At 72.5% G+C, this 57671-nt stretch carries 47 protein-coding genes and 2 pseudogenes (2 of these 49 only partly in view); 28 read left to right on the forward strand and 21 right to left on the reverse strand.

Annotated features, from left to right (window positions below):
• The 3 genes from OG310_RS05485 to OG310_RS05495 all read left to right on the forward strand — a co-directional run.
• Positions 1 to 352: the 3' portion of a bifunctional phosphatase PAP2/diacylglycerol kinase family protein gene (locus tag OG310_RS05485; protein WP_329454736.1), read on the forward strand. 1133 nt of this gene lie to the left of the window's left edge; the window shows 352 of its 1485 coding nt (coding positions 1134-1485); its start codon lies beyond the left edge, outside the window; it ends in the stop codon at positions 350 to 352.
• A 186-nt stretch (positions 353 to 538) separates the two neighbouring features.
• Positions 539 to 1348, forward strand: coding sequence for a class I SAM-dependent methyltransferase (locus OG310_RS05490; protein WP_329454737.1), 810 nt, complete (start codon positions 539 to 541; stop codon positions 1346 to 1348).
• 140 nt (positions 1349 to 1488) lie between these two features.
• Positions 1489 to 1842, forward strand: a complete 354-nt coding sequence (locus OG310_RS05495; protein ID WP_329454738.1) for a VOC family protein — start codon at positions 1489 to 1491, stop codon at positions 1840 to 1842.
• Here OG310_RS05495 and OG310_RS05500 read toward each other — a convergent pair.
• Together OG310_RS05500 and OG310_RS05505 are read right to left on the reverse strand one after the other, a co-directional pair.
• Entirely contained in the window at positions 1781 to 3199 is a 1419-nt protein-coding gene (locus OG310_RS05500; protein ID WP_329454739.1) for a purine-cytosine permease family protein, read from the reverse strand. The genes OG310_RS05495 and OG310_RS05500 overlap by 62 nt on opposite strands.
• Positions 3200 to 4077: 878 nt before the next feature.
• Positions 4078 to 4323 carry a hypothetical protein gene (locus tag OG310_RS05505; RefSeq protein WP_329454740.1) on the reverse strand — a complete coding sequence of 82 codons (246 nt, stop codon included), beginning with the start codon at positions 4321 to 4323 and terminating at the stop codon, positions 4078 to 4080.
• 209 nt (positions 4324 to 4532) lie between these two features.
• Here OG310_RS05505 and OG310_RS05510 point away from each other — a divergent pair, with 209 nt between their 5' ends.
• Positions 4533 to 4871: a DUF6204 family protein gene (locus OG310_RS05510; protein WP_329454741.1), complete on the forward strand. Its 339-nt coding sequence runs from the start codon at positions 4533 to 4535 to the stop codon at positions 4869 to 4871.
• Here the strand turns inward: OG310_RS05510 and OG310_RS05515 are convergent.
• The 5 genes from OG310_RS05515 to OG310_RS05535 form a co-directional block, all read right to left on the reverse strand.
• Complete coding sequence (locus OG310_RS05515; protein WP_329454742.1) at positions 4849 to 5424, reverse strand: GNAT family N-acetyltransferase; 576 nt, start codon at positions 5422 to 5424, stop codon at positions 4849 to 4851. The two genes, OG310_RS05510 and OG310_RS05515, sit on opposite strands and share 23 nt — an antisense overlap.
• Positions 5425 to 5670: 246 nt before the next feature.
• Positions 5671 to 6609, reverse strand: coding sequence for a S66 peptidase family protein (locus tag OG310_RS05520; RefSeq protein WP_329454743.1), 939 nt, complete (start codon positions 6607 to 6609; stop codon positions 5671 to 5673).
• Positions 6606 to 8618 carry a S9 family peptidase gene (locus OG310_RS05525; RefSeq protein ID WP_329454744.1) on the reverse strand — a complete coding sequence of 671 codons (2013 nt, stop codon included), beginning with the start codon at positions 8616 to 8618 and terminating at the stop codon, positions 6606 to 6608. The genes OG310_RS05520 and OG310_RS05525 overlap by 4 nt, the downstream gene beginning before the upstream one ends.
• Positions 8619 to 8629: 11 nt before the next feature.
• Complete coding sequence (locus OG310_RS05530; RefSeq protein WP_329454745.1) at positions 8630 to 9967, reverse strand: M20/M25/M40 family metallo-hydrolase; 1338 nt, start codon at positions 9965 to 9967, stop codon at positions 8630 to 8632.
• Positions 9960 to 10793 (reverse strand): M55 family metallopeptidase, encoded by an 834-nt coding sequence (locus OG310_RS05535; RefSeq protein WP_329454746.1) that lies wholly within the window; start codon positions 10791 to 10793, stop codon positions 9960 to 9962. Before OG310_RS05535 ends, OG310_RS05530 begins: the two co-directional genes overlap by 8 nt.
• 373 nt (positions 10794 to 11166) lie before the next feature.
• Between OG310_RS05535 and OG310_RS05540 the strand changes: the two are divergent.
• The 4 genes and pseudogenes from OG310_RS05540 to OG310_RS05555 all read left to right on the forward strand — a co-directional run.
• Positions 11167 to 11325, forward strand: a pseudogene (locus OG310_RS05540) (site-specific integrase); the annotation flags it as partial.
• 322 nt (positions 11326 to 11647) lie between these two features.
• Positions 11648 to 12295: a tyrosine-type recombinase/integrase gene (locus OG310_RS05545; RefSeq protein WP_329454747.1), complete on the forward strand. Its 648-nt coding sequence runs from the start codon at positions 11648 to 11650 to the stop codon at positions 12293 to 12295.
• Entirely contained in the window at positions 12292 to 14772 is a 2481-nt protein-coding gene (locus tag OG310_RS05550) for a tyrosine-type recombinase/integrase (protein ID WP_329454748.1), read from the forward strand. Before OG310_RS05545 ends, OG310_RS05550 begins: the two co-directional genes overlap by 4 nt.
• 30 nt (positions 14773 to 14802) lie before the next feature.
• Positions 14803 to 15849, forward strand: a complete 1047-nt coding sequence (locus tag OG310_RS05555; protein WP_329454749.1) for a hypothetical protein — start codon at positions 14803 to 14805, stop codon at positions 15847 to 15849.
• A gap of 849 nt (positions 15850 to 16698) precedes the next feature.
• On the opposite strand, the gene OG310_RS05560 is transcribed toward OG310_RS05555, so the two are convergent.
• Positions 16699 to 17112, reverse strand: a complete 414-nt coding sequence (locus tag OG310_RS05560) for a cold-shock protein (protein WP_329454750.1) — start codon at positions 17110 to 17112, stop codon at positions 16699 to 16701.
• Between the two features lie 277 nt (positions 17113 to 17389).
• On the opposite strand from OG310_RS05560, the gene OG310_RS05565 reads away from it, so the two are divergent.
• Positions 17390 to 18361 (forward strand): phosphatidylinositol-specific phospholipase C, encoded by a 972-nt coding sequence (locus OG310_RS05565; protein ID WP_329454751.1) that lies wholly within the window; start codon positions 17390 to 17392, stop codon positions 18359 to 18361.
• 76 nt (positions 18362 to 18437) lie between these two features.
• Here the strand turns inward: OG310_RS05565 and OG310_RS05570 are convergent, their stop codons facing one another.
• Positions 18438 to 20276, reverse strand: coding sequence for a phospholipase C (locus OG310_RS05570; RefSeq protein ID WP_329454752.1), 1839 nt, complete (start codon positions 20274 to 20276; stop codon positions 18438 to 18440).
• A 279-nt stretch (positions 20277 to 20555) separates the two neighbouring features.
• Between OG310_RS05570 and OG310_RS05575 the strand changes: the two genes are divergently transcribed.
• Positions 20556 to 23126 (forward strand): polysaccharide lyase family 8 super-sandwich domain-containing protein, encoded by a 2571-nt coding sequence (locus OG310_RS05575; RefSeq protein WP_329454753.1) that lies wholly within the window; start codon positions 20556 to 20558, stop codon positions 23124 to 23126.
• On the opposite strand, the gene OG310_RS05580 is transcribed toward OG310_RS05575, so the two are convergent.
• The 3 genes from OG310_RS05580 to OG310_RS05590 form a co-directional block, all read right to left on the reverse strand.
• Positions 23092 to 23748, reverse strand: a complete 657-nt coding sequence (locus OG310_RS05580; RefSeq protein WP_329454754.1) for a PAS domain-containing protein — start codon at positions 23746 to 23748, stop codon at positions 23092 to 23094. The genes OG310_RS05575 and OG310_RS05580 overlap by 35 nt on opposite strands.
• A gap of 181 nt (positions 23749 to 23929) precedes the next feature.
• Complete coding sequence (locus tag OG310_RS05585) at positions 23930 to 26443, reverse strand: MFS transporter (protein WP_329454755.1); 2514 nt, start codon at positions 26441 to 26443, stop codon at positions 23930 to 23932.
• A gap of 264 nt (positions 26444 to 26707) precedes the next feature.
• Entirely contained in the window at positions 26708 to 27169 is a 462-nt protein-coding gene (locus OG310_RS05590) for an SRPBCC family protein (protein ID WP_329454756.1), read from the reverse strand.
• A 220-nt stretch (positions 27170 to 27389) separates the two neighbouring features.
• Here OG310_RS05590 and OG310_RS05595 point away from each other — a divergent pair, with 220 nt between their 5' ends.
• The 3 genes from OG310_RS05595 (at position 27390) to OG310_RS05605 (ending at position 29580) form a co-directional block, all read left to right on the forward strand.
• On the forward strand, positions 27390 to 28496 hold the full coding sequence (locus tag OG310_RS05595; protein ID WP_329454757.1) for an Rv2578c family radical SAM protein: 1107 nt from the start codon (positions 27390 to 27392) through the stop codon (positions 28494 to 28496).
• 101 nt (positions 28497 to 28597) lie between these two features.
• Entirely contained in the window at positions 28598 to 29005 is a 408-nt protein-coding gene (locus tag OG310_RS05600; protein WP_329454758.1) for a RidA family protein, read from the forward strand.
• Positions 29002 to 29580, forward strand: a complete 579-nt coding sequence (locus OG310_RS05605) for a GNAT family N-acetyltransferase (RefSeq protein ID WP_329454759.1) — start codon at positions 29002 to 29004, stop codon at positions 29578 to 29580. The genes OG310_RS05600 and OG310_RS05605 overlap by 4 nt, the downstream gene beginning before the upstream one ends.
• Here the strand turns inward: OG310_RS05605 and OG310_RS05610 are convergent.
• On the reverse strand, positions 29493 to 30104 hold the full coding sequence (locus OG310_RS05610) for a HEAT repeat domain-containing protein (RefSeq protein ID WP_329454760.1): 612 nt from the start codon (positions 30102 to 30104) through the stop codon (positions 29493 to 29495). The genes OG310_RS05605 and OG310_RS05610 overlap by 88 nt on opposite strands.
• 660 nt (positions 30105 to 30764) lie before the next feature.
• Between OG310_RS05610 and OG310_RS05615 the strand changes: the two genes are divergently transcribed.
• The 9 genes from OG310_RS05615 to pssA all read left to right on the forward strand — a co-directional run bounded on the left by OG310_RS05615 (position 30765) and on the right by pssA (position 41795).
• A complete protein-coding gene (locus OG310_RS05615; RefSeq protein WP_329454761.1) occupies positions 30765 to 32519 on the forward strand; it encodes a 3-hydroxyacyl-CoA dehydrogenase family protein in 1755 nt (584 codons plus the stop codon).
• Positions 32520 to 32564: 45 nt separating this feature from the next.
• On the forward strand, positions 32565 to 33371 hold the full coding sequence (locus OG310_RS05620; RefSeq protein WP_329454762.1) for a TetR family transcriptional regulator: 807 nt from the start codon (positions 32565 to 32567) through the stop codon (positions 33369 to 33371).
• A gap of 455 nt (positions 33372 to 33826) precedes the next feature.
• Positions 33827 to 35182, forward strand: a complete 1356-nt coding sequence (gene ccrA / locus OG310_RS05625; protein ID WP_329454763.1) for a crotonyl-CoA carboxylase/reductase — start codon at positions 33827 to 33829, stop codon at positions 35180 to 35182.
• Entirely contained in the window at positions 35179 to 37197 is a 2019-nt protein-coding gene (locus OG310_RS05630) for a protein meaA (protein ID WP_329454764.1), read from the forward strand. Before ccrA ends, OG310_RS05630 begins: the two co-directional genes overlap by 4 nt.
• Positions 37194 to 38198 carry an HpcH/HpaI aldolase/citrate lyase family protein gene (locus OG310_RS05635; protein WP_329454765.1) on the forward strand — a complete coding sequence of 335 codons (1005 nt, stop codon included), beginning with the start codon at positions 37194 to 37196 and terminating at the stop codon, positions 38196 to 38198. The genes OG310_RS05630 and OG310_RS05635 overlap by 4 nt, the downstream gene beginning before the upstream one ends.
• 6 nt (positions 38199 to 38204) lie before the next feature.
• On the forward strand, positions 38205 to 38714 hold the full coding sequence (locus tag OG310_RS05640) for a MaoC family dehydratase (RefSeq protein ID WP_329454766.1): 510 nt from the start codon (positions 38205 to 38207) through the stop codon (positions 38712 to 38714).
• Position 38715: 1 nt separating this feature from the next.
• A complete protein-coding gene (locus OG310_RS05645; protein WP_329454767.1) occupies positions 38716 to 39927 on the forward strand; it encodes an acyl-CoA dehydrogenase family protein in 1212 nt (403 codons plus the stop codon).
• 367 nt (positions 39928 to 40294) lie between these two features.
• Positions 40295 to 40951, forward strand: a complete 657-nt coding sequence (locus tag OG310_RS05650; protein WP_329454768.1) for a phosphatidylserine decarboxylase — start codon at positions 40295 to 40297, stop codon at positions 40949 to 40951.
• Entirely contained in the window at positions 40938 to 41795 is an 858-nt protein-coding gene (pssA, locus tag OG310_RS05655) for a CDP-diacylglycerol--serine O-phosphatidyltransferase (protein ID WP_329454769.1), read from the forward strand. Before OG310_RS05650 ends, pssA begins: the two co-directional genes overlap by 14 nt.
• Before the next feature lie 91 nt (positions 41796 to 41886).
• On the opposite strand, the gene OG310_RS05660 is transcribed toward pssA, so the two are convergent.
• Positions 41887 to 43062: a glycerate kinase gene (locus tag OG310_RS05660; protein ID WP_329454770.1), complete on the reverse strand. Its 1176-nt coding sequence runs from the start codon at positions 43060 to 43062 to the stop codon at positions 41887 to 41889.
• 115 nt (positions 43063 to 43177) lie between these two features.
• Here OG310_RS05660 and OG310_RS05665 point away from each other — a divergent pair, with 115 nt between their 5' ends.
• Together OG310_RS05665 and OG310_RS05670 are read left to right on the forward strand one after the other, a co-directional pair.
• Positions 43178 to 43672 (forward strand): NUDIX hydrolase, encoded by a 495-nt coding sequence (locus OG310_RS05665; protein WP_329454771.1) that lies wholly within the window; start codon positions 43178 to 43180, stop codon positions 43670 to 43672.
• Between the two features lie 192 nt (positions 43673 to 43864).
• The gene (locus OG310_RS05670; protein ID WP_329454772.1) at positions 43865 to 44587 is read left to right on the forward strand and encodes an SIR2 family NAD-dependent protein deacylase; all 723 of its coding nucleotides are present in this window, start codon (positions 43865 to 43867) and stop codon (positions 44585 to 44587) included.
• Between the two features lie 125 nt (positions 44588 to 44712).
• Here the strand turns inward: OG310_RS05670 and OG310_RS05675 are convergent, their stop codons facing one another.
• Together OG310_RS05675 and OG310_RS05680 are read right to left on the reverse strand one after the other, a co-directional pair.
• Positions 44713 to 45216, reverse strand: a complete 504-nt coding sequence (locus tag OG310_RS05675; RefSeq protein ID WP_329454773.1) for a methylated-DNA--[protein]-cysteine S-methyltransferase — start codon at positions 45214 to 45216, stop codon at positions 44713 to 44715.
• Positions 45217 to 45362: 146 nt separating this feature from the next.
• On the reverse strand, positions 45363 to 46853 hold the full coding sequence (locus OG310_RS05680; RefSeq protein WP_329454774.1) for an AlkA N-terminal domain-containing protein: 1491 nt from the start codon (positions 46851 to 46853) through the stop codon (positions 45363 to 45365).
• A gap of 218 nt (positions 46854 to 47071) precedes the next feature.
• On the opposite strand from OG310_RS05680, the gene OG310_RS05685 reads away from it, so the two are divergent.
• The 3 genes from OG310_RS05685 (at position 47072) to OG310_RS05695 (ending at position 49982) form a co-directional block, all read left to right on the forward strand.
• Complete coding sequence (locus tag OG310_RS05685) at positions 47072 to 47932, forward strand: metallophosphoesterase family protein (protein WP_329454775.1); 861 nt, start codon at positions 47072 to 47074, stop codon at positions 47930 to 47932.
• Positions 47929 to 48624, forward strand: coding sequence for a 4'-phosphopantetheinyl transferase family protein (locus OG310_RS05690; protein WP_329454776.1), 696 nt, complete (start codon positions 47929 to 47931; stop codon positions 48622 to 48624). Before OG310_RS05685 ends, OG310_RS05690 begins: the two co-directional genes overlap by 4 nt.
• A 116-nt stretch (positions 48625 to 48740) precedes the next feature.
• Positions 48741 to 49982, forward strand: coding sequence for a cytochrome P450 (locus tag OG310_RS05695; protein ID WP_329454777.1), 1242 nt, complete (start codon positions 48741 to 48743; stop codon positions 49980 to 49982).
• Between the two features lie 123 nt (positions 49983 to 50105).
• Here OG310_RS05695 and OG310_RS05700 read toward each other — a convergent pair whose 3' ends face one another.
• The gene (locus OG310_RS05700; RefSeq protein ID WP_329454778.1) at positions 50106 to 51140 is read right to left on the reverse strand and encodes a trypsin-like serine peptidase; all 1035 of its coding nucleotides are present in this window, start codon (positions 51138 to 51140) and stop codon (positions 50106 to 50108) included.
• A 285-nt stretch (positions 51141 to 51425) separates the two neighbouring features.
• Between OG310_RS05700 and OG310_RS05705 the strand changes: the two genes are divergently transcribed.
• Positions 51426 to 52052 (forward strand): TMEM175 family protein, encoded by a 627-nt coding sequence (locus OG310_RS05705; protein WP_329454779.1) that lies wholly within the window; start codon positions 51426 to 51428, stop codon positions 52050 to 52052.
• 283 nt (positions 52053 to 52335) lie between these two features.
• Here the strand turns inward: OG310_RS05705 and OG310_RS05710 are convergent, their stop codons facing one another.
• The 4 genes and pseudogenes from OG310_RS05710 to OG310_RS05725 form a co-directional block, all read right to left on the reverse strand.
• The gene (locus OG310_RS05710; protein WP_329454780.1) at positions 52336 to 52851 is read right to left on the reverse strand and encodes an O-acetyl-ADP-ribose deacetylase; all 516 of its coding nucleotides are present in this window, start codon (positions 52849 to 52851) and stop codon (positions 52336 to 52338) included.
• Between the two features lie 185 nt (positions 52852 to 53036).
• Entirely contained in the window at positions 53037 to 54455 is a 1419-nt protein-coding gene (locus OG310_RS05715; protein WP_329454781.1) for a phytoene desaturase family protein, read from the reverse strand.
• A 612-nt stretch (positions 54456 to 55067) separates the two neighbouring features.
• Positions 55068 to 55904: pseudogene (locus OG310_RS05720) on the reverse strand (inositol monophosphatase family protein); the annotation flags it as partial.
• A protein-coding gene (locus OG310_RS05725) for a gamma-glutamyltransferase family protein (RefSeq protein WP_329454782.1) crosses the window boundary here: on the reverse strand, positions 55888 to 57671 show its 3' portion. It continues 25 nt past the right edge of the window; 1784 of the gene's 1809 nt are visible here — the last part of the coding sequence; its start codon lies off the right edge, out of view; it ends in the stop codon at positions 55888 to 55890. The gene OG310_RS05725 and the pseudogene OG310_RS05720, both read right to left, overlap by 17 nt.

Below are 57671 nucleotides of genomic sequence, written 5' to 3' on the forward strand. Positions count from 1 at the left end.
TCGCAGGTCGCTGTGGCTGCTGTTCGCCGGCAACAACATCTACCAGCGGATGGGGCCCACGCCCGGGCACCGGCGCGACCTCGCGGACGGGCTCCTGGACGTGCGGATCGTGCACGGCGGAAGCCTGCCGGGCCTGCGGCTGCTCGCGGCCGCACTCGCCGGGCCGCTGAGCCGGTCGCCCGTGCACGCGGCCGAGCGGATGCGCAGGGTGCGGATCGCGGGTCTCGCGCGGGGCACGTCGCTCGCCTATGACGGCGAGGTCACGCCGGCGCCGGAGGAACTGGTGCTGGACAAGGCCGTGGAGGCGTTGACGGTGTACCGGCCGCAGGTCTTCTCGGCCTCCGCGTTCTGACGTGTGCACCCGTTCCGACGGCTCCGCGCGTCAGCGGTGCGCCCCCTGCACCCTGCACCCTGCGCCCCTGCACCCCTGCACCCGGACGCTCCGACAGAGTCCACATGTCGAAACACATCGTCTCATCATGCAGAACGGGCTTACGGTGATCCCGTCACGCGACGCCGCGAGAAGGGAAGTCGTCCGATGGCCAGGGAGACCGCCGTATACACCCACGGGCACCATGAGTCGGTGCTCCGATCACACCGCTGGCGCACCGCCGCCAACTCGGCCGGCTACCTCGTGCCCGAGCTGACGCCGGGCCAGGAGTTGCTGGACGTGGGCTGCGGCCCCGGCACCATCACCGCCGATCTCGCCGCTCTGGTGGCGCCCGGCACGGTCACCGCGGTCGACGCCTCGGAGAGTGTCCTGGACGCGGCGCGCGGCGCCGCCGAGGAGGCCGGGGTGGACAACGTCCGCTTCGCGGTCGCCGATGTCCATGATCTGGACTTTCCCGACGACTCCTTCGACGTGGTGCACGCCCATCAGGTGCTCCAGCACGTCGGCGACCCGGTGCAGGCGCTGCGCGAGATGCGCCGGGTGTGCAAGCCGGGTGGCACCGTCGCCGTACGGGACGCGGACTACGGCGGGTTCAGCTGGTACCCGGCCCCGCCCGAACTCGACGACTGGCGCGAGCTGTACCGCCGGGTGGCCCGCGCCAACGGCGGTGAACCGGACGCGGGCAGGCGCCTGTTGTCGTGGGCGCGTGAGGCCGGCTTCACCGAGATCGCGCCGTCGGCCTCGACCTGGTTCTACGCGACACCCGCGGAACGGGTCTGGTGGAGCGGCCTGTGGGCGGACCGCACGCTGGCCCCCGCCTACGCGGAGCGGGTCACGGCGACCGGTGAGGGCACCGCCGCGCAACTCGACGGCATCGCCCGCGCGTGGCGCACCTGGGGCGAGTCGGACGACGCCTGTTTCCTCTGCCCCAACGTCGAACTCCGCTGCCGCGCCTGACGCACCCACCGGCCGGGGCGGCTCCGGCCTCCCCCGCCGGTGACCGGACCAGCGCCCGCCGACGCGGGGCGGTGGTCCGGTCACCGATGAGAGGGAACACCCTGTCCCCCGTGGAGGGTTATCCAACTAACCTGATCCGCATGGAGATCCTCGGGACCACGCTGCGTATCTACGTCGAAGACCTGGACCGGGCCGTGGTGTTCTACGAACGCCTCACCGGCACCCCGGCGCTCCGCTCCGAACGCGGGGGTGTGTCCGCCGCCGCGGTGGGGTGCTTCCTGCTGATGAGCGGTCCTGCAGCGGAGATCGACGTCCTGCGCAAGGTGACGGCGACCATCGCGGTCAAGGACGTCGCGGACACGGCGGCCATCCTCACCGGGAGCGGCGGTCAGGTGCTGGTGGGTCCGGTGTCGACGCCGGGCGGACGCAATCTCATCGCCCTGCACCCTGACGGCGCGGTGTTCGAGTACGTGGACCGGACTCCCCAGCCGTAGCGTTCCGTTCGCGCCGTGCGAGGACTCCGTAGAGCACCGCCGGTACGACAAGACCGACGATCCATGAGATGTCCGCGCCGCCCAGCGGGCCCACCACCGGGCCGGTGTAGAAGCTCGTGGACAGGAAGGGGAACTGGGCGGCGAGACCTACGACATAGGTGATCAGCGCGATCGCGCGCCAGCCCCCGTAGCGGCCTTCCGGGTCGGTGAGCGCGGGGATGTCGTAGCGTTCGCGCGAGATCAGGTAGTAGTCGACGAGGTTGATCGCGGACCACGGTGTGAAGAACGTCAACAGGAACAGCAGGAAGTCGGCGAACGAGTCCAGGAACGAGTCGCGTCCGAGGAGGGCGACGACCGTTCCGGCGACCATGATGCAGGCGATGTACGCGCCGCGGCCCCGCTGGGAGAGCACCCGCTGTCCCCGGAAACCGCTGACGCTGGTCACGATCGACATGAAACCGCCGTACGTGTTCAGCACGTTGATGGTCAGCTTGCCGAGCGCGATCGCGAAGTAGAGGAACGCGGCGATCGCACCGGTGCCGCCGAGGCCCACCACGTAGCCGACCTGGTCGTCGACGAAGGCGTTGCCCGCCGTCGCTGCCACCAGCACGCCGAAGGTCATGGACCACTGCGAGCCGAGGGCCGTCCCGCCGAGCGTCCACCAGAACGTCGCCCGCGCACTGGTCGTGCGGGGCAGGTAGCGCGAGTAGTCCGCCACGTACGGACCGAACGCGAGCTGCCAGGACGCGGAGAGCGCCATGGCCAGCAGGAACATCGGCAGCTTGAACTTCTCGTCGTGCAGGACCGTGCCCACGTCGATGTGGTCGAGCAGCCGGATGCCGAGATAGACGAAGGCGACCGCGCAGACGATGCTCGCCACCCGGCCGAGCGCGTGGATGATCCGGTAGCCGACGACCGCCATCACGGCGGTCACGACGGCGAAGATCACGATCCCGGCCACCGGACCGAGGTGGGTGAGCTTGCCGACCGCCTGGCCCGCGAGCACGCTCCCGCTGGCGAAGAAGCCGACGTACATCACGACGACCAGCACCAGCGGCACCACCGCGCCCTTCACGCCGAACTGGGCGCGTGAGGAGATCATCTGCGGCAGTCCGAGTCGCGGGCCCTGGGCCGAGTGCAGCGCCATCACGGCGCCGCCGACGAGGTTGCCCGCGAGCAGCCCCACCAGCGACCAGACCACGTCACCGCCGAAGATCACCGCGAGGCCGCCGGTGACGACGGTGGTGATCTGGAGGTTGGCGCCCAGCCAGAGCGTGAACTGCGAGAACGCCGTGCCGTGACGCTCCTCGTCCGGCACGACGTCGATGGAACGCCGCTCGACCAGGGACTCGGCCACGGACTTCTCCCTTCCTCGGACGACACTCTGCATATGATCATGCAGAGTTCCCTCTGATGAATAGATTGTCAATACTCCGCACACCGGTCCCGGCGGCGCCGTCGGTCGAACGCGGGCGTCCGCGCTGTGCCCCGACCCCGACCCCGACCACGACCGCCGGAGCGTGCAGGCGACGACCCGTCGGCGGACGGGTCTCGTGACACGGGACGTGGGCAGGCAGGCCCAGCGGCGAACAGGAGAGCGGCCGTGGACGAGGGGGCGGCGTCCCGAAGGCGAGCGCCCGACAAGACGCCGACGCGCGGCGCGCTCCGGCACCGGCCTTCGGACCAGACTCACCAGCAGACTCGCGTTCAGCGCCACGATCACCACGCTCGCCGCCACCGCGGCGGCCGTGGTCGCGTGCCGGTTCACCCAGGGGCCCCGTCACAGCCCGGTCGCGGGTCAGCGCGACCAGCGGCACCAGAGCGGACGGGATACCGAAGGACAGGGCGATCTGACTCATCACCAGGGCGTGGGTGGGGCTCATGCCACTGCTGAGCACGGCCGGCGCGGGCACCAGCTGCCGTCGTCGACGACCGTGTGGTCCGCGGCCAGCGTCCCGGCGAGCGCCAGTACCTCCGGCGACCGGTCGACGAGGATCAGCTCGGCCGGGGTGAGCGCGCGCGGCGGGCTTCGGCCGCCGGGGCAGCGGGCCCTGTGGGCCGCCCGGCAACGGGCCCCGCCGCGCGGCCCGTTCGCGGCGGAGCGTCCACGCACCAGGACACCCGGACCTCGCGGGTCGACCTGGCCCCCTCACGGTCGCCCCGGAGCTCGCGGTCGGCTCCGGCCCCCTCACGGTCGCCCCTGACCTCGCGGGTCGCCCCCACGTCCCCCGCTCGTCACTCGTCGGGGCGTTCGGCCACCGTGTCCCGCACCGGGCCGGGCAGCGCGGGCCGGCCCGTACGCCCCGCCGACCAGCGGCTGAGCGCGAGTGCGGCCCGCTCCCACAGCAGCAGGCCTGCCCCCGCCAGCGCGATGCCCCGGCCCGCGTCGCCCTGGCCGGCGAGGGCGAGTACGGGGCCGGACAGCGCCAGGCCCATGCCGCAGCCGGCGAGCAGGCGGATGCGGTGCTGATGCGGTGTCATGGGCGAAGTGTGCGCCCGCGCGGCCCGTCGCGCGTCTCACGCTGAGACACGCGACGCCCGGGGCGGTGCCACGACGGCCGGGCGCCGATATTGCGTGGGGGACGCGGCGCTCCGCCCGTATGCTGCGGGCTGCCCGCTCGTACGGCGTGTCGCGCGCCGCGCGCCGCGTACGGGGCCCGGGCGAGGGACGAGAGAGGGGCGGGAGGCCGATGAGCACCCAGCACACGTACCGCGTGATCGTGCGCGGCAGCTGGCGGGAACTGACGGACGGGGCACGGCGCCGGCTGCTCGCCGAGGTGGACGACCACGGCTTGGCGCAGCACCGGTTCACCCCGGAGGGCTCGCTCGTCTACGACCGCACGCTCCAGCGCTTCAGCTACCGCTACGAGATCGTCTCCGACGCGGACGAGGGCGAGGAGATGGCCGCCCTGCTCGCGGAGGAGCTGGCGGCGAACGCCCTGGACGCGCTCGGGTACGGGCACGGCGAGCTGCGCTCGACCGCGACGGACATGGACACGATGAAGATCAACCGGCCGTCGCGGCGGTGATGCCCCCCGCCATGTCCGAGGTGATCGCCCACCGCTCGTGGTCGCGCCAGGCGCCGTCGATGAAGAGGAAGTCGGGCGAGAAACCCTCCAGCCGGAACCCGGCCCGCCGCACGAGCCCGATCGAGCCGGTGTTGGTGGGCTGGATGGAGGCTTCCAGACGGTGCAGGCCGAGCGGGCCGAAGGCGTGCGCCATCACCAGACGCAGTCCCTCGCTCATCAAGCCCTGCCCGGCCGCGTGCGCGAAGGCGCCGTAGCCGAGGGCGCCGCCGCGCAGCGCGCCGTGGACGATGTTGTTGATGTTGATGAACCCGGCGATCCGGCCGTCGAAGCGGGAACAGACGAGGTAGCCGGCGCGGTCCCGGTCCCGCAGCAGCCGGTCCGCGTAGGCCGCGTAGGCGTCGGGCTGGTCGGGCGGGAACAGCCAGGGCCGGTGGAGGTCCCTGCTGGCGCGGGCCGACGCGGTGAACTCCTCGGCGTCCTCGGGCCTGAAGTGCCGGACGAAGGTGCGCTCCCCCAGGGCGAGCGCTGTGGTGGCGGTGTTGGTCTCGGGCATCGCGCCATCGTAGACCTGCCCTGACGTGGGTGGACAGCGCTTTGAGCATGGGCGGGCGGGAGCGTGCGCGGGCTGGGAGGGGCAGCGGCGCCGGGACGCGCGGACCGCCATCCCGCCAGGACCGCCCATCCGGTGGCCCCCACCGCCCGATGCTCGATGAGCCCCACCGCCCGATGAGACGCACGGCCCGGCGGACGGCTCGTGCCGCTCCGCCGGGCGGTCCGGCTCACTCACGCCGGAGCCGGCTCACACCAGGGCCGGCACCTCCAGGGTCAGCGTCGCGCTCTGCGCGTCCAATACGGCGGGCACGCCGAACGGGACGGTCAGCGCCGGGGTCCCGTGTCCGAACCCCAGCTCCTCCACCACCGGGACGCCGAGCGGCCCGAGCCGGTCGAGGAAGACCTCGCGCACCGCGTCGTACGGGCCGCACGCCTCCCAGGAGCCGAGGGCGATACCGGCGACGCCGTCCAGCCAGCCGGACCGCAGCAGCTGGGTGAGGATCCGGTCGAGGCGGTACGGCTCCTCGCCGGTGTCCTCGATCATCAGCAGTCCGCCCGCCGCCGAGGGGCGCGCGTGCGGGGTGCCGAGGTCGGCGGCGAGCAGGCTGACACAGCCTCCGAGGGTGATCCCGGTGGCACGGCCCGGTACCAGGCAGCGGGCCGTGGGCAGGCCGAGCGTCCGCACCGACTCGGGGGCGAAGAGCGTGGCCCGCAGGTGCTCCTGGCTGTCCTTGTCGTCGAGGAAGACGGCGGATGCCGCCATCTGGCCGTGCAGTGTGGCGACGTGGAGCCGGGTGGCGAACGCCTCGTGCAGCGCGGTGATGTCGCTGTACCCGACGAACGCCTTGGGCCGGGCGGCCCGCATGGCGTCCCAGTCGAGCAGGTCCACCATGCGCTGCGCGCCGTAACCGCCGCGCGCGCAGATGACGGCGGCGTTCCCCGGGTCGCACCAGGCCGCCTGGAGGTCCCGGGCCCGCTCGGCGTCCCCGCCCGCGAGATAGGGGAAGCCCGGGTGCCGGTCCAGGACGTGCGGCGCGACCACGGGGTCGAGCTCCCAGTCGCGCAGGAGGTCGAGGCCCGCGTTCAGGCGCTCCTGGGGCACCGGGCCGCTGGGCGCGACGATGGCGACCCGGTCACCCGGCACCAGCCTCCTCGCTCTGGTCAGCGGCACGGGGGGCCGGGTCACGGAGCCAGCTCCAGCCGGGGGACGTCGGCGCGTTCGAAGCCGAAGGTCTGCGCGTAGAGCGACAGTTCGGACTCCAGGCAGCGGACCATGGTGTCCTTCCTGCGGAAACCATGACCTTCGCCCTCGAACGAGAGGTACGCGTGCGGGATGCCCCGCCCCGCGACGGCGGCCAGGAACCGGTCGCACTGCGCGGGCGGGCAGATCACGTCGTCGAGGCCCTGGAGCAGCAGGAAGGGCGCCTTGATGTTCTCCACGAGGTTGATCGGCGAGCGCTCGCGGTAGCGCTCGGGCACCTCGGCGTGCGGGCCGATCAGCGACTCCAGGTACTGGGACTCGAAGTCGTGGGTCTCGTCGGTGGCCCAGCCCGCAAGGTCGAGGATCGGGTAGCTGATGGCGCCGCAGGCCCACACGTCGCGCGCGGTGTCCGAGGTCAGGGAGGCGGCGGTCGTCCAGCCGCCCGCGCTGCCGCCGCGCACGGCGAGCTTCGTCCGGTCGGCGCTGCCTTCGGCGGCGAGTGCGAGGGCGACGGCCGCGCAGTCCTCGACGTCCACGATGCCCCACTGTTCGCGCAGCCGGTTCCTGTACTCGCGGCCGTAGCCGGTGGAGCCGCCGTAGTTGACCTCGGCGACGCCGATGCCGCGCGAGGTGAAGTAGGCGATCTCCAGGTCGAGCACGAGCGGGGTGCGACTGGTGGGGCCACCGTGCACCCAGATCACGTACGGCGGCAGTGCGTCCTCGGGGCCGGTGACGTCGGGGTGGTGCGGCGCGTGGACGTGCGCGTGGATCTCCCGGCCGCCGGGGCCGGCGAAGACGCGCTCCTCGCCGGCGGGGACGAACGCCGGGTCGATGGCGTCCCGGTGCGCGGAGCCGATGACCCGTGCGCCGCCCGTCGCGGTGTCGACCTCCACGATCTCGTAGGAGGTGCGGGCGCTCGCGGCGAGCCCGATGACGGCCCCGCCGTGCGCGGCGAGCGTGGAGGACCACTCGGTCCAGGGGCCCTCGACGTCGGTGAGGGTGCCGGCCCGCGGATCGAGGATACCGAGCCTGTTGGTGCCGGTGCCGTGGATCGTGGCGATCCGCCCGTCGGGCAGCGGCAGGAACCACTGCATGCCCACGCGCCACAGCGGGCCCGCGAACTCCTCCTGCCGGGCGGGCAGGAGCGCGGTGGAGCGGCCTCGCGCGTCCGCGAGGTCGGCGGCGGCGACACGGCGCAGCTCCCACCAGCCGCCGGGGTCCGCGGCGTAGAGCAGCGAGCCGTCCTCGGCCCACGCGATCTGCGACACCGACTCGTCGGGGCCGCCGAGCACGGACCTGGCACCGGTGAAGGGTCCGCCGTCCGCGGGTACCTCGGCGAGCACCACCTCGGTGCCGTCCCACGGCATCCGGGGGTGGTCCCAGGCGATCCAGGCCGCCCGGCTCCCGTCGGGGGACAACTGCGGTCCCGTGACGAAGCGGTGGTGTCCGTCGGACAGTTCCCGCAGCGCCGCCCGGTCCTCGGCGGCCGAACCGTCGAGAGGTACGGCGACGACGACGCGGCGCACATCGGTGGGTGCCTCGCCGGTGAACTCCTCCATCACGCACCACGCCTCGCCGCGCTCCGGCAGCACCCTGAGGTCCGCGAAGCGCAGGCCGCCGCCGACGAGGGAGAGCGGGGTGAGCGGGCGTGGCTGCTCGCCGCCGTCCGGCTCGTAGGCGTACAGGCGCTGGTCGGCGAAGTGGACGAAGACCACGAGGGGGCCGCCGCTTTCGCGGGGCGCCCCGGCCCAGGGCAGCCCGCCGTACTCGATGACGCGGCTGCGCACGTTCCAGGGGGCGGGCAGCACCGACTCCTCGGTGCCGTCGGGGCGCCGGCGTACCAGGGCGCGCCTGCCGCCCTCGGCGGGGCGCGGCGCGGTCCACCAGACCTCGTCGCCCACGGTGCCGAGGTATTCGGGCCTGCCGTCGTGCGACGCGGCGAGCGCGGCGTCGATCGGCGACGGCCAGGTGCCGTACTGCGAAGTGGTGGCCATGGTCGGCTCCTTCACGCGGTCTGGAGGTACTGGTCGAGGACGCGGGCGCCGAAGTGCAGGGCGGAGACGGGCACCCGCTCGTCCACACCGTGGAACAGGGCCTGGTAGTCGAAGCCCTTCGGCAGCTTGAGCGGCGCGAAGCCGTAGCCGGTGATGCCGAGGCGGGAGAACTGCTTCGCGTCCGTGCCGCCGGTCATGCAGAACGGGACGGTGCGGCCCTCGGGCGCGAACCGCTCCACGGCGGCCCGCAGTTTGGCGAACGTCGGGGAGTCGACGGGTGCCTGGAGCGCGACCTCACGGTGGTCGAACTCCCAGTCCACGTCCGGCCCCGTGAGCCGGTCCATGGTGGCGATGAACTCGTCGTCGCCGCCGGGCACCATCCGCCCGTCGACCATCGCGGTGGCGTGGCCTGGGATCACGTTGACCTTGTAACCGGCGCCCAGCATCGTGGGGTTGGCACTGTTGCGTACGGTCGCCTCGACGAGGGAACGGGTGTCGCCGAGCCGGCCGAGGAGTGCGTCGATGTCGAAGTCCGGCTTGTCGAACCCGGTCTCGACGTCCTGGAGCGCGGCGAGTTCCTCGATGGCCGCGCGGACGGTCGGGGTGATCCGCAGCGGCCACTCGTGCTCGCCGATGCGGGCGACGGCGGCGGCGAGGCGGCTGACCGCGTTCTCGCGGTTGACCTTGGAGCCGTGGCCCGCCCGGCCGTGCGCGGTGAGCTTGAGCCAGGCGGTGCCGCGCTCGCCCGCGGCGATCGGGTACAGCTCCATGCCTCCGGCGTGGTACGTGTACGCGCCGGACTCGCTGATGCCCTCGGTGCAGCCCTCGAACAGGTCGGCGTGCTGGTCTGCGAGGAAGCCGGAACCGTCCTCGGCGCTGGCCTCCTCGTCGGCGGTGAAGGCGACGACGATGTCGCGCCGGGGGCGGATGCCGTGGCGCGCCCAGGCGCGTACGACCGAGAGGACCATCGCGTCCATGTACTTCATGTCGACGGCACCGCGTCCCCACACCACGCCGTCGCGGACCTCGCCGGAGAAGGGGTGCACGGTCCAGTCGGCGGGCTCGGCGGGGACGACGTCGAGGTGGCCGTGGACGAGGAGCGCGTCGGCGGACGGGTCGGTGCCGGCGATCCGCGCGACAACGTTGCCGCGGCCCTTCGCGCGTTCGAGGATGACGGGGTCGAGCCCGGCGGCGGCGAGTCGCTCGGCCGCGTACTCGGCGGCGGGGCGCTCCTGGCAGTCGCCGCCGCCCCGGTTGGTGGTGTCGATGCGGATGAGCTCGGAGGTGAAGGTGGTCACCTCGTCGAGCGCGATGTCGTCGATCGCGCCGCTCACGTGCTGCTCAGCCATACTGCTCCTCCACTGCGGACGAGGCGATCGTGGTGACGGCCTTGAAGGTACGGATGGCCTCGTACATCGTCGGGGACGTGTACGAGACCCGGCGTTCGCCGCTCGGGGCGACACCGGGGACCACGGTGGAGGCGTCCGCGAGGTGCGCGGCGTCGAACTCCAGCTCCACGGTGAACGGGCCGCCCGCGACCGGCTCGTACCGGCCGGCCAGCGCGGTGGCCTCCCGCGCGGCGGTGCGGATGTCGGCCGCGGTGCGCGCGGGGGTGCGGCACACGGCGGCGTAGCGCGAGACGTGGTCCTTGACGGCGACCTTGCGGGCGTCGGGCGCGTAGCCCTGAGCGTCCACACAGGTCAGGTCGTCGCCGGTGACGAGCACGACGGGGACGCCGTACTCGGCGACGACATGCGCGTTGAGCAGGCCCTCGCTGGCGCGGGTGCCGTTCAGCCAGACACCGGTGATGGAGTTGGCGAGGTAGGTGTGCGCGAGGACGCCCTCGGTGCCGGCAGCGGTGTGGTAGCCGATGAAGGCGATCGCGTCGACGTCACCGTGCTGCACCCCCTCCACCATGGAGAGGGACTTGTGCCGCCCTGTGAGCATCTGGGCGCGCTCGTCCAGCTGCTCCAGCAGGAGGTTGCGCATCGACCAGTGGGCCTCGTTGATGAGGACCTCGTCGGCGCCGCCGTCGTAGAAGCCGAGAACCGCCGCGTTCACATCGGAGGTGAACAGGGTGCGGCAGCGCTCCCACTGCGGTGTGCCCGGCAGGACGTCGGCCGGCCAGGTGACACCGGTCGCGCCCTCCATGTCGGCACTGATGAGAATCTTCAAGAACCGCCCCATTCTCCCAGGCCAGTGGGGCTCTGACCCACCGACGTCCATGATGAACGCGTCCAGTAGACCACTCACGGTGCCGGGCGCCTGACACCGGTCCCGCGCGGTGGTGGCGCCGGTCCCGCGCGGTGGTGTGCCGGGGTGGAAGCCACCGATCCGTTGACCGGACTACCGAAGGACACGCCGGGCGGGAGCGTATCCCTCGCTTGGCCTAGTCGGTAAACGTTGCGCATCCCGACGACGAAGGAGCGCAACGGAGTTGAACGAGCAATCCCGTGATGTTCGCGCTATTCAGCTGCCCCGATGGGGGCGGGTGGCCGCGGACGAGGGTGTCGTGCCCTGGCTGGTCTTCGATGAGGAGGGGAAGGTCGTGCTGCCGGTACGAAGGTTCCTGATCGACTTCATCGCCCGGGACAACCGGACCGGCAGCGTACGCAGCTACGCCTACGACCTGCTCCGCTGGTGGCGCTGGCTGCGCGTGGTCGATGTCGAGTGGCACCGCGCGACGTCGGTGGAGGTACGGGATTTCGTCCTGTGGCTCCGGGCTGCGACGAAGCCGCGCAGGTCGGCGCGGACACATTCTGCGGCGACTGTGGGCACCACGAATCCGATCACGAAGAAGACGTACCTGGACGACCTCTACAAGCCGCGGACGATTCGGCACAGCAACGCGGTGCTGCGCAGCTTCTACGACTTCTGGATCGAGACCGGCGGTGGCCCGCTGGTCAACCCGGTGCCCCTGGCGCGGTCCGACCGGCGCCGGCCGCACGCCCATCACAATCCGCTGGAGCCCTACCGGGGCGAGGGGCGGCTGCGCTACAACCCGAGTCCCCAAGCGGCGACCGCGACAGATGCCCGACGAGCGGTGGAACGAGCTGTTCGCGGCCCTGCGCTCGAACCGGGACCGGGCGATCCTGGCCTTGGCCGTCAGCAATGGCGCCCGCGCCTCGGAGCTGCTGGGCGTGCGTGGGGTCGATCTCGACTGGGGCGACCAGCTCGTGCGGGTGGTGCGCAAGGGCACGCTCGCCGAGCAGTGGCTGCCGGCCAGCGCGGAGGCGTTCATCTGGATTCGCCTCTACCTGGCCGAAGGGCCGCCGCTGGACCCACAGGCCCCGCTGTGGTGGACCCTGCGCCGCCGTGACCACGGCGCAGGGCTGGCCTACCAGACCATGAACTACGAGGCCCTTCGGGCGGTGTTCCGCCGCGTCAACACCCTGCTGGGCACGAACTGGTCGATGCACGACCTGCGGCACACGGCCGCCCTGCGCATGGCACGCGACGAGAGCCTGTCGCTGCGGGACGTGCAGACCATCCTCGGTCACGCCCACCTGTCCACCACGGCGGACGTCTACTTGGTGGAGGAGGAAGCCCAGGTCATCCGCCGGGTCCAGGAGCATCTGGCCGAGGTGAGGGACCGAGCGAAACCCCCGCCGCCGACAGTGGCGGGCGGCTACGAAGCCAGCGACCTGGACGTGCTGTTCGGGGGTGGTCAGGCATGAGCCGCCGTGCCAACCGCGTGATGCTCGCGGGCACCGGGCCCACCCCCGAGCGGCGCCTGTTCGTCACACACGACGTGAAGGCGGACGAGAAGCGCGTCGGCCCCCACGAGCATCTGGGACGTGACGACGTCCTGGCCCTGCTGCCGCTCTCCCCGGTCTGGCCAGCACAGGACTACAGCAACGGCCGCACGCTGGGCCGATACCGCCTGATCGGGGCCGGGCAGATCCTCGACTGGCTCCTGACCCACCCCGGGGACGGCTGGCAGGCCCGATGGAGGGCGGCCGATGCCGACTGCGGCAAGGACTGGATCGAGCAGGTCCTCGACCGGACCGACAACGGCCACAGCTACCAGGCACGCAGGTCAGCGCTGCTGAGCGGCCTGAACAGCATGTTCATCAGCGGCATTGTGCTGCCCGACTACGAGTTCATGCGTGGCTACAAGGCCATGGCGCTGTTCAAAGACGTCCAGCGAATGTTCCCGCCGGGGACGCTGGAGCAGATGCGCCGTCACGGCAGCGAGTTGGGCATGACGGGCCGGCACGTCGACGAGGGCCTGCGCGTGATCTCCAAAATGATCCTGCACACCGGCCGTGACGTTGACCAGCTCACTGCGGAGGACGTCTTCGAGGCGCGGGCCTGGGGACGGCGGGCCATTGGCTACTCCTACGACGGAACCCACAGCGCTTGGGACCTGATGCGCGGCGCCGGGGTGATCCACTCCAAGGACACACTCAAGGACGCGCTGCGGCACGGCCAGCGGCCCACGGCCGAGCTGGTCGACTTCTACAACCTCCAGAGCACACCCGTGCGCAACCTGCTGGTCCGCTACCTCGAAGAACGCCGGCCCGGCGTCGACTACGGCACCTTCGTCGGCCTGGCCCGTGAGCTGGCCGGCGTGTTCTGGGCTGACATCGAGGCCCACCACCCCGGCATCGACAGCCTCCGCCTGCCCGACGAAGTCGTCGACGGGTGGAAGCAGCGGCTGCTCACCTACGTCAACAAGAGCGGTGAGGTCGTGGAGCGTCGCTCCCGCTACGACGTCATGATGCGCGTCCGCGGCTTCTACCTCGACATCCAGGAATGGGCACACGAAGATCCGTTCTGGGCACAGTGGGCCTGCCCGAGTCCGATCCGCCGCGGCGACGGCGCCGGCAACTTCAAGGTCGTGGCCCAGGTTCAGGCCCGGATGCACCAGCGGGTCCGCGAGCGGCTCCCTCACCTCGGGCGCCTGGTCGAGGCCGCCGAGCGTGAGCGCGATGAGACGGCCGCGCTGCTGGCGGCCGCGAAGGCTACCGCGTTCGACGAGTACTTCGAGCACGAGGGCACCCGCTATCTGCGGGTCATGCCCGCTGCCCACAAGGTCACCAGCCGCCCTGACCACGTCACCCCGCACGTCTACGTCCATGCCGAGGGCAGCACGAAGCGGATCAACCAGAGCATGGCCGAGGACGAGGCGTTCTGGGCCTGGGCCGTCATCGAGACCCTGCGGCACACCGGAGTACGCGTCGAGGAACTCACCGAGATCACGCACCTGGCGCTTGTCTCCTACAAGCTCCCCGACACCGGCGAGATCGTCCCGCTGTTGCAGATCGTGCCGTCCAAGAGCAACGAGGAACGGCTACTGCTGGTCAGCCCGGAACTGGCCAGCGTCCTGGCCACGATCATCAAACGCCTTCGGGACGCCAACGGCGGCAAGATCCCGCTCGCCGCCCGCTACGACGACCACGAGCGTGTCACCGGACCGGTGCTGCCGCACCTCTTCCAACGCCGCCACTACTGGCAGCCGCAGGTCATGGGGCAGAACACCGTCTCCCGCCTGCTCCGCAAGACACTGGCCCGGATGGGGCTGCGCGATCAGGCCGGCAACCCGATGCGCTACACGCCCCACGACTTCCGCAGGATGTTCGCCACCGAGGCCGTCACCGGCGGACTGCCTGTCCACATCGCCGCTCGCATTCTCGGACACAAGAGTCTGACGACCACGCAGGCATACCTCGCGGTCTTCCAGGACGACCTGATCCGCACCTACCGCGGCTTCCTCGACCGCCGCCGGGCCGAGCGCCCCGTCGAGGAATACCGGGAGCCCACCGAACAGGAGTGGCGCGACTTCCAGCAGCACTTCGAGTTGCGCAAGATCTCCCTCGGCACCTGCGGGCGCCCCTACGGCACCCCTTGCAAGCACGAACACGCCTGCATCCGCTGCCCCGTCCTCCAGATCGACCCACGCCAGCGATCGCGGCTCATCGAGATCATCCAGAACCTACGCGAACGCATTCGCGAGGCCCGCGCCAACGGCTGGCTCGGCGAGGTCGAAGGGCTCCAGGTCAGCTCTGACGCCGCGATGGCCAAGCTCAACAGCCTCAAGAGCACCCCCACCGACGGACGACCGCAACTGGTCGACCTCGGCATGCCCGTCTTCACCGACGACACACCGTCGCCGCGTCCGGATACGGGTGAGCCCGGACTCCAAGACTGACCGTCAGTGGTTGCTGGCAGCATCACCGCTATGAACGCCATATTTACCACCCCGCCGCGGCCGTTCGACGTCACCGCGCTCTTCCCTCAACTGGCCCCGCTGGCGCGCACGGCGACCCGGCTGCACCCGCGACCCGGGTCGCCGACCGTGCACGACAGCTCCGTCGGCGGGCCGCTCCTGTGGCCCACCGACGAGCCGTGGCCGTACTGCGAAGAACCGCACGACAGGCATGCGGCGCTCAGGATCAACTCCCCGGATGACATCCGGCTCGAGCGCCGTGTCCTCGCCGCAGCGGCCGAGCGCCTTCACCTCGACCCCGAGGCACCCCAGTGGACCCCGGAGGACCAGGAGACCTTGGATCTGATCAGGGCGGGCCGCCCATGGTTCGACGGCCCGATCCCTCTCCTGCCCGTCGCCCAGTTGTACGCCCGCGACATCTCCTTCCCCTGCCCGCCAGACGCGGACCTGCTCCAAGTCCTGTGGTGCCCCTTCGACCACGAGATGGCACACCCGAAGACCGCCCTGTTCTGGCGGTCCTCCGCCACCATCACCGACGTCCTCGACGCACCGCCCGAGCCGTCGATCGTCCAGGACGGTTGCTACCTCCCGGAGCCGTGCCTGTTCTCACCGGAGCAGGTCACCGACTACCCGAACCCCAGCGAGTTGAGCAAGGAGCTTCGGGAGCAGCTGGACGACGAGAGCAGCTGGGAGACGATCGACCCCGCGCAGTACAACGCGTACGCCTACGATCCGGGCGAGCTCTACCTGAACAACCTCTGCACCGCCCCCGGCTGGAAAACCGGCGGCTGGACCCGCTGGAGCCCCACCGACCCCGTCGACCGCGCCTGCCCGGAGTGCGGCACCGAGGCGGTCCCTCTCCTCACCATCGCCTCATGGGAATGGGACGGCGGCAGCGCGACCTGGATCGCCGAGGAGGACCGGCCGACCCCGGGCCCGCCGCCCCTAGGCGCCCGGGACGGCAACTTCACCTTGATCGACATCACCGGCGGCAACAACCTGCAACTCCACGTCTGCCCGTCTTCCCCTCACCACCCCCACTTCGAACTGCTCCAGTGAGCTCGTGCGGAAGTCCTCCGCACCGACGCCTACGCCACAATCGACACCGCGATCGACTGTCCGGTAAGCCGTCTTGGCCAACTACCGGAGATCCAAACGACGGGCCCAAGCGGCCCCAACACCAATGTCACAACGAGCGGCCCCGTCACAGACGGGGCCGCTTTCGTGTCGAGGAGGCCTGAACCTTGATCGTTCTCTTAGTCCGGAAAAGGGCCAGCGGCCTCACTGAAATCCTTGCTCGAGCACTTCGCGAACGTGGCCGTGAGGTCGAAGTCGAGCACCTCCACGTCCAACTCCCCCGGGTTCTGAAGACGGCCGCCTCATGATCGAGCCCTCGGCCTGGCAGACGCGACAGTCAACAAGTTGGTACGGGGTCACCAGCGGAGCTGTCGCCAAACGTGTTGCCTGCGGTGAGGCCCTCGACGAACGAGCGGAAGTCATCAGCCAGGGCGAGCTCAGAGCCGTGGTCGGTCTCGAACCATGTGACCGAGGGCTCACCATCTCGCCCGCAAGTTCGGTAATCGAGCCCGATCCAGCAGTGCCCGCTCAGCGGCACTGGCCTCAGCTGCAAGATCATTTCTTAGTCCGGAAAAGGACGGCGGGGCCGGGACGCTCCGCGGACTGCGAGGGGACGACTCGGCGGACCGCCGGTCGGTGACCGGTCGGCGGGCACGGCGCAGGGGGGCCGGGACGGGGAGAAGCGCCGCGGCCCTGAGCGGGCGAGAGGCCTGACGTCGGCGGGCGTGGACCGACCGTGCGCGAAGCCCTGGTGCTCGCCCAGCCGGCGACGAGGTGCCCGGCCGCGCGACACGAGGGGAGCAGTAGGAGGGGACAGCAGGAGCCCGGGGGCTACGTCTCGACCCAGCCGTGGTCGGCGGCGAGCTTCGCGAGGTGGCGCCGGATCCCCAGGATCTGCTCGGCCGTGATCCCGGGCGCGGCGCTGAGCAGGGCTTCCGTGACCTCTTCTGTGAACTCGCGGGCGGTCAGGATGTCGCAGAGCCCGTCGTCCACCGGGGTACGCGGCTCCGGGTGGTGTGCGGCGGGCGCGAACCTGTCGCCCTCCAGCACACTGACGTGGGCGGCTTTGAGGCCCTTGTCCCCGTTCTCCACGTCGAACTCGACGGTCACACCGGGCGTGAGCTGGGACTTGTCCACCACGAGGTCGTTCACATGCAGGAAGACGTCGTCACCGCCACCGCTGGGGGCAACGAAACCGTAGCCGCGGACCGCGTCGAACCGGATGACCTTGCCCGTTGCCACCATGCACCCCATCACTCGCGCCGGCCCTGCCGGCATGCCGCCCCCGTGGTGGCACCCTGACCCGCCACCGCGCGTCACGCTACCGCACCCTCCGTCAGGGGTGAAGGCGGTGGCGGAGGGCGGCGGCTGCGGCCGGTGGCCCGGTCCCGGGACCGCCGCGGCGCTGCGAGCCGGGCGCGGGCCGCGGGCAGGCGGGCACGCGCCGGCTGCTCGCGGGCCGCGTGCCGCGGTTCCCGCACCGGATGTTGCGTACGCCCTCCGGTGGGGCAGGAACTGCCCCATGACACTGAGCCGTCGCTCCCTCATACGCTCCGCCGCCGCCGTCGCCACCACCGCTCTCGTGACCGGCGGCGGCATCGGGTCCGCGCGTGCGTCGACCGCCGTCCGCGCCGGCGCGGCCACCGGCAGCGCGTTCCCCGCCGACTGGATGGGGGCGCTGCCGGACACCCTGTCGCTGCTGCGGATGACGGTCCCCGGCACCCACGACTCCTGCTGCACCGACCCGGCCAACGGCACCGAGTGGTCGCACACCCAGAACTGGGGGATCACCGAGCAACTCCAGCGCGGCATACGCTTCCTGGACATCCGGGCCAACGGCCTCCAGGACCATCTCGGCGACGCGTTCGGGATCTACCACTCCTCGTTCTACCAGGGCATCACGTTCGACGGCGTGCTCGCGCAGTGCCGCGACTTCCTGCAGCAGCATCCGCACGAGACGATCGTGATGCGGCTGAAGAAGGAGGACGGCACCAGCAACGACGTCGGGGCCGGCTTCAAGGACGTGATGAACGTGTACCTCGACACGAAGGGCTGGCGCCCCTGGTTCCTGCTCGCCGACCAGGTGCCCTCGCTCGGCGAGGCGCGCGGGCGGATCGTCCTGATCACGCAGTTCGACAACGACCTGCCGGTTCTGCGGTGGCCGGGCGGCGACAACGACTTCCTGTCCAACCAGTGGTTCTCGCTCCAGGACATCTACCAGGGACTGTCCTCGCCGTCCCAGAAGACGGCAAAGGTCAGCCGGCAGTTCGACAGCGTCGCCGGGGATCAGGACTCGGCGCTGATGTACATCAACTTCACCAGCTACGCGGGCGGCGGCTGGCCCAAGGTCAACGCGGACGCGATCATGCCCGGAGTGCAGAGCTACCTGAACGGGCGGCTGTCGGACCGCACGCACCTCGGCGTCGTCCCCATGGACTTCCCGGACTTCCACTCGGACACGCTGAGCGCCCTGATCGACTGGAACTGGCACTGACGACAGCCGGCGTCCCGGCGCCGGCGGGGTACGGGGCGGCCATGCGCGCGCCCGTACCCCGCCGGATCGGCCGGGCTCAGCCGTGGGCCCCGCTGCGGCGGCGTAGTGCGAAGGCGGCGACGGAGGCCACCACCAGGGCTCCGCCGATGGACACGGCGACCCACGGCGCGCCGCCGCTGCCGCCGGGCGCCGCCATACGCAGCGCCGTGTTCTGTTCCCGCAGGCCGGTGATGCTCGCGGTGACGGGTGCGACGGCCCGGATCGGTCCGAGGGAACGCACGGAGCCGTCGCTGTTCAGCAGCGTCTGCCGGTTGTTGGGATGCCGGAAGTCGAACATGCTCGCGAGGCTTCCGGCGCGGCTGTCGAAGGAGTGGTCACCGATGGCCCGCGTCCCCCAGTTCTGCTCGATGAACCGGGTGATGGAGGCCTGCTCCGTCTTGGTGTGGTCGACGTGGTTGACCTTGCTGAACGGTGAGATCACGAGCAGCGGCTGCCGCGCGCCGGGCCCGCACCGGTCCTTGTAGCCGCCCGCAGCGGGCGGTCCCGTCTGGCACATCGGACTGTCCGTGGCCGCTCCGGTGGATGTCGGCGTGGAGTCGGTCGACCCGTTCAGCACCGGGGATGCGACGTGGTCGTACCAGCCGTCCGAGTCGTCGTAGGCCACGACGACCGCCGTGTCCTTCCACTGCGGCGACTGCTGGATCTTGTTGATCTGCCCGACGAGGAAGTGCTGTTCGTCGATGGGGTCGGAGTAGCCGGCGTGCCCGTCCTGGTACGAGGGCGCCTTCAGGAAGCTCACGGACGGCAGCCGCCCGGCCTGCAGGGCCGCGTCGAAGTCGGTGAGGTCGTAGTTGTGGTTGGCGCGCCCGGCGTGGCCGATCTCGGCGACGGAACGCGGCGCGAGGTGATGCGGGTTGGCGGTGGTGGCGTAGTACTGGAACGGGTCGTGGTGCGGGCTGTAGTCGACGGAGGAGGCGCCGCCGACATTGGCGTGGGTGGTGCCGGTGCACTTCGCGTGGTCGGCGCTGTCGCCGTTCCAGGGGGTGCTGGGCCGGAACCCGCCCTGGAACCAGCCCCAGCTGACGCCCTGCTCGTTGAGCCGGTCACCGATGTTCTTGCCGGTCAGCATCGCGAGTGAACTCTTGCTGGTGTGATCGCTGTCGGAGCAGTCGTCGAAGGCCGGGTCCGGGTCGTTGATCAGGGTGCCCACCCCGTTCTTGCCGGGGGAGGCCACGGCGGCGGGGTCGGGTGTCGCGGTGCGCTTCGGGTGCTCGGTCGAGGAGGCCGGGTCCGTGGAGACGACGCCGTGCGTCTGTCCGGAGACCAGCTCGATCGCGCCGGGCGTCGAGGGGCCGTACGCCGAGCCGAACGAGTTGTCGCTCAGGGCGTAGTGCTGCGCGTAGTTCCACAGGGCGGTGACGGTGTTGCCGTCGTAGTAGTCCATGACGAGGCCCGGCTCGTAGTACAGGTTGCCGGAGCACCGGCCCGAGTCGGTGTTCTCAACGAACTTGTCGGCCTTGCCGCCGTTGTAGGCGTACTGCTCACGGTCGTAGTCGTGCCGCTGGTCGCAGGTGACGGCCTGGTCGGGGCCGAGCCGCTTGGGGGGGTACTGGTTGGGGTTGTCGGTGAGCAGACCCGCCGTGCGCAGGTTGTCGATCCCCCGGGGGGTGCCCGGTGAGGCGGTGAACGGGGTGCCGTCGGCGTTGGCGGCGTGCGGGTACGTCGCGAAGTAGTGGTCGAACGAGATGTTCTCGTCGAACAGGACCACCAGGTGCTTGACCGGCGTGGTGGTCCCCCCGCCGTGACTCGTGCCGTTCGCGTGCGCGGTGCCGCCGGTGGCCAGCGTGGCGAGCGCCGCGGCCCCGAGCCACGCGCCCCACCTCCGGCTGCGCGCGGTCCTGCCTGTCCAGCCCATACCGATGGCCCTCCGATCCTCGCGGGTGACGCCGAGACGACATTCAGATGAACGCCGAGAGTCTGCCGAATGAACGGCCCGCTGGCCAGACGCCGTACCGTGAACGGTCCGGCTTGTCCCGGCCCGTCCCCCCGTCCGGCCCATGTCCCGGACGGGACGCCGTCCGCCGGCGCCTCCCCTCCCCGCCTTCCTCGCCTTCGCCGCGCATCCGTTGACATGTCCAGGTACGGTTGCTGGGATGGGGTACGACGCTTTCCGTCCCCCAGCTGGAGCGTTCCCGTGCCGATCTCTCGCCGTGTCCTCCTCTCCGGTCTGCCGGCCGGGGTCCTGGCGGCCGCCGCCGCGCCGCTGCGGGCCGCGGCCCTCTCCCCCGGTGCCGCCCCCGCGGGCGATCCCGCCGTGACGGCGGCGAACACCGTGGCGCTGCTCGCGGGAACCGCCGCGAGTTCGGCGCGGCCCGAGGCAGCCGCCCGGCTCGCCGCCATCGAGTCCACCGCGCGCGGGCGGCTCGCCGCTCTGGACGCCGCCGGGGACGGCGAGTTGTTCGAGGGCCTGCCGCTCGGCACCAGCGACCCCAACCTCCGGGCGTCGTACCAGTACCTGTACGACATCGCGCTGGCGACCCGCGTGCCGGGGGCCGCCGGGTCAACGCTGCGCGGCGACACGGCTGTTCAGGACCGGGTGATCGACGCCCTCGCCGAACTCCATGACGACTGGTACGGGGACCAGGCACGCGGCTACTACGGCAACTGGTACACCTGGGAGATCGGCATCTCCTCGGCGGTCAGCCGGACGCTCGTGCTCCTCGCCGACCGGCTCGCCGGCCGCCTGCCCGCTCTGACGGCGGCGTACGTGGCGTCCATGGACGGCTACCTGCGCAACGGCAAGGACGGCGACGTCGACCTCGACTCGCGCTTCCACACCGGTGCGAACCTCGCGGACATCACGACCAACCGCGTCCTGCAGGGGAGCGTGCTCGCCGATTCCCGGCGGATCGCCAAGGCGGTCGCCGACCAGCTGACCGTGCTCGCCACGATCAACCCGTACCACCTCGACCATCAGGTGACGGACGGGTTCTACGCGGACGGCTCGTTCCTGCAGCACGCCTCGGTCGCCTACACCGGCTCCTACGGCAGGGACCTGCTGGGCCGGGTCGTGGACACCGTCACGATCCTGGACGGCGCCGGTTACACCGACGTCGCTCCCGTGGTGGCCGTCGCGCGGGGCTGGATCGTCCGCTCGTTCGCCCCGGTGATCTTCGAGGGCTGGATGATGGAGATCGTGAAGGGCCGCGGTGTCTCCCGGACGACCTCCGGGTACGCGGACACGGCCGCGATCATCGAGGCCGTCGTGGGTCTCAGCGGCTACGCGACAGGCGCCGACGCCACCGCGCTGCGCGGCTACGCGCGCTTCCTGCACCAGGCGTCGCACGCGGCTCCCACCCCCGCCGGGTTCGTCTCCCCCGTGCGCGCCGTGCGGTACGCCGACATCCTCGCCGACACGTCACTGCCCGCCCGGGACCTGGCGGGGGCGCGGGGCAACCACGCGTTCGGGGCGATGGACCGGACCGTCCACCGGCGGCCGGGCTGGGCCTTCGCGCTGGCCCGCAGTTCCACCCGGGTCAGCGCGTACGAGTACATGAGCGGCGAGAACCTCATGCCCTGGTTCCAGGGGGCCGGCGCCCACCACCTGTACCTCCGGGGGCAGGACCAGGCGCAACGCTTCGGTGCGGACCACCTCGCCACCGTCCCGCCCTACCGCCTCGCGGGGGTCACGGCGCCGGTGGAGGCCCGCCGGACGGTGCCGCAGCTGTACGGCACGCAGTGGTTCGACGACCCGGCGGCCGGCTTCACGGCGTCGTCGGACTCCCAGAACGCGTACGTCTACTTCCCGCGTTCCACCAACTCCTTCTCCGGCGGCGTGAGTCTGGACGGCTTCGGCACCGCCGGCCTCGTCCAGGGCGACGACGCGGCCTACGCGGCCCAGCAGGCCGGAGAGCTCCCGGACGGCTTCGTCGCGTACCGCGGTGCGGAGGCCGTCAAGTCCTGGTTCCTGCTGGACGAGGAGGTCGTGGTGCTCGTCGCGGGCGCCGGTGACGCGGCGGGTCGCGGAGTCACCACCACGCTCGACACCCGCGTCAGCGACCCCGCGGACCCGGTCCGCGTCACCGGCCTGCGCCGCGACGGCCGGGCCTGGACGCCCGGCGAGGCGGCCGTGCCGCTCGCCTGGCTGCGCTGGTCCGACGGTGAGGACGGGCCGTCCGTCGGCTACGTCTTCCTCGACGGGCCGCCGCCCGTCGTCAGCCTGGAGACGGTCACCCGCAGCAGGCGGCTGGTCCGGGCGGCCAACCCGGACACCCCCGTCACCAAGCGGGTCTTCTCCGTGGCATACGAGCAACAGCCGGGTGCGGCCCGGATGTCGGCGGCCTACGCTCTCCTCCCGCTCGCCTGCGAACGGCGGTTGTCCGCGTACGGCGGTGACCGGCACTCCCCGGAGGTGCTGGCCAACACCACGCGCCTGCAGGCCCTCGCGCACCGGGGGCTCGGCCTGACGGCGCTCAACGCCTTCACCTCGGGTACGCATCGCGTACCGGGCCTGAGCGTGGACGGCCCGGTCTCGGTGCTCGTACGGCGCGTGGACCGGGGCAGCGTCACCGTCGCGTTCGGGGACCCCACCACCGAGCTCGACCAGGTGGCCGTGACGTTGCACGGGGAGCCGCTGTCCGTCGTCTCGGCCGACGACGGGGTGCGTGTGCGGCGCGTCCCCGGTGGGACGCGCGTGGTGGCCGACACCCGGGAGGCCTACGGCCGGAGCCTCACCGTGACGCTGCGTGCGAGCCGCAGGCCGTAGGCGCCGGCTGCTGCGGCACGTATCGGACAGGGGTGACCGGAACCTGCCGGCGGTGGCTGAACTCCAGCACCGGGTAGCCCAGTTCGAGGATCCGCTCGGTGATGCGCGCGGCCTCGGCCCGGCCCATCGCCGGCAGTATGTACGGCAGTTGCGCGGCCAGACGCGGCGCGTCGGGGAACTGGGCGGGACGGGCGAAGCCCGGCATGGTCCGCGTACCGTACGACGACGGCAGCGCCCCGGGGCGGGACGGACGGCGGCCGCCCGCCGCGAGCACGAGATGCCCGGCCCCGCCGGCGCGGGCCAGGGGGTAGGCCCACCACAGGACATCGGTCCTGGCCCCGTCCGGCGCGGAGATCGTGGCCCGGCCCGCCCTGGGGAGCGCCCCGGCCGCCGTGTCCCCGTGCGCGAGGCCGCCCTCGTCCTCGGCGAGCGCGCCCGCGACCGGCAGCAGATCCTCGGCCTCACGGCCCGTCGCCTCGTGAGTGGAGTGGCCGAAAAGCCTCCTCGCGCCCGTCGACCAGTGTGAGACCAGGCCGTCACGGTCCACGACGGCCACGGCGAGCGGCATCCGGCCCGCCGCGGCGACCTGCCGCGACAGACGCGGCGGAAAACCACTGTCCATGGGGTGAGGACTCCTTCCGTGCCGCCAGGAGATCCGCGGCCCTGGACACCACGGTACGGCTACGGCGGGGCGCTGAGGGGGCGATTCGCCAAGACATGCCCCGCCCCGGTGCCGCCGATTTGTTGACTGAAATTCAGTCAATCACCGGCCGCCATCCGGAAGCCCCGCCGGAACCCGCCGTTCAGTCCTCGTGCCCCAGTTGGAGATCGCGCTCCGTGCGTCCGCCGCCCGCTACCTGGAGGACCGTGGCGACCGGCGGGTAGCCGGCCGCGATCACCGTGTACTCACCCGACGACAGGTCCACGAAGCGGAAGGTGCCGTCGGGTCCCGTGGTGAGCGTGTCCACCACATTGCCCGCCGCGTCCAGCAACGTGACGCGCGCGTCCTCGACGGGCCGTCCGCCCGACGCCCGTACCGTACCGCGCAGCACGGCACCGCCCGCGAGCTCGACGTCCTGCCTGGTCTCGCGCGAGGACTGGACGCTCACCGGCAGGGCCGCGGGCCGGAACGCCGGCGCGCTCGCCGCCAGCGTGTACTCACCGGCGACGAGTTCGCCGATCACGTACAGGCCCTCGCGTCCGCTGCGCGTGGAGGCGACGACCTCGCCGCGCACGTCGGTGAGGGTGACGGCCGCGTCCCTGACGGGCGTGCCGTCGGCCGTGACCACGGAGCCCGCGAGGCGTCCCGCGCCGCCGAGCACCACGTCCAGTTCGACGGCGCGCTCGCCCACGGTCACCGTGACGGCCTGCGGCTGGTGGCCGCCCGCGGCGGCGATCATCACGTACGAACCGGCGCCGGGCACGGTGAGCGCGTAGCGCCCGTCCTCGCTGCTCGCACCACGCCCGATCTGCCGGCCGTGCACGTCGATGAGGGTGAGCGCGGCGCGCGGCACGACGGAGCCGTCGTAGTGCATGACGGTCCCGCAGACCGCGACACCCGCGCTGAAGGGGCCGGCCGCGGCGGGCGGGACCGCGGTCGCGGCGTACCCGGCCGTGTCGTAACCGCTGGTGTCGTGTCCGGGCGCGGCGGCGCGTGCGGCGGGGATGTCGGTGGTCTCGGTGGCGGAGGCGTTGTGGGACACCAGCGGTCTCTCCTTGAGGAAGAAGGCGATCAACAGGCCGAGGACGAGCACCGGCACGAGGTAGAGGAAGATGCGGGGCATGGCGTCCGCGTACGCGTCGACGTAGGCGTCGCGCAGCGCGGGGGGCAGGGCGTGGACCATCTGCGGGGTGACGGACTCGGGGCTCGGCAGCCCGCCGCCCGCGGGCAGCCGGTCGGCGAGTGCGTCGGCGAGGCGGTTCGCGAAGATCGTGCCGAAGACGGCGGCGCCGACGCTTCCCCCGATCTGCCGGAAGTAGTTGTTGGCGCTGGTGGCGGTCCCCAGGTCGGCGGGGCGCACGGAGTTCTGCACGGCGAGCACCAGCACCGGCATCACCAGGCCGATACCGATGCCGAGGACGGCCTGCGCCACGCCCGTCGTGAGGTCGGACGTGTCGGCGCCGAGCCGGGAGAGCAGCCACATGCCCAGGGCGGACACGGCGGAGCCGAGGAGCGGGTAGACGCGGTAGCGGCCGGTACGGCTGATGAGCTGCCCGGACACGATGGAGGCGACGACGACGCCGCCCATCATCGGCAGCATCATCAGCCCGGAAGCGGTGGCGCTGACGCCGTCGACCATCTGCAGGAACGTCGGCAGGTAGCTGGCCGCGCCGAACAGGGCGACGCCGATGACCGCGCCGATCAGCCCGGAGACGGTGAAGACGGAGTCGCGGAACAGCCGGAGCGGGATGATCGGTTCTGCGGCGAAACGCTCGACGACGAGGAACAGCACGGCTGTTCCGGCGGCACCGGCGGCGAGTCCGAGGATGACGCGCGAGCCCCACGCGTACTCGGTGCCTCCCCAACTGGTCAGCAACACCAGGCAGGTGGAGGCGGCGGCCAGCAGCAGCGCGCCGAGCACGTCGAGCCGCCCTCTGGCGCCGCGCTTCGGCAGTTTGAGCACGAGCGAGACCACGACGAAGGTGAGCAGCCCGAAGGGCACGTTGAAGTAGAAGCACCAGCGCCAGGTGGCGTGGTCGGTGAAGAAGCCTCCGAGCAACGGGCCCGCCACGGAGGCGAGTCCGAACGCGGCACCGATGAGGCCCATGTACCGGCCGCGCTCGCGGGGCGGCACGATGTCGCCGATGATCGCCTGCACGCCGATCATCAGCCCGCCGGCGCCGATGCCCTGCACCGCGCGGAAGGCGATGAGTTCGTCCATCGAGCGGGCCCAGCCGCACAGGGCGGAGCCGATGACGAAGACGAGGATCGCGAACTGGAAGACGCCCTTGCGGCCGAAGAGGTCACCGAGCTTGCCGTAGATGGGCAGGCCCACCGTGGAGGTCAGCAGGTAGGCGGTGATCGCCCACGACATCCGGTCGAGGCCGTGCAGGTCCCCGACGATCTTCGGCAGCGCCGTGGCCACGATCATCTGGTCGAGCGCGGCCAGCAGCAGCGCCAGCATCAGGCCGATGAAGACGAGCCGCACCCTGCGCGGGTCCAGGGCGCCGCCGCCGAGTGCCGCGCCACCGGGCGGCGCGGGCCTCCCGGGGGCCGGCAGGACTTCGGCCGGGGGCGACGCGGAGGCGGGGCCGGGGCCCCGGCCGTGCCCGGCGCCGCTCGCCGTTTCCTTCACCAGAGTGGTCGTACCGCCCACGTAATGCTCCCCTCGTCACACCTACGCGGCGTCATTCCTCGCATTACACGCCAAGCGGGAGCAAGCGAATGAGGGGGCTGCGCAGGGGCGGGTGAGGGGGCGCGCGATCGCTGAGATCGTGCGCCGGGGCGCTCAACTGGGGCTTTCCGGACGGCACGCGCCGCGTTGACACGGGGCCGCCGTCCGGAGAATCCACCCGTATCGGTGACTCGGGCGACTAGCGCGCTGACCCGCGCGGGCCGGCCGAGTCAGCTGGGCTCATGCTCAGACGTCACCCGAGGGCTTGCCCTCGGTCTCCTCGGCGAGCCTGGCCAGGATCTGGTCGTAGAGCGCGGCCAGGCCCTTGGGCGCGAACTTGCGCTCGAAGAAACCGCCGATGCCGCCCGCGCCGTTCCACACGGAGGTGACGACGGCCTTCGAACGGCCCTCACCCGCCGGGGTGACGACCCAGGTGGTGACCATGGAGGAGTTGCGGTCCTTCTCCACGAGCTGACCGTCGACCGGCTCCGTCACCTCCAGGAGGCAGTCGCGGACCCGCTTCTCGGTCGCCTGCAGCCTCCAGTGGACGAGCGTGCCCTCGCCGTCGCCGCCCTCCCGGATCTCGTACTCGGTGAAGTTGCCGGGCAGCAGCTTGTGGCGTGTCTCCTTGTAGTCGGCCAGCGCGTCGAACACGTCCTCCGCCTTCGCCGCGATGACTCGCTCCGTCGTGGCTTCGACCTGCGCCATGGCTGTTCCTCCAGCACTCGGTTCCTTGGTGGGGCACGGCAAGCCAACCACCCCGCGCCCACCGGCCCAAATCGGGGTCTCCAGGGGCTCGGGCAAAGGGGCCGACAAGGGAGCCGACGAGCGGCCGGCACGTGGCGTCCGAACGGCGCGTCCGAACGGCGTGCACGATCAAGGGAACATTTGTTCTATTGTCGAACGGAGCACTACCGAGGAGGCACGCATGCGCTGGGACCATCTGACCGACCAGGACGCCGATGACGCGACCCGAGCGGACGGCGGCGCCGGGGGCGGCGCGGCACGCGGCACCGGCGCCCGACCCGACGCGGCCCTCGCCCTCTTCGCCACGGACGCCGTGACCACCAGGACCTTCGACACGCCGGAATTCCGGGGGATCACCTTCCACGAGGTCAGGGCCCGCTCCATCGTGAACCGCGTGCCCGGCGCGTCCCGCATGCCCTTCGAGTGGACCGTGAACCCGTACCGGGGGTGCTCCCACGCCTGCGTCTACTGCTTCGCGCGCAAGACGCACAGCTACCTCGACCTCGACACCGGGCAGGGCTTCGACTCCCAGATCGTCGTCAAGATCAACGCGCCGGAACTGCTGCGCCGCGACCTGGCGTCGCCCCGCTGGCAGGGGGCGCACATCGCGATGGGCACCAACGTCGACTGCTACCAGCGGGCCGAGGGCCGCTACTCCCTGATGCCCGGGATCATCGCCGCGCTGCGGGAGCGCGCGAACCCGTTCTCCATCCTCACCAAGGGCACGCTGATCCTGCGCGACCTCGACCTGCTCCGGGACGCGGCCACCGTCACCGACGTGGGCGTGTCCGTGTCGGTCGGCTTCACCGACCGGGACCTGTGGCGCACGGTCGAGCCGGGGACCCCCGCGCCCGAGCGGCGCCTCGATGTGGTGCGGGCGCTGTCGGAGACGGGCATCGGCTGCGGGGTGCTGATGGCGCCGGTCCTGCCGTACCTGAGCGACAGCCCCCGACAACTGCGGGCGACCGTCCGGGAGATCGCGGCGGCCGGCGCCGCTTCGGTGACCCCGCTGGCCCTGCACCTGCGGCCCGGCGGCTCGCGGGAGTGGTTCATGACGTGGCTGCGGCACCACCACCCCGCGCTGGTCGGCGCGTACGAGCGGCTGTACGGCGGCGGTTCGTACGCGCCGACGTGGTACCAGCGGCGCATCACCAAGGCCGTGCACGAACTGGCCGACGAGTACGGGATCGGGCCCCGGGGCCGTTCGTTCCGGACACCGCTGCCGGACGCGGTGAGCGGGGACCAGCAGGACGCGGCGCCGGAGCCGACCCAGCTGACGCTGCTCTAGGGACCGCGGCTGCCGGGCCTCGCGAGCCGGGCGCGGCTCTCCGCGGACGCGGCCGGTACATCACGTGGCCCGCCGGCGGTGGCGTCGGAGATGATGGCGCCATGAGCGATCTCACCCATGTGACCTCGCCCGGGGGCGTGGCCCCCGGCAGCGGGTACAGCCATGTCGTGCTCGGCACGGGCACGTTCGTCGCGGTGTCGGGGCAGTGCGCGTTCGACGGGGAGGGCCGGATCGTCGGCGAGGGCGACCCGGCGGTCCGGGCACGCCGGGTGTTCGAGAACCTGCGCCAGTGCCTGGCGGTGGCGGGGGCCGGCTTCGACGACGTGGTGAAGCCGGGGTACGGGGTCGGGGACGTCGCTCAACTGCCCGCCGTGCGGGCCGCCCGTGGCGCCGCCCTCGGCACGGCGCGCCCGCCGGCGCGTTCCGCCGTCCAGGTGGCCGCGCCGATCCGGCCCGCACCGCTGGTGGAGATCGACGCGTTCGCCGTGGCCGGCGGGGGGCCGGCATGACGGACGCGCCACAGGCCACGGGCGCGACGGACACGACGGTCCGCGCGATGACCCTTGAGGACTGCCCGGCGGTCGCGGCCGTCCGGGTGTGCGGCTGGCGGTTCGCGTACGAGGGCCTGATGCCGCGGGCGCACCTGGAGGCGATGAGCGTCGACGCGGACACCGAACGACGGCGGGAGCAGTTCCTCGCGGGGGCGGGCCGCGTCGTCAACCTGGTCGCGGAGCGCGCCGGGAGGGTGATCGGCTGGGGCTGCTACGGGCCGAGCCGGGACACCGGCGTGCCCGGCGGCACCGCCGAGCTGTACGCGCTGTACGTGCTGCCCGAGCACCTGTCGCGCGGCGTGGGCCGGGCGCTGACGGCGGAACTGCTGGACCGGGCCGCCGCGGCGGGCCACCCGCTGATGCAGCTGTGGGTCGTGGCGGGCAACGCGCGGGCGCGCCGCTTCTACGCGCGGGCGGGCTTCGCGCCGGACGGGGCGGAGGAACCCTACGACGTCGCGGGCGTCGAGGTGCCGGAGGTGCGGTACGCGAGGGCGCTCAGCGCGCCACCGGCCGCGGCGGACAGCCGGGGATGACCGAGGGCCGCGCGCAGCACGGGCGCGGCGCGCGGGTCGGCGAGCGTCCCGAGACCCTCCACACAGGCGAGAGCGACACGCCAGTGGGGTGCGTCGGGCGCGAGCAGTCCTTCGAGGGTCTCGATCAGCGCGGGCGCCGACTCGGGTGCGCGCAGCGCCGTCAGCAGCCGGACGGGGTGCAGCGCGTAGGCCGTGCGCAGCGGATTGGTGGCGAGCGCCGCCGCCGCGCGGGCGGTGCGCGGGTCGGCGAGCCGCGTCAGGGCGTACGAGGCTGCGACGCAGCGCTCGGGGTCCCGGTGGTTGAGCAGCAGGACCAGCGTCTCGAAGGCACGGCGGTCGCGGGCGCAGCCGAGCCGGAAGGCCGCGATCTCCCGGGCCCAGAGGGGTTGTTCGGGTGCGACGAGGGTGGCCGCGAGTGATTCCGCGTCCTCGGTGCCGAGCAGGTCCTCGCACTCGGGCGCGGCGTCCGACTCCTCGCGCACCCGGTCCGCGAGGGCACGGAAGTCCTCGTCGGTGACGTCCATGCGGCTCAGGGTAACTGCGCGACAGGGGTGATTGAGGGCACATCGGAAACTCCGACTCCGAGGGCTGGCGCGCTCGTTACCCGTCGGTTAACCTCATATGAGCGGCGACCGGTGACGCGGTCGTCCGGGGCGCCGTCGGTTCGGCACCCACGGTGACAGCAGTAGCAGTAGCAGTAGCAGTAGCAGGCCCGGACGTGACGTACGGACCCATCAGTTCCGGACGCGCGGAACCACCCCCACCCGGGTCACCCACGGACGCACCACGCCCGCAAGCAGCACGGACGCACGGCGTTCCGGCGCACGCCACGATCGGCGCCGGGCGGCACTGCGGCAACGGCTCAGCGCTCCCGTCGCCCCCGGGCGGCGGGCCCCGCGCGGGCACGGCGCGTGCTCGCGGCGGGCGACAGCCCGGCTCCGCACCCGTGCCGCCTCCGCCCTTCGCCGCCCGGACGCCGGGGACGAACACCGCACACCGCACACCCCGCGCCCGAGCGTCCGCCCCGCCTCCCGACCGCACGCACGCACTCCCCCCGCGCGGCGCACGCACCACGGCGCGCCGCACCGCAGCACACGACGTGACCACGGGACAGGGTCCGTCGGCTCCTCCGGCACCGCCGTCGGCGGTGCCGGGCCGACGCCTTCCTCCCCTGGAGTCCCGTCATGGACATCAACACCGTCGCCGTCATCGGCCTGGGCACCATGGGTCAGGGCCTCGCCGAGGCCCTGACCCGTTCGGGCCGCGAGGTCATCGGCATCGACACCGACCCGGCCGCCGCCGCGAGGGCCGCCGCCGCACTCGACGCCTCCACCGCCCGCGCGGTCGCCCGCGGCGACCTGACACAGGAGCAACGGCGGACGACTCGGGCCGGGTTGCGCACCTTCACGGACCTGCGGGCCGCCGCGGACGCGGACCTCGTGGTGGAGGTGGTGCCGGAGTCGTACGACGACAAGCTCGGGGTCCTGCGCGCCCTCGACGGCATCGTGCGGCCCGACGTGGTGCTCGCGACCGGGACCAACGCGCTGTCCGTCACCCGCCTCGCCGCCGCCACCGCCCGCCCGGAGCGGGTGGTCGGCATGCACTTCTTCCACCCCGCCCCGGTGATGCGGCTGGTGGAGGTGGTGCGCACGGTCTTCAGCTCGCCCGCCGCCCTGGACATCGTCACGGCCCTCGCCCGCGACCTGGGCAAGGAGACCGTCGCGGCGGGCGACCGGCCGGGGTTCGTCGCGGACGGGCTGCTGTTCCGCTATCTCAACAGGGCCGCCGCGATGTACGAGTCGGGGTACGCGTCCCGCGACGACATCGACGCGGCGATGCGATTCGGCTGCGGCCTGCCGATGGGCCCGCTCGCGCTGCTCGACCTCATCGGCATCGATACGGCGCGCACCGTGCTGGAAGCCATGTACCAGCACTCCGGCGACCTGGCGGACGCGCCGGCACCCGTGCTCGGCCGCCTGACCGGGGCGGGGCTGACGGGCCGGAAAGCCGGCCGCGGCTTCCACCGCTACGCGGCGGACGGCACGCGCCCCGCCGCGCCGCGCCGCGCCCCGTCCGGCGGGCCGGCGGTCGGCACGGTCGGCGTCGCGGGGTCCGGCACGATGGCCGCGGGTATCGCGGAGGTGTTCGCGACGTCCGGGCACCAGGTCGTACTGGCCGGCCGCACCGCTGGGAAGGCGGCCGCGGCGAAGGAGAGGATCGCCTCGTCACTTCGTCGCTCTGTCGACAAGAAGAGGATGACCGTGCAGAGCGCGGAGGCGGCGCTGGGCCGGGTCACGGCGGCCGAGTCACTGGAGGCGCTCGCCCCGGCGGATCTGGCCCTGGAGGCCGTCGCGGAGGACCTGGACGTGAAGCGGGGCCTGTTCCGCGTCCTGGACGGGATCTGCCGCCCGGGCGCGGTGCTCGCCACCACGACCTCCTCCCTCCCTGTCGTCGCGTGCGCCCGGGCCACCGGCCGGCCCGAGGACGTCGTCGGCATGCACTTCTTCAACCCGGCGCCGGCGATGCGCCTCGTCGAGGTCGTCACCACGGTGCTGACCTCACAGACGGCCCACGCCCGGGTGCGTGACGCGGCGCTGGCCGCGGGCAAGCACCCGGTGGACTGCGGTGACCGGGCCGGCTTCATCGTGAACGCGCTGCTGTTCCCCTACCTCAACGACGCCGTGAAGATGGTGGAGGACCACTACGCGACCCCGGACGACATCGACACCGCGATGCGGCTCGGGGCGGGGTATCCGATGGGCCCCTTCGAGCTGCTCGACGTCGTCGGCCTGGATGTCTCGCTCGCGATCGAGCGCGTACTCCACCGGGAGTTCCGCGAGCCGGGCCTCGCGCCGGCGCCGCTGCTGGAAGCGCTGGTGTCGGCAGGCTTCCTGGGCCGCAAGTCGGGTCGCGGCTTCCGCACCCACGCGCGCCGTTGAGGGTCGGCGGCACAGAGTGCCACCTGCATGGAGTACGTTCACCGTATGTCGCAGCCGGCCAAACCCTCACGTACACAGACGAACTCCGAGGCCCCCGTGAGCGCCGCCGGCACCAAGGCCGCCGCCCAGCGCCTGAAGATGCGCCGCGAACTGGCGGCCGCGGCGATGGAACTGTTCGCGACAAAGGGGTACGAGGCGACCACGGTCGACGAGATCGCGGCGGCGGCCGGGGTCGCGCGCCGGACCTTCTTCCGCCACTTCCGCTCCAAGGAAGAGGCGATCTTCCCCGACCACGACGACACGCTCGTGCGCGCGGAGGCCGTGCTCAACGCGGCCCCGCCGCACGAGCACCCGCTCGACACGGTGTGCCGGGGCATCAAGGAGGTCATGCGGATGTACGCGGCGTCGCCCGCGGTGTCCGTGGAGCGCTACCGCCTGACCCGTGAGGTGCCGACCCTGCGGGAGCGGGAGATCGCCTCCGTGGCCCGCTACGAGCGGCTGTTCACGCGCTATCTGCTGGGCCATTTCGACGAGCACGCCCACGCCGGCGACAGCGACGACCCGCTGCTGGCCGAGGTGGCGGCGTCCGCGGTGGTCACCGCGCACAACCATGTGCTGCGCCGGTGGCTGCGGGCCGGCGGCGAGGGCGACGTGGAGGCACAGCTCGACCACGCCTTCGAGATCGTCCGCAAGGCCTTCGGCACGGGCTTCGCGGCGGGCGCGCCCATCAGCGCGGAGCGGCCGCCCGCCGCGGCGCACACGAGCGGGGACGTGCTGGTCGCGGTGGCCCGTACGGACGCCCCGCTGGACGAGGTCATGCGGACGATCCAGCGGGCGCTCGGGTCCGCCTGACGTCCGGGCGGCCCGGGCCGCGAACCGCCTGGAGCCGCGAGCCATCGGGCGTCCGGCACCGGCGTCCGCCCCGTCGCGGGGGCTTCCGCCCTCCCCCGTCGCGGGGCTTCCTCCCCGGCCGCATCCGTCGCACCCGCTCTTCGCTTCCCCGCCCTGCACCGCCCTTCACCGCCCTCCCCGGGTCATCCGTGGGAGGGCGGCGGTGTGTCGCACAGCGAACGATGATCGATCATCCTGGCACTCAGTGCCATTAAATTGCCTTCCAACCCTTGCAAGGCGGCACGGGGTGCCATACCGTCACGTTATCCGGCCTGTCCCCGCGGGCGTCACCCCCGCGTCGCCGGATCGCCTGCGTCACAGGCACTCCCACCGCGCCCACCGGCGCGCGCACCACCCGCCGAACCGACGGCACCCTCCACCGCCCCCAGCTCAGTCAGCCCCATCCGGAGGTTCCCGTGAAGGACATCCTGGACGCCGTCCAGTCCCCCGACACCACGGCCGCGGACTTCGCGGCGCTCCCGCTGCCCGAGTCCTATCGCGCCGTCACCGTCCGCAAGGACGAGACCGCGATGTTCGAGGGCCTTGCCACCCGCGACAAGGATCCCCGCAAGTCGCTGCACGTCGACGACGTGCCGGTGCCCGAACTCGGGCCCGGCGAGGCGCTCGTGGCGGTGATGGCCAGTTCCGTGAACTACAACTCGGTGTGGACGTCGCTGTTCGAGCCCCTGCCGACCTTCGCCTTCCTGGAGCGGTACGGCCGGCTCAGCCCGCTCGCCGCCCGGCACGACCTGCCCTACCACGTCATCGGGTCCGACCTCTCGGGCGTCGTGCTGCGCACCGGTCCCGGCGTCAACGCCTGGCACCCGGGCGACCGGGTCGTCGCGCACTGCCTCTCCGTCGAGCTGGAGAGCTCGGACGGGCACAACGACACCATGCTCGACCCCGAGCAGCGCATCTGGGGCTTCGAGACGAACTTCGGCGGCCTCGCCGAGCTCGCCCTCGTCAAGTCCAACCAGCTGATGCCCAAGCCGGACCACCTCAGCTGGGAGGAGGCCGCGGCGCCCGGGCTGGTCAACTCCACCGCGTACCGCCAGCTCGTCTCCCGCAACGGCGCCGGGATGAAGCAGGGCGACAACGTCCTGATCTGGGGTGCGAGCGGCGGACTCGGCTCGTACGCCACGCAGTTCGCACTCGCGGGCGGCGCCAACCCCATCTGTGTGGTGTCGAGCCGGCAGAAGGCGGAGCTGTGCCGGCGCATGGGCGCCGAGGCCGTCATCGACCGCAACGCCGAGGGGTACAGGTTCTGGCGCGACGAGCACAGCCAGGACCCGCGCGAGTGGAAGCGGTTCGGCGCGCGCATCCGCGAACTGACCGGCGGCGAGGACGTCGACATCGTCTTCGAGCACCCGGGCCGGGAGACGTTCGGCGCGAGCGTGTACGTCGCCCGCAAGGGCGGCACCATCGTCACGTGCGCCTCCACGTCCGGCTACACGCACGAGTACGACAACCGCTACCTGTGGATGTCCCTGAAGCGCATCGTGGGCTCCCACTTCGCCAACTACCGTGAGGCCTGGGAGGCCAACCGGCTGATCGCCAAGGGGCGCATCCACCCCACCCTGTCGAAGGTGTACGCGCTGGAGGACACCGGCCAGGCCGCGTACGACGTGCACCACAACCTGCACCAGGGCAAGGTCGGTGTCCTCGCGCTGGCGCCCCGCGAGGGCCTCGGGGTGCGGGATCAGGAGATGCGGGCCCGGTACGCCGACGCCATCGACCTCTTCCGCACCGAGCGGACGGCGGTCGCCGCATGACATCCCCCGCCCCCAGGGACCAGCCCTGGCTGATGCGCACCTACGCGGGACACTCGACGGCCGAGGCGTCCAACGCCCTGTACCGGCAGGGCCTCGCCAAGGGCCAGACGGGCCTCTCGGTCGCCTTCGACCTGCCCACCCAGACGGGTTACGACCCCGACCACGTGCTCGCGCGGGGCGAGGTCGGCCGGGTCGGGGTGCCCGTGTCCCACCTCGGCGACATGCGGCGGCTGTTCGACGGGATCCCGCTGGACCGTACGAACACCTCCATGACCATCAACGCGACCGCGCTGTGGATGTTCGCGCTGTACCAGGTGGTGGCGGAGGAGCAGGGCGACGACGCGCCCGGCTGCCTCACGGGCACCACGCAGAACGACATCGTCAAGGAGTACCTGTCCCGGGGGACGTACGTGTTCCCGCCGGGGCCGAGCCTGCGGCTGACCACGGACCTCATCGCGTACACGGTGGCTCGCGCGCCCCGCTGGAACCCCGTCAACATCTGCAGCTACCACCTGCAGGAGGCCGGCGCGACGCCCGTGCAGGAGGTCGCGTACGCGCTCTCGACGGCGATCACGGTGCTGGACGCGGTCAAGGCGGGCGGACAGGTGTCCGAGGAGGCGTTCGGCGAGGTCGTCGGGCGGATCTCGTTCTTCGTGAACGCGGGCGTCCGGTTCGTCGAGGAGATGTGCAAGATGCGCGCCTTCACGCGGCTGTGGGACGACATCACCCGCGAGCGGTACGGCGTCGAGGACGCGCGCCGGCGCCGGTTCCGCTACGGCGTGCAGGTCAACTCCCTGGGACTGACGGAGGCGCAGCCGGAGAACAACGTGCAGCGCATCGTGCTGGAGATGCTGGCCGTGACCCTGTCGAAGGGCGCACGCGCCCGCGCGGTGCAACTGCCCGCCTGGAACGAGGCGCTCGGGCTGCCGCGCCCCTGGGACCAGCAGTGGTCGCTGCGCGTCCAGCAGGTACTGGCGCACGAGAGCGACCTGCTCGAATACCCGGACCTGTTCGACGGGTCACCGGTCGTCGAGGAGAAGGTGGCCGGCCTGGTGGCCGGGGCGCGCGCCGAGATGGCCCGCATCGAGGAGCGCGGCGGGCTGCTGGCAGCGGTCGAATCCGGCTACCTCAAGGGCGAGTTGGTCGCCTCGCACGCCCGGCGGCGAGCCGCCGTCGAATCCGGCGAGGCGAAGGTCGTCGGGGTGAACTGCTACGAGGCGAGCGAGCCGAGCCCTCTGACCGCCGACCTCGGCACGGCGGTCCTCACCGTCGACCCGGCGACCGAGGCGTCCGTGGTGAAGGCGCTGGCCGGCTGGCGCGCGGGCCGCGACGAGGAGCGGGCGGCCTCGGCGCTCGTGGCGCTGGAGAAGGCGGCGGCCGGAACGGACAACCTGATGGACGTGAGCCTCGCGTGCGCGCGAGCCGGCGTCACGACGGGCGAGTGGGCCGGGGCGCTGCGCACGGTGTTCGGCGAGTTCCGCGCGCCCACCGGGGTGGGCGGCGCGCCGGTCGCGGAGGCGGCGACGGCGGGGTCACCGCTGGCGGCGGTCCGCGCGAAGGCGGCCCGTACCGCGGCGGAGCTGGGTGTCGGCCGGCTCCGCCTGCTGGTCGGCAAACCGGGCCTCGACGGGCACTCCAACGGCGCCGAGCAGATCGCGGTGCGCGCCCGGGACGCCGGTTTCGAGGTGGTGTACCAGGGCATCCGGCTCACCCCCGCGCAGATCGTCTCGGCCGCGCTCGCCGAGGACGTGCACTGCGTCGGCCTGTCGATCCTGTCCGGCTCGCACACCGCGCTCGTCCCCGACGTCCTGGCGCGGCTGCGCGAGGCGGGCGGCGGCGACATCCCCGTGGTGGTCGGCGGCATCATCCCGGCCACGGACGCGGCGGCCCTGCAAGCGGCCGGTGTGGTGGCCGTATTCACTCCGAAGGACTTCGGGATCACCGACATCATCGGCCGTATCGTCGATTGCGTACGGCAGGCCAACCAGCTCGACCCCCAGGAGGTCCCCGCATGACCAGCCCGTCTTCTCCCGCGTCCGCCGGCCCCTCGTCCGCCGACGCCGTGGACCGGTTGCGCCCCCGGCGCTCGTGCCTCGCGGTGCCCGGCTCCAGCCCGCGCTTCCTGGACAAGGCCCAGGGCCTGCCCGCGGACCAGGTCTTCCTCGACCTGGAGGACGCGGTGGCACCGCTCGCGAAGGAGGGCGCCCGGCACAGCATTGTGGACGCGCTCAACAAGGGGGACTGGACAGGTAAGACGCGTGTCGTCCGGGTCAACGACTGGACGACGAGCTGGACGTACCGGGACGTCATCACGGTCGTGGAGGGCGCCGGGCAGAACCTGGACTGCGTGATGCTGCCGAAGGTGCAGGACGCGGAGCAGGTGCGGACGCTGGACCTGCTGCTGACGCAGATCGAGCGGACGATGGGCTTCGAGGTCGGCCGGATCGGCATCGAGGCGCAGATCGAGAACGCGCGGGGCCTCGTGAACGTGGACGCGATCGCCGCGTCGTCGCCGCGCCTGGAGACGATCGTGTTCGGGCCCGCCGACTTCATGGCGTCCATCAACATGAAGACGCTGGTGGTGGGCAAGCAGCCGCCCGGCTACGACGCCGACGCGTACCACTACATCCTGATGCGCATCCTGATGGCCGCCCGCACCCACGACCTGCAGGCCATCGACGGTCCCTACCTCCAGATCCGCGACGTGGACGGCTTCCGCGAGGTCGCGGGACGCGCCGCCGCGCTCGGTTATGACGGGAAGTGGGTACTGCACCCGGGTCAGATCGACGCTGCCAACGAGGTGTTCTCGCCGGCGCAGGACGACTACGACCACGCGGAGCTGATCCTCGACGCGTACGAGTACTACACGTCGGAGGCCGGCGGCAAGAAGGGCTCCGCGATGCTCGGTGACGAGATGATCGACGAGGCCAGCCGCAAGATGGCGCTGGTCGTCTCGGGCAAGGGCCGCGCCGCGGGTATGCGGCGCACCACCTCCTTCGAAGCCCCGGAGGTTTGAGCGGCGATGAGGTTCGGCCGGACGTTTGAGGAGTTCGAGGTCGGTGCCGTGTACAAGCACTGGCCGGGCAAGACGGTCACGGAGTACGACGACCACCTGTTCTGCCTGCTCACGATGAACCACCACCCGCTGCACCTGGACAGCAATTACGCCGAGAAGACCACCGATTTCGGCCGCAACGTGGTGGTGGGCAACTACGTCTACTCGCTGCTGCTCGGCATGTCGGTGCCCGACGTGTCCGGCAAGGCCATCGCCAACCTGGAGGTCGAGTCGCTGCGGCACGTGGCGCCCACCTTCCACGGCGACACGCTGTACGGCGAGACGACGGTGCTGGCGAAGACACCGTCACGCTCCCGCCCGGACCGGGGGATCGTGCAGGTCCAGACGCGGGGCTACACGCAGGAGGGCACCGTGGTGTGTGTTTTCCGCCGCAAAGTGATGGTGCCGACGGCACAGTACGTTCAGCAGCGCGGCGGCGAGCAGCCCGGCCGCCCCGAGCCGCAGGAGAGTGACTGACATGGGCCGACTCGCCGGGACAGCGGGACTGACCGACGTGCAGCGCGAGATCATCGCGACGGTGAGGGACTTCGTCGACAAGGAGATCCTGCCGGTCGCGACGGAGCTGGAGCACCGCGACGCGTACCCGTCGGCCATTGTGGAGGGCCTGAAAGAGCTCGGCCTCTTCGGGCTGACCATTTCGGAGGAATACGGCGGGCTGGGCGAGTCCCTTCTCACGTACGCGCTGTGCGTGGAGGAGCTCGCGCGTGGCTGGATGTCGGTGTCCGGCATCGTGAACACGCACTTCATCGTCGCGTACATGCTGAGCAAGTACGGCACGCGGGAACAGAAGGACACGTTCCTGCCGCGCATGGCGGCGGGCGAGGTGCGGGGCGCCTTCTCCATGTCGGAGCCGGGCCTCGGCTCCGATGTGTCGGCGATCACGACAAAGGGGACACGCGACGAGGCGTCCGGCGGCTACGCGCTGACCGGCCAGAAGATGTGGCTCACCAACGGCGGCACGTCCTCCCTCGTGGCGGTGTTGTGCCGGACGGACGAGGGGCAGCCGGCGGACGCGCCGCCACACCGGTCGATGACGACGTTCCTGGTGGAGAAGGAGCCCGGGTTCGGCGAGATCCGGCCAGGGCTCACCATCCCGGGAAAAATCGACAAAATGGGCTACAAGGGCGTCGACACCACCGAGTTGATCATGGATGGCCTTCCGGTTCCCGCCGACCGGGTGCTCGGCGGAACGACCGGCCGAGGGTTTTACCAAATGATGGACGGCGTCGAGGTGGGCCGCGTGAATGTCGCGGCGCGTGGTTGCGGAGTCGCACAGCGCGCCTTCGAACTGGGCATTTCGTACGCGCAGCAGCGCCACACCTTCGGCAAGCCGATCGCTCAGCACCAGGCCATCCAGTTCAAACTGGCCGAGATGGCCACCAAGGTCGAAGCCGCGCATGCGATGATGGTCAACGCAGCACGCAAAAAGGACTCCGGGGAACGAAACGACCTGGAGGCAGGGATGGCGAAGTACCTCGCCTCCGAGTACTGCAAGGAAGTCGTCGAGGATGCCTTCCGGATCCACGGCGGCTACGGCTTCTCCAAGGAGTACGAGATCGAGCGCCTCTACCGGGAGGCCCCGATGCTGCTCATCGGCGAGGGTACCGCCGAGATCCAGAAAATGATCATCGGCCGCCGACTGCTTGAGGAGTACCGAGTGCAGGGATGAGCGCGACGGGCGGCTCGTACGGCCCGTTCCCGATTCGGCGGATTCGCACCGGTTCGCCGGGCGGGCCCCTCGCCGGGAGGCGTACGGATTCCGTAAGGTTCCCGCCGGGCCGGGCTCGGCCCGGAAGCGGACCTTGCACCGGATTCGTATGAAGACCGTACAGATCACGCCAGGGAACGCTCGGAGCCAGACGTGCGTCCAAGTCTCCAAGAGCCCCTGGGGACACACGTGAACGCGCGGGACAAGGCCTCGCGAAGGCCCGACTGGGCTGCTGGCTTGCTCAGTTGTGGTTCGCTACCGATAGCATCGGTGGAAGGCCGCCGTCCCCCTGTTGCCAGCGCGGCATCATCCGCTACGAAGGTCATCCATGCCCCACAGTCCATCCGGCCCAACCTCCGCACCTCGCGGTCGCGTCCGCCTCGCGCGGGGATCGTCGCCGTGGCTCCTGCCGACCGTCGCCACCGCGGCGCTCGGTCTGGCGCGCGCCCGCCGTTCCAGAGGTGCGGCCGCCGTAGCAGTGCCCGCCACCGCGCTCGCCGCGGGCATGCTGTGGTTCTTCCGCGACCCCGAGCGCGACATCGCTCAGGGCCGTCTGATCTCCCCCGCCGACGGTGTGGTGCAGAGCATCATGCCGTGGAAGGACGGCCGCACCCGGGTCGCCATCTTCATGAGCCCGCTCAATGTGCACGTCAACCGGGCGCCGCTGGCCGGCACCGTGACATCGGTGCAGCACATCCCCGGCGGGTATGTGCCGGCGTTCAACAAGGAGAGCGAGAACAACGAGCGCGTTGTCTGGCACTTCGACACCGAACTCGGCGACATCGAGATGGTCCAGATCGCGGGCGCGGTGGCACGACGTATCGTTCCCTACCTGCCCGAAGGCACGAAGGTCGAGCAGGGCGAACGCATCGGTCTGATCCGGTTCGGCTCGCGCGTCGACCTCTACCTCCCCGGCGACGTGGACGTCGCGGTCGAGGTGGGCCAGAAGACGACCGCGGGGGTGACTCGAATTGACCGTGATTGATCCGGACACCAGGACCGGCTGGGCGACGGAGGACGAGGAGAGCGATGAGGCGGAGAACATGCCGCTGTCGCTGCGCCTGTCGATAGCCGATGCGCTCACCCTCGGTAACGCCACCTGCGGCTTCATGGCGGTGTACTTCACCACCACCGGCATCCTGATCCCGCATCTGACCGGCAGCGACGAGAGCGGCGGCATGGCCCGCCACTCCGCGGCGACCGCCGTCATCCTGATGCTGTGCGCGGCGGTCTTCGACCTCTTCGACGGCCTGGTGGCGCGGAAGCTGCGCAGCTCGCCGATGGGCGCGGAGCTGGACAACCTCTCCGACCTGATCAGCTTCGGCCTGGCACCCGCGTACTTCGTCCTGGTGTACGGCCTGGTCGAGAGCGACGCGCACCAGCGGTTCTCGGTGGTGGCCGCCGTGGTCGTCCTGCTGGCGGTGGTGCTGCGGCTGGCGCGGTTCTCCTGCGTCACGGTGCGCAACGGGATGTTCCAGGGGATGCCGAGCCCGTTCGGCGCCCTGACGGTCGTCTCGATCGTCCTGCTGGAGTTGCCGTTCGTCCCGACACTGCTGGCGATCGTGGGCGTGGCCTGGCTGATGGTGAGCCGGGTCGAGTACCCGAAGCCCCGCGGCATCCTCGCCGTGGCGATGCTGAGCTGGATCGTCTCGGCGATGGCACTGCTGGCGGCGTGGGCGTTCGACGCGCCGGGCGGCCAGCTGCTGCTGCAGGCGGGCTGCGCGCTGCAGGTCGTCACGGGCGCGGTCATCCCGCTCTTCGCGACCGCACGCCGCGTGAACACCTTCCGCGACAGCCGCCGCGAGGCGCGGGCGGCGCAGCTGCCGTAGCGGCGGCCGGTGCACCACGGACAGGGCCCGCGACCACATCGGTCGCGGGCCCTCCCGTCGTTCGGGCGCCCCGCCCTCACGCGGCGGCCGGTCAGCGCAGGTGGTTCTGCGCCAGTGCTGCCGCCGCCCGCTCCAGCAGGTCCCCCGCCTCGGCCATGCAGCGCGCCGGGTCAGGTTCCAGGTCCGTGAGCGCGTAGGCGCGCAGGATGCCCGCGCCCCGCAGCTCGGCCGGATCGAGCGCCAGACGGCCGCACACCGCCACCACGTCGACGCCCCGGGCGCGGGCCGCCGCCGCGACCCCCGCGGGGGCCTTGCCGTGCAGCGTCTGCGCGTCGAGCGAGCCCTCCCCCGTCACGACGAGCGTCGCGCGCTGCAGGGCCGCCGCGAAGCCCAGTACGTCGAGCATCACCTCGATGCCCGCGCGGAATCCGGCGCCGAGACCCACCAGCGCCCCGTAGCCGATCCCGCCGGCCGCCCCGGCGCCCGGCGCGGAGGCGAGTTCGGCGCCGTGCGGGCCGACCGCCGCCTCAAGGACCGCCGCGTACCGGCCGAGCGCCACGTCCAAGGCCGCGACGTCGGCCGCGTCGGCGCCCTTCTGCGGGCCGTACACGGCCGCCGCCCCCTTCGGTCCTGTCAGCGGATTGTCGACGTCGCTCGCCAGCACGACGCGCACCTGGGCGAGGCGCGTGTCGAGTCCCGTCAGATCGGCGGACGCCAGGTCCGCGAGCCCGCCGCCGCCCGGGCCCACCGGCTCGCCGGCCGCGTCGAGGAACCGCGCCCCGAGCGCCGTGAGCATGCCCGCGCCGCCGTCGGTGGTGGCGCTGCCGCCGACACCGAGGACGATGTCGCGCGCCCCGGCGTCGAGCGCGGCACGCAGCAGTTCGCCGGTGCCGTACGTCGAGGCCGTCAGCGGCGCGAAGACGCCGGGCGGCAGGTGCTGGAGCCCGGAGGCCTCCGCCATCTCCACCACGGCGGTGCCCTCGCGCAGCGCGTACGCGGCCGTCAGCCGCTCACCGCGCGGGCCGCGGACGCGCACCTCACGCCGCTGGAACCCGGCGGCGACCGCCGCGGCCACCGTGCCGTCCCCGCCGTCCGCGACGGGCAGTGCCTCGACCGGTACGCCGGGCACGACCCGGCGGATGCCGGCCATGACCCGCTCCGCGACCTCGGCCGCTGTCAGCGACCCCTTGAACTTGTCCGCGGCGATGAGCACGCTCGCCCGCGTGCCACCGTCCCCGCGGTCCCCACTCACTGCACCGTCCGTCACGTTCCATCCCTTTGCACTCGAACAGGCAGTCGCGCCGCCCCGACCCTATCCGGCACGTGCCCGCCCTGCCCAGAGGCCGATTCCCGGGCCGTCCGGGGGCCGCTACGCTGCACGGGTGACACTCAGCGACGACTACGCCACCTACATCGCAGGGCTCCCCAAAATCCTCGCGGGGGCCGCCGTACTGTTCCGGGACGCGGAGGGCCGGATCCTCGCCGTCGAGCCGAACTACCGCGAGGGCTGGGCGCTGCCCGGCGGGACCGTGGAGTCCGACGAGGGGGAGAGCCCCCGCCAGGGCGCCCGCCGGGAGACGCTGGAGGAGATCGGCCTCGACATCGCGCCGGGCAGGCTGCTCACCGTCGACTGGACGCGTGGCCCCGGCCGCCCGCCGATCGCCGCCTACCTCTACGACGGCGGAGTGCTGGACGCCGGGCAGCAGGCGGCGATCGTGCTCCAGGAGTCGGAGCTCGTGTCGTGGCGGCTCGTGGAGCGCGCGGAGATCACCTCGTACTTCCCCGGGGCACTCGGGCGCCGGGTGGCGGCGGCCCTTGAGGTGGTGGAGTCGGGCGGCGGCACGGTGGAGCTGGAGGACGGCCGGCCGGTGGGCTGAGGCGCGCCGGGGCGCTCGGCCTGTCCCCCTGCGGCAGGCCTGCCGCCCACAGCACCCGGGGCGTCGCGAGAGCCGGGGTGCGCCGGCCGCGGACGACAGGCGGGCCCGGCGGCCGGGACACCGTGGCCGGGGAGCGGAACGGCGGGGGAAATTCCGGGGCCCGGCCGTCGGGGATTTCGTACGCTCGAAGGCATGACACTCGTCGCGATCCTGACCGGCGCGGGCATCTCCACGGACTCCGGCATCCCGGACTACCGCGGGCCGAACGGGGTGTGGCGCCGGGACCCGGGCGCCGAGAAGTACGCCACGTACGACGTGTACATGGGCGATCCGGAGATCCGGCGGCGCGCCTGGCGGCTGCGGGGCGAGACGCCCACGCTGCGCGCGAAGCCGAACGCGGGGCACCGTGCCGTCACCGATCTGGACCGGTCGGGGACCACCGTGCGGGTGATCACCCAGAACGTGGACGGCCTGCACCAGATGGCCGGGATGCCGCCCGCGAAAGTGCTGGAGCTGCACGGCACGGCGCGCGAGATCATGTGCACGGCGTGCCGCCGCAGATCCCCCATGGACCGTGCCCTGGCACGGGTCGCGGCGGGCGAGGACGACCCGCCGTGCGAGGAGTGCGGCGGCATCCTGAAGTCCGCGACGGTGATGTTCGGCGAGCGCCTGGACCGGGTGGTGCTGGCGCGCGCCACCTCGATAGCGAAAGCCTGCGAGGTCTTCATCGCCGTGGGCAGCACGCTCCAGGTGCGGCCCGCGGCGTCCCTCGCGGGCGTCGCCGCCGACCACGGGGCCCGCCTGATCGTCGTGAACGCCGACCCGACGCCGTACGACCACCGGGCGGAGCGCGTGATCCGCGAACCCATCGGCGTGTCGCTGCCGGCGCTGCTGAAGACGTTCCACACCCGCTGACGCCGGGCCCTGCGCCCCGCCGGGTGCGCGCGACCCCCGCCGGCCGCGCGCACCCGGCGGGGCGCCGCCGTGGATCCGTCACGCGCCCGTCGCCGTGGGCCCGTGATGCGGGCGGCCGGCGCGCTTCAGAACAGGGCGTCGTCCGGCGCCACCGCGTGGCCCGCCTCCAGGGTCAGCAGGCGCCGCTTGTTCGCGAGCCCGCCGCCGTAGCCCGTCAGGCTGCCCGTGGAACCCACCACGCGGTGGCAGGGCACGATGATGCTGACGGGGTTCCTGCCGTTCGCCAGGCCCACCGCCCGCGAAGCGCCCGGCCGGCCGAGCACCCCGGCGAGTTGGCCGTACGAACGGGTCTCGCCGTAGGGGATGCGGGTGAGTTCGTCCCACACACGGCGCTGGAACTCCGTGCCGGCCAGGTGCAGGCGCAGGTCGAAGTCTCTCAACTCGCCCCGGAAGTAGGCCTCCAGCTGCCCGACGACCTCGGTGAACGGCCCCTCGGAGCGGCTGCCGAACGTCTCCTCGGGCGGCATGTGGCGGTGGTCGCTCATGTAGACGCCGCTCAGGGCGCCGTCCGTCGCCACCAGGGTCAGCGGCCCGAGCGGGCTGTCCATCAGGGTGTGCCGGCGTTCCATGTCCTCAACTCTCCTGAACTGCTGTGGTACGAGTGAACCGCTGTTGTACGGGCTTGCCGGTGTCCCTGGCCCCTTCGGGCCCTCGTGCCGCACCCGGGGCCCGGTGTCTCGCTCCGGTCGCACCGGGAGCCTCGCGCCTCTTCACGTCACACCGGGAGCCGGTTGATCGGATGATCGTCGGTGGCCCAGAGGTACTGCGTCGCGTACGCGCGCCACGGGCGCCAGGCCGCCGCTCGCGCCGTCAGGGCCGCCGGGGTCGTCGGCAGGCCCAGGCGCGCCGCCGCCTTGCGCACACCGAGGTCGGTCGGGAGGAACGCGTCGGGATCGCCCAGCGCCCGCATCGCGACCGACTCGACGGTCCAGGGCCCGAATCCCGGCAGCGCGGACAGCCGGGCTCTGGCCTCGTCCCAGTCGCTGTCCGCGCCGAGCCGCAGGTCACCGGAGGCCAGGGCGCGCACCAGCCCGGCGAGCGTGGCGCGGCGGGCCCGCGGGAAGGCCAAGGCGTCGGGGTCGAGCCCCGCCAGCGCCTGTGGCGTCGGGAACAGGTGGGTGAGGCCACCGTCCGGATCGTCCACCGGGACCCCGTGAGCGCTGACGAGCCGCGCCGCGTGGGTACGGGCCGCCGCCGTGGACACCTGCTGGCCGAGCACCGCGCGCACGGCGAACTCCGCCGCGTCGACCGCGCGCGGGACGCGCCGCCCCGGTGCCTTGCTCACCAGCGGGGCGAGTGCCGGGTCCGCGGCGAGCCGCTCGTCCACGGCGACCGGGTCCGCGTCCAGGTCGAGCAGCCTGCGGCAGCCGCTGATGGCCACGGTCAGATCCCGCGGGTCGGTGAGCGAGAGCCGGCACGCCACATGGCCGGGGCGGGGCGCGAGGGACACGATGCCGTGCCCGTGGGGCAGGGTGAGGGTGCGCCGGTAGGCCCCGTCCCGCCACTCCTCCACGCCGGGCACGCCGGTGGCCGCGAGGTGCCCGAACAGGTTGTCCGGGTGGAGCGGCGCGCGGAACGGCAGCCGCAGCGCTATCACGCCGGGCGCCGGGGGCGCCGCACCGTGCCTGCCGCGCGAGCCCGCCCGCGTGGCACGCTCGCGCAGGTCGCTCGGCGAGAGTGCGAAGACCTCCTGCACCGTGTCGTTGAACGAACGTACGGAGGCGAATCCCGAGGCGAACGCGATCTCCGCCATCGGCAGCGCCGTCGTCTCGATCAGCAGCCGCGCGGTCTGCGCCCGCTGGGCACGTGCCAGTGCGAGCGGTCCCGCGCCCAGTTCGGCGTGGAGCTGGCGTTCGATCTGCCGCGCCGAGTACCCGAGCCGGGACGCCAGCCCCGGCACGCCCTCCCGGTCCACGACGCCGTCCTGGATCAGCCGCATGGCACGGGCGACGCTGTCCGCCCGCGCGTTCCACGCGGGCGAGCCGGGGCTGGCGTCCGGCCTGCACCGCTTGCACGCCCGGAACCCGGCCTGCTGGCAGGCCGCCGCGCTCGGGTGGAAGACCATGTTCTCGGTCTTCGGCGGGACGACGGGGCAGCTCGGCCGGCAATAGATCCCGGTGGTCAGGACGGCGGTGAAGAACCAGCCGTCGAACCGCGCGTCCTTGGACCGGACGGCCCCGATACAGCGTTCCCTGTCGGTGTGCATGCTCCCAGCATCCGCGAAGAAGACCCTCCGAGGCTCGCAGAAAAACGACATCGACCTCGACGGGCCCGGGGGTAACATCCTGGCGTGACGAGTCTGCGCACAACTCTTGTCCTTCCGCAGCGGATTGGCCGGCACCTCGGCCGGACTCCCGCCCCGGCCCCCCTGGCCGCCGAGGCGGTGGCGGCCCCGCCGCGCGACGCGTCGGCCAGGGATGGCGCATGACGTCCCCGCGGGGCGGCGCGCGACTGCTCGCGATCAGCGACCTGCACGCCGCGCACTCCGACAACCGGGACATCATCGAGTCCCTGCGGCCCGGCACGGACGGTGACTGGCTGCTCGTGGCGGGGGACGTCGGGGAGATCAGCACCGACATCGAGTGGGCGCTGGGACTGCTGTCCGAGCGGTTCGCCAAGGTCGTGTGGGTGCCGGGGAACCACGAGCTGTGGACGCACCCCTCCGACCCCCTCACACTGCGCGGACGGTTCCGCTACGACCACCTGGTGTCGATGTGCCGGGGGCTCGGCGTCGTCACACCCGAGGACCCGTACCCGGTGTGGGAGGGCGAGGGCGGCCCGGTGACGATCGTGCCGCTGTTCCTGCTCTACGACTACTCGTTCCACGCGCCCGGCACCTCCACCAAGGAGGAGTCGCTGCGGGTGGCGCACGAGGCGGGCGTGGTGTGCACGGACGAGTACATGCTCCACCCCGACCCGTACGCGACCCGCGACGCGTGGTGCGCGGCGCGGGTGGCGGAGAGCGAGAAGCGTCTCGCCGCGTGCGACCCGGCTCTGCCGACGGTGCTGGTCAGCCACTGGCCGCTGGTGCGCGAGCCGACGGACGTCATGTACTACCCGGAGTTCGCGCAGTGGTGCGGGACCACCCGGACCGCCGACTGGCACGTCACCCACCGCGCCCTCGTGTCGGTCTACGGCCATCTGCACATCCCGCGCAGGACGACGTACGACGGTGTCCCGTTCGTCGAGGTCTCGGTGGGCTACCCGCGCGAGTGGCGCGGACGAACCGGACCGCGCCCGGGACTGCGCGAGATCCTTCCCGCACTGGCTGGGGAGGCCCGGTGATCGCAGAGCTGCTTCCGGCGACCGTGAGGGCGTACGACACGTTCACCGACGCCTCGGGCGACGTCCTGTTCCCCGAGGAACGGGCCGTGGTCGCACGTGCGGTCCACAAGCGGCGGCGCGAGTTCACGACGGTACGGGGACTCGCCAGGACCGCGATGGCCGAACTGGGCGTCCCGCCGGCCCCGCTGCTGCCGGACCGGCGTGGTGCGCCGCGCTGGCCCGAGGGCCTCGTCGGCAGCATGACGCACTGCGACGGCTACCGGGCGGTGGCGCTCGCACGGGAGGCGGACGTGCACGCCGTCGGCATCGACGCCGAGCCGAACGAGCCGCTGCCCGAGGGCGTGCTGGAGGCCGTGACGGGGCCCGCCGAGCGGACCAGGATCGCCGCTCTGCTCGACGCCCACCCCGGCGTGGCGTGGGACCGGCTGGTGTTCAGCGTGAAGGAGACCATTTTCAAGGCCTGGTATCCGAGGACGCGCTACGAGCTGGAGTTCGCGGAGGCGGATGTGACGCCTGTCCCGCGGGGCGGGACGGCGGGCACGTTCGGCTTCGCGCTGACCCTGGCGGCGGCGGACGGCCCGGACACCCGGTGGCTGACCGCGACCCGTGGCCGCTGGACGACCGGCGACGGCGTCCTGGTCACCGCGCTCGCCGTCCCGAGGACGAGCCTGCCCGCGCAGCGACGCGCCTGAGCCGACCGGGCCCGGGCCCGGCGGCGTGGGCCGGGCCGGCGCCACGCGCATCCCGGCGCCGCGTCCCGGCGGTACGCGTCGCGTCCGTCCTCAGGCGGCCGACTACGCTCGCGTCCATGCAGCGTCCCCCCTCTCCCGCCGTCCCCGGCTCCTTCGACCCCTGGGACGCCGCCTTCGTGGCCGACCCGTACCCCGCCTACGCCGAACTGCGCTCGCGCGGGCACGTGTCGTACTTCGAGCCGAGCGACCAGTGGCTCGTACCGCACTACGAGGACGTCAGCGCGCTGCTGCGCGACCGCCGGCTCGGCCGGAGTTATCTGCACCGCTTCTCCCACGAGGAGTTCGGGCGCCCGGAGCCGGCGCCCGAGCACGAGCCGTTTCACACCCTCAACGGCCGGGGCCTGCTCGACCTGGAGGCACCCGACCACACCCGGGTCCGCAGGCTCGTCTCCGCGGCCTTCACCCCGCGCACGGTCCAGCGGCTGGCGCCGACCGTGACCCGGCTCGCGGAGGAACTCGTCGGGGACTTCGTCGCCGCGGGCGGCGGTGACCTCGTCGCGTCCGTCGCCGAGCCGCTGCCGGTGGCTGTGATCGCCGAGATGCTGGGGATACCTCAGGCCGACCGGGAACTGCTGCGCCCCTGGTCGTCGGCGATCGTCGGGATGTTCGAGCTCAACCCGGACGAGGAGAGCGCCCGACGCGCGGTACGGGCGTCGCAGGAGTTCTCCGCGTACCTGCGGGACCTGATCGCCCGGCGCCGTCGCGCACCCGGCGACGACCTGATCAGCGCGCTGATCGCCGCGCACGACGAGGGTGACCGGCTCACGGAGCAGGAGATGGTCTCCACCTGCGTGCTGCTGCTCAACGCGGGCCACGAGGCGACCGTCAACACCACCGGCAACGGCTGGCTGACCCTCTTGCGCCATCCCGCACAACTGGCCGCACTGCGGGCCGAACCCGAACGGCTGCTCGGCTCCGCCGTGGAGGAACTGCTCCGGTTCGACACTCCCCTGCAGATGTTCGAGCGCTGGGTGCTCGACGACATCGAGGTGGGGGGAACGGTCGTCCCACGCGGCAGTGAGGTCGCCCTGCTGTTCGGCTCGGCACACCGCGATCCGGCACGCTTCGAGAACCCGGACACGCTCGACCTGGCCCGCGCGGACAACCCGCACCTGGCCTTCGGCGCGGGCATCCACTACTGCCTGGGCGCACCGCTCGCCCGCCTCGAACTGACGCAATCGTTCGGCGCGTTGCTGCGCCGCGCGCCCGGCCTGCGGCTCGTGGCGGAACCGGAGTGGAACCCGGGATACGTCATCAGGGGGCCCCGTGAGCTGCGGGTCGAGATCACGGGGCCCTGAGCCAAGTCACCGGCGCCGCGCGGCCCGTGCGGGCCGCCCGCGCGCGGAGCCGGGGTCAGGGCCGGGTCCGGGACCGCGGCGAGGCCGCGAACCCCCCTTGGTGGGAGGCCCGTTGGGGACCGGTCAGGAACCGGCCTGCTGGTAGAGGCTCAACGCCTCGTTGCCGAGGTAGGGGTGGTACTCGTTGCTGCCCGCGCTGACACTGATGTTGCCGACCAGGTAGCCGCCGCCCGTCGAGGTGTCGAAGCCGGAGAGGAACCCGCCGCCGCTCGACCCCCCGGTCTGTACGCAGTCGATGCCCCACATGGTGGATCCGGCACGGCCCGTGTCGGGTGCCTCCGTCCCCTCGCAGTGGTTGAGGCGTTCACCGCCGCCCTCCGCGGCCGAGCCGCCGTATCCGAACGAGTGCACGTCCTGCCCGGTCGCGGGGTTGAACACGATGCCCTGCGCGCCCACGGTGTCGACGAGTGTCCTGCCGCCCAGCGGGGACACCTTGGCGAAGGCGAAGTCGTAGTTGGCGTTGCCGCCCGTCGAGACGTACTCGTCGCGGTGGAAGAGGGCGGAGGCGGTGAACGTGCCGTACGGCCGGTTCCCGTTGGCGTAGCCCGGGATGAACACCCAGTTGTGGTAGACCTCCCCGGTGGCGGCGTCGACGACGCAGTGCCCCGCCGTGAGCACGATCGACTTGTTGTCGCTGTTCGCGACGGTCGCCGAGCAGGCGAACGTACCGCCTGAGGCGTTCTGGAAGAACACCTTGCCCGCCGTGGTGCTGATCAGGCCGCCGCCGGTCCAGGCGGTCGGCGCGGACGCGGGAGCCGCCACACTCGCCGGGGCCGCCGGGGTCGTGTGAGCGGCCCGGGAGACCACGGCCGGCGCCGCCTGCGGGGGCACCAGGACACGCGTCCCGCCCGCGGTGGCTCCCGCGGCGGCCGGGGCGCTCCGGCCGGCGACGGGCGCCGCCGTCACGTCCTTCGCGGCACGCAGGCGCGCGGCGGTCCAGAAGCCGGCGGCGGCCCGCTGGTCGTGGCCGCTCACACGGGTGGCGGCCGCGCCGGCGGCGGGCGCCGGCGTCACGGCGATGGCCGGGGAGGCACAGGCCAGGGAAGCGGCGGCCACGAGGACGGCGGCGAGGCCGCCGACTCTCAGTCGTGCGTTCATCGTTGCTCCTCGTTGTGGGGGGAGAGGGCATGACGGATGGTCGCGGGAGTCCGTTCAGACAACGTTGTCGGGCTGCAATCACGACCTGATCCGCGCTCAACTCAGCCTGACACGGCGGCTGTTGAGTGTCCAGATCCTTGTTCGCGCCCCGGGCCGCATGAGCGGTGACACGCACCCCCGCGCGGGACGGCTTCCCCCCGTACGCACGAACACCGGGCGCCCGCGCGGCGTGCCGCCAAGGGCGTAATGAGCGGGGTCCGGCCACCGACCGGTCAGGCTGAGGCGGTGAGCGACAGCGCAGTGGACGACCAGACCCCCGACCGCCTCATCACCCTCTCGGACGGCATCTTCGCCATCGCCATGACCCTCCTGGTCCTGGACATCCGGGTACCTCCGGGACTGGACACCACGGAGTTCGGCTCGTACCTCCACAAGGTGCTGCCCCAGTTCGGCGCCTACGCACTGAGTTTCACGATCCTCGCGGGCTTCTGGCGCGACCAGCGCCAGATCCTGCGCCTCGCCCTGCGGTTCGACGCGCTGACCCTCCGGCTCGCCCTCGCCGGGCTGGGGGCCATCGCCCTGATCCCTTTCCCCACCACACTGCTGTCCCAGTACGCCTCGCGGCCCCTGGCGGTCGTCATCTACGCGTCGACGGTGGTCCTCGTGGACCTGCTCCAGGTCGCGGTGTTCCTCTCGCTCTGGCGAAGGCCCCGGCTGTCCCGTCCCATCTCGGACAGGGCGGCCCGCACCATCCTTCTCGACCGGGGCTTGTCGATCGTTGTGTTCGGGGCGACGCTGCCCATCGCCTTCGTCTCACCGCGCTCGGCCCTGTGGTGCTGGCTGGCCCTGCTGCCGATCGGTCACCTGCTCGCCCGGCGGGAGCGGAAGGAGGCCGCCGCCGAGCGCCGCTGAAGGCGCCGTCCGGCCGCTGGGGCGGCCAGTTGACCTGAACCGTCCGGTGAACGTGCCTCACACGCGTACACCGCACCGTCCGGACGGACGTGTCTCATGCGCGTTCACCGCGCCGCCGAACCCACGGCGCCTCGCACGCGTTCACCGCACCGCCGAACCCACGGCGCCTCGCACGCGTACACCGCACCGCCGAACCCACGGCGCCTCGCACGCGTACACCGCACCGCCGAACCCACGGCGCCTCGCACGCGTACACCGCACCACGCGCGAACGTCCCGCACGGTCAGCCGAGCTGTTCGGCGAACGCCTCGTACGCGCTCTCGCCGAAGAGGACGAACCGCACCTCGGTGACGGCCGTCTCCGTCTCCCCCACCGTTTCGACGGCGATACGCGCGGCGTCCCGCAGCGGCCAGCCGTAAGCGCCGGCCGAGACCGCCGGGAACGCCACCGTCCGTGCGCCGAGCTCGTCGGCCACGCGCAGCGAGTCCCGGTAGCAGGAGGCCAGCAGCAAGGCCCCGTCGGCGTCGGCCCCGTGGACCGGCCCCACCGTGTGGATCACCCAGCGGGCGGGCAGCCGGCCCGCCGTGGTCGCGACGGCCCGGCCGGTGCGCAAGCCCTCCGCGTAGGGGCCTGCACGCAGCTCCCGGCAGGCGGCGAGAATCTCGGGGCCGCCCGCGCGGTGGATGGCGCCGTCCACTCCCCCGCCGCCCAGGAGCGATGAGTTCGCCGCGTTGACGACGGCGTCCACCTCCGCCTCCACGATGTTGCCCCTGACGCGGGTCAGTGTCGCCTTGGCCATGACCGCAGCACTCCTTTTCCTCATCGTGCGGTTCCGGTTCACGTCAGCCCGTGACGCCGGCTCGCCGTACGCGCCTGCCCGGGCGGCGCGGGACCGCACCGCCCTCGTGGAGCACCCCGCACGAGGCCCCCGCTTCCGTGGGCACCACCACCGCCATCAGCCCGGCGGCCGTCAGCGCGCCGGGGTCAGCGCCGCTTGCGCAGACTGCGCCACACCGCCTTCGCGGCGTTGTGTCCGCTCATGCCGTGCACGCCGGGGCCGGGCGGCGTCGCGGAGGAGCAGAGGAAGACCGCGGGCCGGGGGGTGGTGTACGGCGAGAACGACACCTTGGGGCGCAGCAGCAACTGGAGTCCTTGGGCCGCGCCGCACGCGATGTCACCTCCCACATAGTTCGCGTTGCGCCGCGCGAGCTGCGGCGGGCCCGCCGTGGCACGGGCGAGCACCAGGTCGCGAAAGCCGGGGGCGAAGCGGTCCAGCTGTCGTTCGATCGCGTCCGTCAGGTCGCCGGTCCAGGCGTGCGGGACGTGGCCATAGACCCAGAAGACGTGCTTTCCCTCGGGGGCCCGGGACGGGTCGGCCAGCGTCGGCTGCGCCGTGATCAGGAAGGGAACCTCGGGGGGCGAGCCACGGTACACCTGCTTCAGGGCGCGGCCCATCTCCGCCGAGGTCGGGCCGATCTGTACCGTACCGGCGCGCCGGGGTGCCTCCGCGGTCCAGGGCATGGGGCCGTCCAGCGCGTAGTCGATCTTGAAGACGCTGGGGCCGTACCGGTAGCCGTCGTAGTGGCGGCCGAGCCCCGCGATGCGGGCGAGCGCCGTCGGCGAGGTGTCGAAGACGTACGCGCGCGCCGGCGGCAGGTCGTCCAGGCGCTTGACCTCGAACCCGGTGTGGATGGTACCGCCGCACGCTCGCAGGTATCCGGCGAGCGCGTCCGAGATCGCCTGCGAGCCGCCGCGCGCGACGGGCCAGCCGCCCGCGTGCGCGGCGAGCGCGAACATCAGTCCGATCCCACCCGTCGCGAGGCCGTTGAGCGGCGAGATGACATGGGCGACGAGCCCCGCGAACAGCGCTCGCGCCTTCTCGTCGCGAAAACGCCGGACCAGCCATCCGTACGGCGGCAGCCCGGCGAGTCCGAAGCGCGCGAGCGTCGCGGTGTCGCGGGGCAGCCCGCGGGGCGGCAGGGTCAGGAAGTCCGCCGCGAGCGTGTCCCAGTGGCCGAGGAACGGCGCCACCAGGCGCCGGTACGCCCCCGCGTCACGCGCTCCGAGCGACGCCGCCGTCTCCGCGACCGACCGGGCGAGCACGGCGGCCGTGCCGTCGTCGAACGGGTGCGCCATGGGAAGTTCGGGGTGGGCCCAGGTCAGCCCGTACCGCTCCAGCGGCATCCCGTTGAACGCGGGCGACCCCGCGCCCAGCGGATGGACGGCGGAGCACGGGTCGTGCCGGAAGCCCGGCAGGGTCAGTTCCTCGGTCCGCGCGCCGCCGCCGATGGTGTCCTCGGCCTCGAACACCTCGACCGACATCCCGCGCCTGGCCAGCTCGACGGCGGCGGTCAGCCCGTTCGGGCCCGCACCCACGACAACGGCATCGAGCATCGACGGCACCTTCGGACTCCTTCGTCAGCCGACGGTCTTGAGTCCCCAGGATATTCCGGGGCACCGACAACCGGGGCGGCCGGTACGGGTCCGGGCGCTCGCGCGTGCGCCGGGCCCCTGACGCTGCGGCCGGACGGGCGGCCGTCCCGTGCACGGGCGGCGAGGCGGCGCGAGGGGCGCGAGGGGCGCGCGCCCGGCTCCTCCGGTGCCCCGGCGGACCGGATCCGCCGCGTTCCCTTGCGCCGTACGAGTGGCTGCCGACTACGCGAAGCGCCCGTGATCCCACCATGTGTCACTCAGGGCCTGCGGTATCGCGCCGGCCTCCGGTCCTCGAAGGGAAGCCCGCGTGGACCGGTTCCGCATGCGGAGCCGCGTCGTCCTCGCCGTGCGCGGCCTGACGACGGGTCCGCTCGCCCTCCCGCCACAGCCGCCGCCTGCCGCCGCGCCCGCCATGGCCGCGATTCCGCTGTCACTGCACCCGGTGCTGTCGGCGTCGATGCTCCCCGCGCCGGCCACCGCATCCTCGGACCACCGGACGAGTGAGCAACACCCGCCGTGCGCCCGCCACCGGTGACCGGTCATCACGACCGGCCACCGCGTCGCGGACCCTAAGTCACCCAGCAGCGTCCGCCGCACGTGGCGGGCCGTCGCCTCGGTGCGGGCCGCCGTGAACGGCAGGGCGTTGCCGCCGGTGATGCGGTACGGCTCGCCGCTGAGGGTGAGATGGGCGCCGCCCGCCTCGGTCACCAGGAGCAGGCCGGCCGCGTGGTCCCACGCGTACTCCCAGTTGTACGCGACGGCGTCCAGCTCACCGGTGGCGACGGCCAGGTAGTCCAGCCCCGCGGATCCGCTGCCGCGGGTGACCGCGCCCGAGCGGTCGAGCCCGAGCAGGGCGCGCTTCTGCTCGGCCGAGGTGAACGCGGGGTGCGACATGGCCACCCGCAGCGGGCGCCCCGGCTCGGGCGGTCCCGGCCGCAGCACCGTGCCGTTCAGGCGCGCACCCCTGCCGCGTACGGCGACCGCCATCCGGTCGGTCGCGGGCGCGTACGTCCAGGAGGCGAGCACCTCCCCGTAGCGGGCGAGCGAGACGAGGGTGCAGAAGCCCGGCTCACCCGAGACGAACACCCTGGTGCCGTCGACCGGGTCGACGATCCACACGGGCGCGTCGCCGCCGAGCGCCTCGTAGACGCTCGGGTCGGCGTGCACGGCTTCCTCGCCGACCACCACGGAACCGGGCACCAGCGCGGTGAGTTCCCGCGTGAGGTACTCCTCGGCGCGCCTGTCGGCGACGGTGACGAGGTCGTGAGGGCCGTTCTTCTCGGTGATGTCCTCGGCGGACAGCTGCCGGTAGCGCGGCATGATCTCGGCGTCGGCGGCGGCCCTGAGCACGGCTTCGACGGCCGCGGCGGCGGGGATCCGGAATCCCGGTGTGCCCGGCACGTCAGCGGCCCACGGCATAACCCTGCATGCCGCGCGGGTTCGCGGCGGCGGAGAGCACCCCGGTCCCGGGGTCGCGCGCCACGGCGCACAGCCTGCCCTCCGACCAGTCGTCGCCGACCATCACCTCGTGTCCCCTGCGCCGCAGTTCGGCGACGGTCTCCGGGTCGGTGCGGCCCTCGACGGTGAGGCCGCCCGGCACCATCGCGCGCGGGTAGAACGAGCCGGGGAAGCTGTCGGTGTGCCAGTTGGGGGCGTCGATGGCGCCCTGGAGGTCGTACCCGCCGCGCACCCGGGCGCGCAGGACGAGCGCGAGGAAGAAGTGGAGCTGCCACTGGTCCTGCTGGTCGCCGCCGGGGGTGCCGAAGGCGAGGACCGGGACGCCGTCGCGCAGGGCGAGCGAGGGAGTGAGGGTGGTGCGCGGACGGCGCCCGGGCCTCAGGGAGTTGGGCAGGCCCTCCTCGATCCACATCATCTGCAGACGGGTGCCGAGCGGGAAGCCGAGTTCGGGGATGACGGGGTTGGACTGGAGCCAGCCGCCACTGGGCGTCGCGGAGACCATGTTGCCCCACTGGTCCACGACGTCGATGTGGCAGGTGTCGCCCCGGGTGCCGCCGTCCTTGGCGACGGTGGGCTCGCCCGCGCCGGCGCGGGGCGGGGGCAGGTGCCCCGTCTCACCCGCGGCGACGGCGGTGGCGTGCGCGCTGATCCTCGGGGTGCGTCCGTCGGGGCGTCCCGGCCGCAGCGTGCGGGAGGCACTCGCGCCTATGAGAGCGCGCCGCTCGGTGTTGTACGCCTTCGAGAGCAGCGTCGCCAGGGGGACGTCGTCGGCGTCGCCGTACCAGGCCTCGCGGTCGGCCATGGCGAGCTTGGTGCCCTCGACCAGCCGGTGGACGTAGTCGGCCGAGCCGTACGCGGGCAGGTCCGCGGCGCTCGACGGCAGCAGCGCGAGCTGCTGGAGGAAGGCGGGGCCCTGGCTCCAGGGGCCCGCCTTGCACAGCGTCCAGCCGTCCCACTCGTAGGTGGCGGGTTCCTCGTAGGCCGCGGACCAGCCGGCCAGGTCGCCGGCGGTGAGGGTGCCGGTGTGGCGCTCGCCGCTGGTGTCCATGGTGGGACGGTTGGACTGCGCGACGACGGCCTCGGCGACGAATCCCTCGCGCCAGATCCGCCGGGCGGCCTCGATCTGGGCGGTGCGCTCGTCGCCGCCCTCGTCCTCGGCCTCGGCGATCAGCCGGCGCCAGGTGGCGGCGAGCGCCGGGTTGCGCCACAGCTCGCCGGGGGTCGGGGCCTTGCCGCCCGGCAGGTACAGCTCGGCGGAGGAGGTCCACTCCGTCTCGAACAGTTCCCTCACGGTCTCGACGGTGGCACCGATCCGCTCGACGGGGGCGTGGCCGTCCTCGGCGTATCCGATCGCGAAGCGCAGGACGTCGGCCAGGGGCAGGGTGCCGTGGTCGCGCAGGAGGGTCATCCAGGCGTCGAATGCGCCGGGCACCGCGGCGGCCAGCGGGCCCGTGCCGGGGACGAGATCGAGGCCGAGGGAGCGGTAGTGCCCGGCGGTGGCTCCGGCCGGGGCGACGCCCTGGCCGCACAGTACCTGGACGCGTCCGCCCGCGGGCGCGAGGATGATCGGCACCTCGCCGCCCGGCCCGTTGAGGTGCGGCTCGACGACGTGCAGGACGAAGGCGCCGGCGACGGCGGCGTCGTACGCGTTGCCGCCCGCCTCCAGTACGGCCATCGCGCTCTGGGAGGCGAGCCAGTGGGTCGACGCCACCATGCCGAAAGTACCTT

Origin of the sequence: Streptomyces sp. NBC_01497, from assembly GCF_036250695.1 — a bacterium.
In the GTDB taxonomy this organism is placed as follows: domain Bacteria; phylum Actinomycetota; class Actinomycetes; order Streptomycetales; family Streptomycetaceae; genus Streptomyces.

Coding starts and splice junctions, on each gene's coding strand:
- OG310_RS05620 (WP_329454762.1), top strand. CDS start 32,565: ATGTCGCAGCCGGCCAAACCCTCACGTACACAGACGAACTCCGAGGCC.
- OG310_RS05525 (WP_329454744.1), bottom strand. CDS start 8,618: ATGGCCACCACTTCGCAGTACGGCACCTGGCCGTCGCCGATCGACGCC.
- OG310_RS05570 (WP_329454752.1), bottom strand. CDS start 20,276: ATGGGCTGGACAGGCAGGACCGCGCGCAGCCGGAGGTGGGGCGCGTGG.
- OG310_RS05555 (WP_329454749.1), top strand. CDS start 14,803: ATGAACGCCATATTTACCACCCCGCCGCGGCCGTTCGACGTCACCGCG.
- OG310_RS05515 (WP_329454742.1), bottom strand. CDS start 5,424: ATGCCCGAGACCAACACCGCCACCACAGCGCTCGCCCTGGGGGAGCGC.
- OG310_RS05595 (WP_329454757.1), top strand. CDS start 27,390: ATGCGCTGGGACCATCTGACCGACCAGGACGCCGATGACGCGACCCGA.
- OG310_RS05675 (WP_329454773.1), bottom strand. CDS start 45,216: ATGGAACGCCGGCACACCCTGATGGACAGCCCGCTCGGGCCGCTGACC.
- OG310_RS05580 (WP_329454754.1), bottom strand. CDS start 23,748: ATGGACAGTGGTTTTCCGCCGCGTCTGTCGCGGCAGGTCGCCGCGGCG.
- OG310_RS05670 (WP_329454772.1), top strand. CDS start 43,865: ATGACACTCGTCGCGATCCTGACCGGCGCGGGCATCTCCACGGACTCC.
- OG310_RS05645 (WP_329454767.1), top strand. CDS start 38,716: ATGGGCCGACTCGCCGGGACAGCGGGACTGACCGACGTGCAGCGCGAG.
- OG310_RS05680 (WP_329454774.1), bottom strand. CDS start 46,853: ATGCACACCGACAGGGAACGCTGTATCGGGGCCGTCCGGTCCAAGGAC.
- OG310_RS05635 (WP_329454765.1), top strand. CDS start 37,194: ATGACCAGCCCGTCTTCTCCCGCGTCCGCCGGCCCCTCGTCCGCCGAC.
- OG310_RS05560 (WP_329454750.1), bottom strand. CDS start 17,112: ATGGTGGCAACGGGCAAGGTCATCCGGTTCGACGCGGTCCGCGGCTAC.
- OG310_RS05550 (WP_329454748.1), top strand. CDS start 12,292: ATGAGCCGCCGTGCCAACCGCGTGATGCTCGCGGGCACCGGGCCCACC.
- OG310_RS05495 (WP_329454738.1), top strand. CDS start 1,489: ATGGAGATCCTCGGGACCACGCTGCGTATCTACGTCGAAGACCTGGAC.
- OG310_RS05630 (WP_329454764.1), top strand. CDS start 35,179: ATGACATCCCCCGCCCCCAGGGACCAGCCCTGGCTGATGCGCACCTAC.
- OG310_RS05605 (WP_329454759.1), top strand. CDS start 29,002: ATGACGGACGCGCCACAGGCCACGGGCGCGACGGACACGACGGTCCGC.
- OG310_RS05565 (WP_329454751.1), top strand. CDS start 17,390: ATGACACTGAGCCGTCGCTCCCTCATACGCTCCGCCGCCGCCGTCGCC.
- OG310_RS05710 (WP_329454780.1), bottom strand. CDS start 52,851: ATGGCCAAGGCGACACTGACCCGCGTCAGGGGCAACATCGTGGAGGCG.
- OG310_RS05490 (WP_329454737.1), top strand. CDS start 539: ATGGCCAGGGAGACCGCCGTATACACCCACGGGCACCATGAGTCGGTG.
- OG310_RS05640 (WP_329454766.1), top strand. CDS start 38,205: ATGAGGTTCGGCCGGACGTTTGAGGAGTTCGAGGTCGGTGCCGTGTAC.
- OG310_RS05685 (WP_329454775.1), top strand. CDS start 47,072: ATGACGTCCCCGCGGGGCGGCGCGCGACTGCTCGCGATCAGCGACCTG.
- OG310_RS05505 (WP_329454740.1), bottom strand. CDS start 4,323: ATGACACCGCATCAGCACCGCATCCGCCTGCTCGCCGGCTGCGGCATG.
- OG310_RS05700 (WP_329454778.1), bottom strand. CDS start 51,140: ATGAACGCACGACTGAGAGTCGGCGGCCTCGCCGCCGTCCTCGTGGCC.
- OG310_RS05695 (WP_329454777.1), top strand. CDS start 48,741: ATGCAGCGTCCCCCCTCTCCCGCCGTCCCCGGCTCCTTCGACCCCTGG.
- OG310_RS05600 (WP_329454758.1), top strand. CDS start 28,598: ATGAGCGATCTCACCCATGTGACCTCGCCCGGGGGCGTGGCCCCCGGC.
- OG310_RS05650 (WP_329454768.1), top strand. CDS start 40,295: ATGCCCCACAGTCCATCCGGCCCAACCTCCGCACCTCGCGGTCGCGTC.
- OG310_RS05545 (WP_329454747.1), top strand. CDS start 11,648: ATGCCCGACGAGCGGTGGAACGAGCTGTTCGCGGCCCTGCGCTCGAAC.
- OG310_RS05590 (WP_329454756.1), bottom strand. CDS start 27,169: ATGGCGCAGGTCGAAGCCACGACGGAGCGAGTCATCGCGGCGAAGGCG.
- OG310_RS05530 (WP_329454745.1), bottom strand. CDS start 9,967: ATGGCTGAGCAGCACGTGAGCGGCGCGATCGACGACATCGCGCTCGAC.
- OG310_RS05610 (WP_329454760.1), bottom strand. CDS start 30,104: ATGGACGTCACCGACGAGGACTTCCGTGCCCTCGCGGACCGGGTGCGC.
- OG310_RS05615 (WP_329454761.1), top strand. CDS start 30,765: ATGGACATCAACACCGTCGCCGTCATCGGCCTGGGCACCATGGGTCAG.
- OG310_RS05510 (WP_329454741.1), top strand. CDS start 4,533: ATGAGCACCCAGCACACGTACCGCGTGATCGTGCGCGGCAGCTGGCGG.